The sequence below is a fragment of the Kribbella steppae genome, from assembly GCF_004342025.1.
GTDB classification, from domain to species: Bacteria; Actinomycetota; Actinomycetes; order Propionibacteriales; family Kribbellaceae; genus Kribbella; species Kribbella steppae.
In genome coordinates, this window is record NZ_SLWN01000009.1 from 171770 (window position 1) to 229094 (window position 57325).

The following is a 57325-nucleotide window of genomic DNA, read 5'->3' on the forward strand; positions in this document are numbered from 1 at the left end:
TGGTGCAGGTGCGGAAGTACGTCGCGTACGGCCGCTTCGGGTCGGTCTGCCAGTTCGCGCCCTGGGTCAGGCCCGGGCCAGTGTTGGCCGGCGAGACCTGGACGATGTTCTTCGGTGCGAGAACGGGCTGGACCTGCTGGCTGACGCTGGTGTTCAGCGTACCAACGACGCCGATCACGTCGGCGTCACTGGAGAGCGCGGTGGCCGCGTTCTTGCCCGGCTCCGGCTTGGCCTCGTCGTCCTTGGCATCGACCTCGAGCTTCCAGCCCGGGATCGCGTTGGAGTCGTTGGCCTGCTTGACGGCCAGTTCGACCGAGTGCTGGATACCCAGACCCAGCGCCGACAGGTCTCCTGACAGAGGCGCGATCACGCCGATCTTGGCGGTTTTGGTCGCATCTCCGGAGCCCCCGCCAGAGTCGTCGCCACTGCGCGAACCGCACGCAGTCAGGGCCAACGACGCAACGATCAGCGACGCGCCGACCCGTACTACGGAACGCTGGTGCACTGTTCCTCCCATGTCTGGATAGTCCGAGCAGATCCCCGGACTCCCGCGAATGCCGCGAGCACCCGCAGGTTAGACCTCTCTTGGCACTTGAGGCGATGTCACGGAACGTGTGTTGTGAGGTCGTTACAGCGGTAAGCAGCATGGATGGCAGTGATACCTGTACGCCCGCTCAGCGCCGTACGCGGAGAGTGATTCACTCGCTACCGCCCGCCTCGTCAACGACCAACTCCGCGACCTGACGCATGGAAACTCTTTTGTCCATCGCGGTCTTCTGGATCCACCGGAAGGAGTCCGGTTCGGACAATCCAAACTTCGTCTGCAGGACCGACTTGGCCCGGTCCACCAGTTTGCGCGTCTCCAGCCGCTCGGCCAGATCGGCGACCTCACGCTCCAGCTCGGCCAGTTCGACGTACCGGGACGCGGCGATCTCGATCGCGGGCAGCAGGTCGGCCTTGGAGAACGGTTTCACCAGGTACGCCATCGCGCCGGCGTCGCGGGCCCGCTCGACCAGCTCGCGCTGCGAGAAAGCGGTCAGCATCAGCACCGGTGCGATCCGCTCGCCGGCGATCTTCTCGGCCGCGCTCAGCCCGTCCAGCTTCGGCATCTTGACGTCGAGGATGACCAGATCGGGCCGATGCTCCGTCGCCAGCCGGATGGCCTCTTCGCCATCGCCCGCCTGCCCGACGACGTCGTACCCCTCCTCGGCCAGCATCTCGGCCAGATCCATCCGGATCAACGCCTCGTCCTCAGCGATCACCACGCGCTTAGCAGTCACACCCGACACTGTATCGAGGCCGACCGTGCTGCCATCGAGCACCGGACCGAACGAGGTCGGCAGTGCCACACGCGGGTCCCCGATTCGCAGTTCCACCGGGGCCATGGGCTAGGATCTTGGTCCGCAAGCCCTGGTAATCCAATAGGCAGAGATGATGGTCTCAAACACCATACAGTGTGGGTTCGAGTCCCACCCAGGGCACACAATCGGCTGACAATCTTGTCGGTGCCACCTGCGAATCTCTGGTCATGTACGACGGTGAGACGCGCGCCACAGCCCTGGCCGCGATCGTGAGTGGTGAAAGCCTCAACTCGGTGAGCAAACGCCTCGGCGTCAGCCGAACTACGCTCCGTGACTGGCGGGACAATCCGGCACCTCTCGACGACCCGACAGCTTGCCCGCGCTGCACGAACGGGAAGCTCGACCGGGGTCCATACGCGCACTTGCTTGGTTTGTACCTGGGCGACGGATGCGTTTCCTCGCAGGCGAAGGGCGTCCACTCGCTTCGGCTCACCTGTGATGCTGTCTACCCGCGGTTGATCGAGGAAGCGGCAGCGGCGATGGCGGCCGTCTACCCGGCACGGCCGGTGCACCGTGTCGACGCACCCGGTTGTGTGGTGCTCACGTCGTACTGGAAGCACTGGCCCTGCTTGCTACCGCAGCACGGCCCCGGGCGGAAGCATCTACGACCGATCGAGCTCGCCGACTGGCAGCAGGACATCGTTGCCGAGTTCCCCGAACAGTTTCTTCGAGGACTGTTCGACGCCGACGGGTGCAGAGTGGCGAACTGGACCGTCCGCATGGTCGGTGGCAAGACGAAGCGCTACGACTATCCGCGCTACATGTTCTCCAACGAGTCCGCGGACATCATGCGCCTGTGTCAGTGGGCACTCGACCTACTCGACGTCCCCTGGCGGATGCCCCGCTCGAACGCCCTGTCAGTTGCGCACCGAAATGCGGTGGCCAAGCTCGACGAGTTCATCGGTCCGAAGTCTTAGCTTGTGAGGAGGCTCGGCGAGAGGCTGGGCGGCGAGAGGAGTGGACAGTGTTTGTCGGATCGCACGTGATCATCTACAGCAATGATGCCGATGCTGATCGGGCCTTCATCGCAGATGTGCTCGGGTTTCCGCATGTCGATGCCGGTGCGGGGTGGCTCATCTTCCGGCTGCCGCCGGCGGAGATCGCCGTCCATCCGACCGATGGCGGCGAGCGGCACGAGTTCTACCTGATGTGCGAGGACATCGAGGCGCTGTTCGACAAGCTGGCCGGCGCCGGGGTGGAGGTCTCCCGCGACATCACCGAGGAACGCTGGGGACGTCTGGCCGGCATCCCGCTCCCCAGCGGTGCCGGACTGCCGGTGTATCAACCGCTCCACCCGGTCGCCTACAACCTGCCGGACTGACCACCGCGGGGCCGGCCGGTCAGGGCGGGGGCTCAGGTCCACCAGGAGTGGGGCCAGGTGGTCTGGGCCAGGGCGGCCTGGCCGGTGAGGCTGGGGTGGAAGTAGTCGAGTCGGCTGACGTGGCTGCGGCTGAACTGGAAGTTGAAGAGGGCGTTGTCGTCGAATCGGCACTTCGCGAGGTTTGCGCACTCGTCCCGGAGTACGGCGTTGAAGGCGATCACGCGCGCACGTACCGCCTGCCGCTCGGCCTCGGTTCGCTCCGTCGCCAGCAGGGACTGGCAGATACTGGCCGCCTCCCAGACCACCCTCGCCAGGAAGTCGGTGTGGTAGATCTGCCACAGCCGATACACATCCGGAACGCTGGCCACGAAGATGCGCGCCGAACCTGGCAGGCCGACGTCGAGCGTCTGCAGGGTCTGGCGGAACTGGCTGCGGAAGGTCTCCACCGGAGTCATCGAGGCGGGAGTCGACGTGCAGGCGTCGTTCGCACCCATCAGGATCGTCACGTAACCGACCTGCTGGGTGACTGCGAGCTGTGCTTGCGCCGGAGCGTCGGACATCCGGGCGCCGGACCGTGCGTCGTTGTAGTTGCGACCGGAGATGGCTGGGTTGAGAGCACGCAGCCGCTCGTAGTGACTGGTGATCCCGTCCCAACTCGCGCCACCCGTGCTCCACGAGTTCGCCGGATGGTCGCCGTACCAGCAGCAGACGTCGGCCGCCCGCGTCATTGAGTCCCCGATCGACGCCATGCTCGACGGCGCCGGGATCGCCTGAGCAGGTGTGGTGCCGCCAAGGGCGAGCACCAGGGTCAACAGGACGGTGAACACCACTGATCGACGCATGGCCAACTCCTCACAGGACTGCGAGCTCGGTACCCGGCCCGCATCATCCGGAAACGCGAGAGCCACGAAAGCGGTACGACGTGTTCGTTGGACGCATGCGAGTGCCCGTGTTCCAGCCCTGGCATCCGGTCGCCTGCAACCTGCCGGACTGACGACATGGCTGAGGCGGGCAGTCAGGTGACTGCCCGCCTCGAGAAAAGGTGCTGTTACGGGTTCGGAGTGCGGTACGCCGGGGCGATGCCTTCGATGGCGTCGCCCATGCGGTGGACGCGGAGGGCGTTGGTGGAGCCGGGGATGCTGGGCGGTGAGCCGGCCACGATGACGACCAGGTCACCCTTCTTCAGCTTGCCGAGTTCGAGCAGGCGCTGGTCGACCTGGCGGACCATCTCGTCGGTGTGGTCGACGGTGGGGACGATGTGCGTCTCGATCCCCCAGACGACACTCAGCCAGGAGCTGACCGACGGGACCGGGGTGAAGGCGAGCACCGGGATCTCGGTGCGGTAGCGGGCCAGCCGCAGTGCGGTGTCACCGCTCTGGGTGAACGCGACCAGGAACTTCGCGTCCAGCCGCTCGGCCACGTCCGCGGCGGCCCGGGCGATCACGCCGCCCTTCGTGCGCGGCTCCCACTCGATCTCCTTGACCCGGCTCAGCCCGTGCTGCTCGGTGGAGGCGACGATCCGCGCCATCGTCGTCACCGTCTCGATCGGGAACCGGCCGACGCTGGTCTCGCCGGACAGCATCACCGCGTCGGCACCGTCCAGGACGGCGTTCGCGACGTCGGAAGCCTCGGCCCGGGTCGGCCGCGGCGCGGAGATCATCGACTCCAGCATCTGGGTGGCGACGATGACCGGCTTCGCGTTCAGCCGGGCCTGGTCGATGATCAGCTTCTGGACCAGCGGGACCTCCTCGAGCGGGAGCTCCACGCCGAGGTCGCCGCGGGCCACCATGAACCCGTCGAAGGCCTCGATGATCTCGTCCAGGTTGGCGACCGCCTGCGGCTTCTCGATCTTGGCGATGACCGGGACCCGCAGTCCCTCCTCGTCCATGATCTTGTGCACCAGCTGCACGTCGGCGGCGTCCCGGACGAACGACAGCGCGATCATGTCGGCCGGCAGGTGCAGCGCCCAGCGCAGGTCCTCGGCGTCCTTCTCCGACAGGGCCGGCACGCTGACCGAGACACCCGGCAGGTTGATGCCCTTGTGGTTCGACACCGGCCCGCCGACGGTGACCCGGCAGACCACGTCGGTCTCGGTCACCTCCTCGGCGACCAGCGCGATCCGGCCGTCGTCGATGAGCAACTGGTCGCCGGGGTGCACGTCACCGGGCAGACCGTCGTACGTCGTCCCGCAGATGGTCGCGTCGCCCGGGACCTCCCGGGTGGTGATGGTGAAGCGTTCGCCGTAGGTCAGCGTGACCTTGCCCTCGGCGAACTCGGCCAGCCGGATCTTCGGGCCCTGCAGGTCGACCAGGATGCCGACGTTCTTGCCGGTCTCGGCCGCTGCGGTGCGGATCCGCTGATAGATGCGCTCATGCTCGGCATGGGCACCATGGCTCAGGTTGAGCCTTGCGACGTCCATACCTGCTTGGACGAGTTCCAGGATGCGCTCGGGGGCGGCCGTAGCCGGGCCAAGCGTACAAACGATCTTTGCGCGACGCACGTCACAAAACCCTACTCCTACAAGACCACTAGCCCGCTGGTCCGCCCCTCTTACTGGACGGTTAACAGCTGGCGTCGATCTGGTACATCGGCTGAATCGTCAAGAAGGTAAGGGGGTGTAGGCGCCGACGGTGACCTCGCCGCTGAGCTCGGCGGTCACGGTCTGGAGGCCGATCGGCTGACCGTCCGCGTAGGTGATCAGGGTGACCTCACCCGGCCGGCGCAACGTGTACCCAAGGGCGAACGCGTACGCCGCTCCCCCGGTCGTACCGTTCGTGTACGTCGTCACCGGACGACCGTTGATGACCTTGTGCTCCGGCCCGACCTGGCGGTGCAGATGCCCGGACAGCAACAGCGTCGCGCAACCTCGCTGCGCCGTGTCGGCGAACGAGGCCGGGTCGTGCACCACGAACGTGGAGATCCGCTTGTCGTCGGATTGCTCGCAGGCGATGCCGGCCAGCCGCTCGGACTGTTCGGCGATCGTCTCGGCGCCGGCCGAGTCCGCACTGCCGAGCCCGGTCCGGGTCGGATCGCTGTCGCCGAGGAACCGGATCCCCTCCACCTCGACCGGCTTGCTGTCCAGCACGGTGAACCCGTTCTTGCGCATCGCGTCCTCGATGTGGCCGCCGGCGTCGTGGTTGCCGGCCACCGCGACCTTCTTCAGGTCCCTGAAGTGCTGGGCCAGCGAGTTGATGCTGAACACCTCCCACGACTGTCCCGACGAGGAGTCGTCGCCGGCGTCGATGAGCACCTTCGCACCGGCGACCTTGGCCACCTCGGAGGCGAACCGGTCGATACCGATGTTGTCGTGCCGGTCCGACACCAGCAACGCGACCGTCTCCCCCTCACTCGCCTGGTGGATCCGGCCGCCGACCCGGGTCACCCGCTCCTGCAGCCGGCCGTAGAACTCGGTGGATCGCTCGTACGTCTCGACCGCCGTACGGATGACGCCGACACCGCCGGTGGTGGAGAACCCGGACGCGACCTCGACGCTCTTGAGCCGTTCGTCGAACGAGAGCTCGGGCAGCAACTCGTGCAGCGGGCGCCACGCGGTCGGCGGCACCTCGGCCGTTCGCATCTGGCCGGGGCCGAAGATCGACGCGATCGTGATCAGCATCGCGACCAGTACGACGATCGCGCGGTGTTCGACCCGGCGTTCGTGCTTGTGCACCAGATCCCACAACTCACGACGCCGGCGCGCGCCGAGAGCGGTCCAGACCGTTGCGACCACGACCGCGACCAGCAGGCCGGAACCCGCACCGGCGACGGCATTGTCGACGGCCATCTCTTCGATCACCTGCCGGATCCGCGCGATCTCACCATCCGGCTGGGAGGCGATCAGGGCGTCCCGGTTGAGCAGTTCGGTGAGGTTGTCGGCATCCGTCTCCTGGACGTCGAGGTTGACACCGATGCTGACCGGGGCGTTGGTCGGGATCCGCAGCCGCGGCAGTACGGCGCCGAGGTCGAGGGTGGCGTGGCCGTCGAAGGTCGGGGAGACAGTGGCCGCGTGCGCACCGATGGTGACCCGCTCGGAGTCGTTCGCGAACCCGAGCATGCCGACCGCGACCGACGTGACGAACCAGAGCAGGCTGAGCGCGGCCCACGGCGCGATCGCACGGAGCCGGGCTCTGGTCACGAGGCGCCTAGCCATGGGTCAACCGTATTGGTCCAGGCAAGCCGTTGCACCTCGAACCGCTGCGGGCCGCAGGCAACAGTTCGTTGCCTACGGCCCGGTTCATCGCAGCTCGGATTCAGACCGCCAGCGGGCGGGCTGTCGGTGGGATGGGGGTTGGCAGGGTTGACGAGCCGGTCAGGTGGGTGTCCACACCGTTGGCGCAGGAGCGGCCTTCGGCGATCGCCCAGACGATCAGGGACTGACCGCGACCGGCGTCACCACAGGCGAAGACCCCTTCGACCGAGGTCTGGTAGCTCTTGTCCCGCTTGACGTTGCCCCGCTCGTCCAGATCGACACCCAACTGCTCGAGGAAGCCCTCGCGCTCCGGGCCGAGGAAGCCCATCGCGAGCAGCACGAGCTGCGCCGGGATGGTCCGCTCGGTGCCCTCGATCGGGCTGAACCTCCCGTCCTTGAACTCCACCTCGACCAGGTTCAGCCCGGCCACGTTGCCGTCGGCATCGGCCTCGAAGTTGACGGTCGAGACGGAGTACACCCGCTCGCCGCCCTCCTCGTGCGCCGAGGCGACCCGGTAGATCATCGGGTACGTCGGCCAAGGCTGCCCGGTCGGCCGGTCGTCGCCGGGTCGCGGCATGATCTCCAGCTGGGTGACGGAGCGAGCACCTTGCCGGTGCGCCGTACCGAGGCAGTCCGCACCGGTGTCACCGCCACCGATGATGACCACGTCCTTGCCAGTGGCAACGATCTGGTCGTCGACGGTCTCCCCCAGCGCGACCCGGTTGGACTGCGGCAGGTACTCCATCGCCTGGTGGATGCCGCCGTGCTCGCGTCCCGGCACCGGCAGATCGCGGGCCGCCGTCGCGCCGGTGGCGATGACGACGGCGTCGTACCGCTGCTTGAGTTGGGTCCCGGTGACGTCCACGCCGACGTTGACGCCGGAGCGGAAGACCGTGCCCTCCTCCTTCATCTGCTGGATCCGGCGGTCGACCTGTTCCTTCTCCATCTTGAATTCGGGGATGCCGTAGCGCAGCAGTCCGCCCGGGGCGTCGGCCCGCTCGTAGACCGCGACGGTGTGACCGGCGCGGGTGAGCTGCTGGGCGGCGGCCAGACCGGCTGGGCCGGAGCCGACGACGGCGATCGTCTTACCTGTCAGCCACTCCGGCGGCTGCGGCTTGACGTCACCGGCCTCCCAGGCCTTGTCGATGATCGCGACCTCGACGTTCTTGATCGTCACCGGCTCCTGGTTGATGCCCAGTACGCAGGCCGGCTCACACGGCGCCGGGCAGAGCCGGCCGGTGAACTCCGGGAAGTTGTTGGTCGCGTGCAACCGCTCGATCGCACCGGACCAGTCGTCCCGCCAGACCAGGTCGTTCCACTCTGGGATCAGGTTGCCCAGCGGGCAGCCGCTGTGGCAGAACGGGATGCCGCAGTCCATACACCGTCCGGCCTGCTTGGTGATGATCGGCAGCAGTGCCTTGCCGGGCCCACCGGGGTAGACCTCTTTCCAGTCCTTCACCCGCTCGTCGACCGGGCGCCGCTCGGCGACCTCCCGCGGGGTGGTCAGGAATCCCTTCGGGTCAGCCATCAGATGGCCTCCATCATCGCTCGCGTGGTGGCGTCCTCGTCCAGCCCGTCCCGCTCGGCGGCCGCCTTGGCCGCCAGCACCCGGGCGTAGTCGCGGGGCATCACCGTGGTGAACCTGGCCGCCGCCGCGGGCCAGTCGGCGAGCAGCTTGGCCGCCCGTTCCGAACCAGTCTCCTCGTGGTGCCTGCGGACCAGATCGTGCAGCAGTTCGGACTCGTCCTCGGTGACCGGGTGCAGGTCCACCAGCTCCGGGTTCACCAAGGCGTGGTCCAGGTCGAGCACGTGGGCCACGCCGCCCGACATGCCCGCCGCGAAGTTCCGGCCGACGGCGCCGAGTACGACGACGCGCCCACCGGTCATGTACTCGCAGGCGTGGTCGCCGACCGACTCGACGACCGCGGTGGCTCCGGAGTTCCGGACACAGAACCGTTGCCCGGCCCCACCGCTGATGAACAGTTCGCCCGACGTCGCGCCGTACGCGATGACGTTGCCGGCGATGATCTGGTCGGCCGCGTCGAACCGCGCGTGCCGATCCGGCCGGATCACCACGCGACCACCGGACAGGCCCTTGCCGACGTAGTCGTTGGCGTCACCCTCGAGGCGCAGCGTCACACCACGCGGGACGAAGGCGGCGAACGAGTTGCCGGCCGACCCGGTGAAGGTCAGGTCGATCGTGCCGTCGGCCAGGCCGGCGGCCCGGTACCGCTTGGTGATCTCGTGACCGAGCATGGTGCCGACAGTCCGGTTGACGTTGCGGATCGGCAGCTGCGCACGGACGGGCTCACCGGTCTCCAGCGCCGGCTGGCAGATCCGGATCAGCTCGTTGTCGAGCGCCTTGTCGAGACCGTGGTCCTGCAGCACCGTCTGGTGTCGAGCCGCGCCGTCCGGCAGGGCCGGCACGTGCAGGATCGGCGACAGGTCGAGTCCGTCGGCCTTCCAGTGGTCGACCGCGCGCCGGATGTCCAGCACCTCGGCGTGCCCGATCGCCTCGTCCAGCGACCGGAAGCCGAGCTGGGCCAGGTACTCCCGGACCTCCTCCGCGATGAACTCGAAGAAGTTCACCACGAACTCGGGCTTGCCGGAGAACCGTTCGCGCAGCACCGGGTTCTGCGTGGCGACGCCGACCGGACAGGTGTCCAGGTGGCAGACGCGCATCATGATGCAGCCCGACACCACCAACGGCGCGGTGGCGAAGCCGAACTCCTCCGCACCGAGCAGCGCCGCGACGATCACGTCCCGGCCGGTCTTCAGCTGACCATCGGTCTGTACGACGATCCGGTCGCGCAACCCGTTGAGCAGCAGGGTCTGCTGGGTCTCGGCCAGACCGAGCTCCCACGGACCACCGGCATGCTTCAGCGACGTCAGCGGAGCCGCACCGGTACCACCGTCGTGTCCGGAGATCAGTACGACGTCCGCGTGCGCCTTGCTGACCCCTGCGGCGATCGTGCCGACGCCGACCTCGGAGACGAGCTTGACGTGCACGCGCGCCTGCGGGTTGGCGTTCTTGAGGTCGTGGATCAGCTGAGCCAGGTCCTCGATCGAGTAGATGTCGTGGTGCGGGGGCGGCGAGATCAGGCCGACACCCGGGGTCGAGTGCCGGGTGCCGGCCACCCACGGGTAGACCTTGTTGCCGGGCAGCTGACCGCCTTCGCCGGGCTTCGCGCCCTGAGCCATCTTGATCTGGATGTCGTCGGAGTTGGTCAGGTATTCCGCGGTGACGCCGAACCGACCGGACGCGACCTGCTTGATCGAGCTCCGCCGGGCCGGGTCGTGCAGGCGGTCGGAGTCCTCGCCGCCCTCACCGGTGTTCGACTTGCCGCCGAGCCGGTTCATCGCGATCGCCAGCGTGGTGTGCGCCTCGGCACTGATCGAGCCGTAGCTCATCGCACCGGTCGAGAACCGCTTGACGATCTCGCTGACCGGCTCGACCTCGTCGATCGGGATCGGCTCCCGGTCCGAGCCACTGTCCGCATCCTTGAAGCCGAACAGGCCGCGCAGCGTCATCAGCCGCTCGGACTGCTCGTCCACACGGGAGGTGTACTGCTTGAAGATGTCGTAGCGCCCGGTCCGGGTGCTGTGCTGCAGCCGGAACACCGTGTCCGGGTCGAACAGGTGCGGCTCGCCCTCACGCCGCCACTGGTACTCGCCACCGATCTCCAGCTTGCGGTGCGCGGCCAGGATGCCGTCGGCCGGGTACGCGCGCAGGTGCCGGCGGCGTACCTCTTCGGCGATCGTGTCGAGCCCGAGTCCGCCGAGCTTGGACGACGTACCGGTGAAGTAGGTGTCGACCAGCTCGGGCGACAGACCGGTCGCCTCGAAGATCTGGGCACCGGTGTACGACGCGACCGTCGACACACCCATCTTCGACATCACCTTGAGCACGCCCTTGCCGAGCGACTTCACCACGTTGCGCACCGCCTGCTCGGGCTCGATACCCGGCAAATAGGTGCCCTGGCGGCACAGGTCCTCGACCGACTCGAGCGCGAGGTACGGGTTGACCGCCGCCGCGCCGTACCCCATCAGCAGGGCGACGTGGTGGACCTCGCGGACGTCACCGGCCTCGACGACCAGACCGACCTGCGTGCGGGTCTTCTCCCTCACCAGATGGTGATGAACCGCGGCGGTCAGCAGCAGCGACGGGATCGGCGCGCTGTCGGCGTTCGAGTGCCGGTCGGACAGCACCAGGATGCGGGCGCCGTCCTTGATCGCCGCGTCGGCCTCGGCGCAGATCGCCGCGAGCCGCGCCGCCAGCGCCTCTCCGCCGCCCTCGACGTCGTACACACCGCGCAGCACCGTGGTCGCCAGGCCCGGCATGTCGCCGTCCAGGTTGATGTGGCGCAGCTTGGCGAGCTCGTCGTTGGTGATCACCGGGAACGGCAGCACGACCTGACGGCAGGACGCCGGGCTCGGGCTGAGCAGGTTCGCCTCCGGGCCGAGGGACGACGACAGCGAGGTGACGAGCTCCTCGCGGATCGCGTCCAGCGGCGGGTTGGTGACCTGGGCGAACAGCTGGGCGAAGTAGTCGAACAGCAGTCGCGGCCGCTCACTCAGTACGGCGATGGGCGTGTCGGTGCCCATCGACCCGATCGGCTCGGCGCCGGACCGGGCCATCGGGGTGAGGAGAACCCGCAGCTCCTCCTCGGTGTACCCGAACACCTGCTGGCGCCGGGTGACCGAGGCGTGGCTGTGGACCACGTGCTCGCGCTCGTGCAGATCCTCGAACCGGATCAGGCCGGCGTGCAGCCACTCGTCGTACGGGTGCTCGGTGGCGAGTGCGTTCTTCACCTCTGCGTCGGTGATGACCCGGTGCGCCTCGACGTCGACCAGGAAGATCCGGCCAGGCTCGAGCCGGCCCTTCTCGGTGACGGTGGCCGGGTCGATGTCGAGGACGCCGGCCTCGGACGCGAGGACGACGAGACCGTCCTCGGTGACCCAGTAGCGCGACGGGCGGAGACCGTTGCGGTCCAGCACCGCGCCGACCTTGGTGCCGTCGGAGAAGACCACCGACGCCGGGCCGTCCCACGGCTCCATCAGGGTCGAGTGGAACTCGTAGAAGGCACGCCGCTGCGGGTCCATCGTGGTGGCGTTCTCCCACGCCTCCGGGATCATCATCAGCATCGCGTGCGGCAGCGACCGGCCGCCGAGGTGGAGCAGTTCCAGCACCTCGTCGAACGAGGCCGAGTCCGAGGCGCTCGGCGTACAGATCGGGTAGAGCTGCTCGAGATCACCCGGGATCAGGTCGCTGGCGAGGAGAGCCTCGCGGGCGCGCATCCAGTTGCGGTTGCCCTGGACGGTGTTGATCTCACCGTTGTGGGCGATGTACCGGTACGGGTGGGCCAGCGGCCAGGACGGGAACGTGTTGGTGGAGAACCGCGAGTGCACGATGCCGATCGCCGAGGCGAGGTCGGGGTCGGTCAGCTCGGGGAAGAACTTGTCCAGCTGATCGGTGGTCAGCATCCCCTTGTAGGTGATGGTCCGGCCGGACAGCGACGGGAAGTAGGTCTCTGTTTCCTTCTCGGCCCGCTTCCGCAGCCGGAAGGCCATCCGCTCCAGCGCCAGGCCTAGCACCCGGCCCGCCTTGGCGGTGACGAACAGCTGCTTGAAGGTCGGCATCACCGAACGAGCGGTGGCGCCGAGCAGGTCCGGCGTGGTCGGTACGTCGCGCCAGCCGAGGACGGTCAGGCTCTCCTCCGCGGCGAGCTCCTCGATCCGGGCGACCGCCTTGGCGGCGTCGTCCGGGTCGGCCGGGAGGAAGGCGATACCCGTGGCGTACGCGCGCTGCACCGGCAGCTCGAAGTCGCACACCTTGCGGTAGAACGCGTCCGGGACCTGGATCAGGATGCCGGCGCCATCGCCGGAGTCCGGTTCGGCGCCGGAAGCGCCGCGGTGCTCGAGGTTGCGCAGGGCGGTCAAAGCCTTCGCCACGATGTCGTGGCTGGGTTCACCGGTCAGGGTCGCGACGAAGGCGACACCACAAGCGTCGTGCTCGTGCTGCCCGTCGTACAGACCCTCGCTCGGGAATGGGGGGACACCAAACATTCAGGAGCTCCCGTCGTCCTACGGTCAACAACTGGCCGCGGGACAACATTGGCCCAAGCCGGGAGTCCCGAGACTACCTCATGACGCCCGATAGATGGACGCCCATTCCACCGTCACAACGCCTACTCACCCACAGTAAGCAAGCGCTCACTACCTGCCCCCTCATCTTCCCAGCACCCTCTCCCACAACCACCCACCTCACCCGAAATTCACCTGGTGAGACGGTGGAGCCGGCCGCGTGGTCGCCGGTGGCCTTGGCTGCCGCTCTGGGCCGGTTTGCGCGCCTCCCGCTGGACGAGCCCGCCTGGGGTGCCCGCAACGTACTGCGGGACCGCCTGACGACCGTAGAGCGCGCGGCTGGGCTTGAACAGGAACCGGTGGGCCGGGACAGGTTATTTCCTGTCTCAGCCCCCCCGGAAGGTGTGCCAACCCCTCAGGCTGAGGTCCAGGCCTGGTGGAAGGCGGTGTAGCTCGGGTAGCGGGTACCTCTGGTCGGCGATGCGGACGCCGTGCGAGATGTTGCCGGAGCCCTGGGTGCCGGAGCTGAAGCGGGCGAAGATGGTGCCGAGGTGTTCGAGGTAGGTGGACGGCTGGACATCGATCTCGCCGGGGAACATCTGGCTGACCCTAGTCACGGCGCCCGCCGTCGAGCGACCGACTTTCGGAGGAACGATGTCACTGGCTGATTTCGCCCGGTACCCGTTGTTGTTCGGGCCGAGTCCGGTCCATCCGCTCGACCGGCTCAGTGCGCAGCTCGGGGGCGCGAGGATCTGGGCGAAGCGCGAGGACTGCAACTCCGGGCTCGCGTACGGCGGCAACAAGACGCGGAAGCTGGAGTACCTGATCCCCGACGCGCTCGCCCAGGGCGCGGACACGCTGGTGTCGATCGGCGGCTACCAGTCCAACCACACCCGGCAGGTCGCCGCGGTCGCCGCGAAGGTCGGGCTCAAGGCGGTGCTGGTGCAGGAGAACTGGGTCGACTGGCCCGACGCGCTCAACGACCGGGTCGGCAACATCCTGCTCAGCCGGATCATGGGCGCGGAGGTCCGGCTCGACCCGGCCGGTTTCGGCATCGGCTTCAAGGACAGCTGGAAGCAGGCACTGGCCGACGTCGAGGCTCGAGGAGGTACGCCGTACGCCATCCCGGCCGGTGCCTCCGACCACAAGCTCGGCGGGCTCGGATTCGCGCAGTGGGCGTACGAGGTGGAGCAGCAGGAGCGTGAGCTCGGTGTCTTCTTCGACACGATCATCGTGTGCGCGGTGACCGGGTCGACCCAGGCCGGGATGATCGCGGGCTTCGCCGGTCAGGACCGCCCGCGGCGCGTGATCGGCATCGACGCGAGCGCCAAGCTGAAGGAGACCCACGACCAGGTCGAGCGGATCGCCCGCGCCACCGCGGAACTGATCGGGCTCGGCCGGGACCTGCGCGAGGACGAGATCACCGTCCTCGAGGGCTGGGCCGGCGACCTGTACGGCGTACCGGTGCAGTCGACCCTCGACGCGATCCGCCTGACCGGTCAGCTCGAGGGGATGATCATCGACCCGGTCTACGAGGGGAAGTCGATGGCCGGCCTGATCGACCTGATCCGCAACGGCGAGATCCCGAAGGACTCCAACGTCCTCTACGCCCACCTCGGTGGACAGCCCGCCCTCAACGCCTACAGCGGTCTGTTCACCCACACACGTCCGGTCTAGATGCTCGGACCGACCAAAGTGCCGACGAAGTAGGTGAGGGCTGCGGCCAGGCCGCCGAGGATCAGTTGGCGGAGGCCGGAGTACCACCAGGAACGCGTGGTGACGCGGGAGACGACGGCACCGCAGACGAAGAGGGCGGTCAGCGACAGGACCAGGGCCGGTACGACGTTGCCGGCACCGAGGAGGTACGGCAGCAGCGGGATGAACGCGCCGACCGCGAAGCAGATGAAGGAGGACGCGGCCGCCAACATCGGGTTCGGCAGATCGTGCGGATCGATGCCGAGCTCCTCGCGGACGTGTTCCTCCAGTGCCTGGTCCGGGTCGGTGTGGAACTGCTTGGCGACCTTGCTGGCCAGGTCCGGGTCGAGGCCTTTGGCCCGGTAGGTCTCGGCGAGCTCGATCTCCTCGTCGAGCGGGTGCCGCTGGATCTCCTTGCGTTCCACCTCGATCTCGGCCCGGGCCAGCTCACGTTGCGACGCGACCGAGGTGTACTCCCCCGCCGCCATCGAGAACGCGCCCGCGGCGAGACCGGCCAACCCGGCCAGCACGATGAACTGCGAACCGGACTCGGTGCCGCCGTCCATGCCGGCGATCAGCGCGAAGTTCGACACCAGGCCGTCCATCGCGCCGAACACGGCCGGCCGCAGCCAGCCGCCATTCACGTCCCGATGGGTGTGGTCCCCGTGATGCTCGGCGGAGACTTCCGGGGGCGATCCGCTGGAGTCGCCCTCGGAAGCGGAGGTCCGATCGTCAGTCACGAGACCCGTCTGTCTCGGGCCCGTTGGTGCTGTTCGCCTCGACCGTCGGCTTGGCGGCCTCCGGCTTCCTCGCATCGCCCGTCAGCTCGGCATCGCCCGTCAGCTCGGCATCGTCCGTCAGCTCGGCGTCATCGGTCGGCCCGGCATCGTCGGTCGGCCCGGCGGCGTCGTCGGCCGGCTTGTCGGCCTCGGCATACGGCTGGCCGGCGGCCGGGCCGGTGGAGATGTCCTCGATGCCGGGACGGTAGCGGAAGCTGAGGATGAGGTAGACGACCGCGAGGACGAACAGCACGAGCGAGGTCCACACGTTCAGGCGCAGGCCGAGGAAGTGGTTCACGGTGTCGATGCGCAGGTCCTCGATCCAGACCCGCCCGGCGGTGTAACCGGCCACGTAGAGCGCGAACGCCCGCCCGTGCCCCAGCTTGACCCGGCGGCCGACCAGGATCACCAGCGCGATCACGCCGAGGTTCCAGATCGCCTCGTACAGGAACGTGGGGTGGAAGGTGGCGAAGTCGGCGTACCCCTCCGGCCGGTGCGCGGGGTCGATCTCCAGACCCCACGGCCGGTTCGTCGGCTTACCGAACAGTTCCTGGTTGAAGTAGTTGCCGAACCGGCCGAGCACCTGGGCCAGCGCGATCCCCGGCGCCATCGCGTCCGCGACCGCCAGGAACGGCACCTTGGCCCGCCGGCAGGCGATCCAGGCACCGAGTGCGCCGAACCCGACCGCACCCCAGATACCCAGCCCGCCGTGCCAGATCTTCAGCGCGTCGATCGGGTGCCGGCCCTCGCCGAAGTACAGCTCGGCGTCGGTGATGACGTGGTAGATCCGGGAACCGACCAGACCGAACGGGATGGCCCAGAACATGATGTCGGCGAGCACCGTCGGTGAACCGCCGCGGGCAACCCAGCGGTGACGGCCGAGCCAGTAGCCGGCGAAGATGCCGGCCAGGATGCACAGCGCGTACGCGCGGATCGGCAGACCGAGAACGTGCCAGACACCCTGGCTGGGGCTTGGGATGAACGCCGGAACGATCACGGCGGGGATCAGACTAGACATGGCAAGCAGGAACGCTACTCGACCGGCCCCATCGCGACCAGAAACTCATGGTCACGATGGGGACTCGGTGCGTCAGCGCCCATGGGCCTCAGCCGGCCGCGACCGCTTCGTCGACGGCCTTCTGCAGGCCCTCGCCGGTCAGGTTGTCGGCATCCAGCTGCTTGTCGTTGACGTAGACCGTCGGCGTCCCGGTCACACCGCGGTCATCGGCGGCCTTGGAGACCGAGTCGAGCCAGCTGCCGTAGGTGTTGTCGCGCACCGCCTGCTGGAACGTCGCGTCGTCGATGCCCAACTGCTGGCCCAGCTGGATCAGCTGATTGGTGGTCCAGGACTTGGAGAAGTCGGCGTACATCTCGTCGGCGTAGCTGAGCGCCTTGCCGTTCGCGGCCGCGGCGGCGAACGCGTTCGCGAGCCGCGGCGAGGCGTCCGGGTTGACGAAGGTCAGCGGCCAGTAGGTCAGCGTCGCGGTGCCGTCCTGGACCAGCTTGTCGACGGTCGCGCCGGTCCGCTCCTCGAACTCCGCGCAGTGCGGGCAGCGGAAGTCCAGGTAGATGTCGATATGCGCCTTGGCGCCTTCCTTGCCGACGGTGACACCCTTGCCGGTGGTGCCCGGCCCCTGGATCACGGTGGGCTCGGGGCGGCCGTTCGAACTCACCTCGACCTTGGAGTGGCTGCGCCAGTACTGCACGCCGACCCCGCCACCCAGGGCCAGCAGCAGCACGATCACCACGACGATCCCGGGCGAGATCCGCCGCTTCTTCTGCTGCAGCAGCGGGTTCACGGGGGTTTTGGTCTTGCTCACGACGCGGTGACTCCTGTCGGGATGTGCGGATCGGACTCGAGGGCGAACTTGCTCACCGGGCTGAACCAGAGCCAGACTGCCAGCAGCAGCAGGCCGACGTCCCGCAGGATCTCCTGCAGGTACTTCGTCTCACCCGGGGCGACCGTTCCGCCGCCGCCGAAGCAGCCGCAGTCGATCGCCAGACCGCGCGCCCAGGCGGAGGCCACCGCGGCGATGAACACGACCATGAAAACACCTGCGGCCACGGCCGCGGCGCGGACACCGAAACCGACGATCAACAGCAATCCGATCGCGATCTCCAGGAACGGCAATCCCCAGCCGACCAGGGCGACCAGCCCGGACGGCAGAAGGTCGTACGCCCGGACCGCCTGGGACGCGGTCTCCGGATCGGTCACCTTCAGCGCACCGGCCACCAGCATCACACCGCCGAGCACGAGCCGGGCCACCAGCGACACCCAGGGGGACCAGGGCTGCTGCTTCACCTTCACTGGTTGTCCTCCACCAGCTTCCCGAAGTCATGTGCGAGGTCGCCGATGGCGGCGTTCGACAACCACAGCACGTTCGCCTTGTCGTTCTTTCCGAATCCGAGCACCTGCGCGCCGTGGCCGACCTCGTAACCGCCGGACGGCAGCTTCTTCATACCTTCCACCGGTACGCCGACAGCCTTGGCGATGTCCTTGATCTGGGTCAGCGACCCGGTCAGCCCCACGAAGGACGGGTCGAACCGGTCCAGGTACTTGCGCATCACCGGACCGGTGTCGCGGGACGGGTCGGTGGTGATGAACAGCAACTGCACCTGGCCACGGACCGACTCGTCCAGCTTGGTCAGCGCGGACGCCACGTCGGCCATCACGGTCGGGCAGACGTCCGGGCAGTTGGTGTAGCCGAAGAACACCAGCGTGACCGGCTTCTTGGTGGACGTGACCAGGTTGAACTGGTTGCCGCCGGTGTCGGTCAACGTCGCCGTCGGCAACGTGTACGGCCGGTCCAGCGTCGCCCCCCGCAGCCCGTTCGGGTCCCCGGTGGTGCGGATGATCGCACCACCGGGGTTGTCCGCCTGTTCCTTGTCCTTGCCGCCGCTGCAGCCCGCGAGGGCGAGCAGAGCCACCGCGGCAAGCAGAACGGCCGCGTTCCTGGTTCGACTCACGGCGTGTCTAACGACCGGCGGCGGCGCTGTGTTCCCGTCGGACGCCTTCGGACAAGGCTCCGGCGAGGCTGCGGACCCCGGCCGGGCCGCCGTCCTGGAGCGCCTTGACGAGAGCGGCACCGACGATCGCCGCGTCCGCGAACGCCGCCACACCGGCCGCCTGGTCCGCGTTCGAGATTCCGAGGCCGACGCCGACCGGCAGTCCGGTCGCCGCCTTGGTCCGGGCGACCAGCGGTGCGGCCAGGTCGGACGGCTTGTCCCGGGCACCGGTGACACCCATCACCGCGGTCGCGTAGACGAAACCGCGGCAGGCGGCCGTGGTCAGCCGGATCCGCTCGTCGGTCGACGACGGCGAGACCAGGAAGACCTTGTCCAGGTCGTACTTGTCCGCGGCCGCGATCCACTCCGCGCCCTCGTCCGGGATCAGGTCGGGCGTGATCAGCCCCGCTCCCCCGGCCGCCGCGAGATCGGCGGCGAACCGGTCGACGCCGTACCGCTCGATCGGGTTCCAGTACGTCATCAGCAGCACCGGGACATCGGAGTACGACGCGATCTTCTCGACCGTGCTCAGCACGTCGCGGGTCCGCAGTCCGCCGGCCAGCGCGGCCTCGGTGGCGCGCTGGATGGTGACACCGTCCATCACCGGGTCGCTGTACGGCAGGCCGATCTCGATCACGTCGCACCCGCCGTCGACGAGCGCCTTGATCCCGTCGACGCCACCCTCGTACGTCGGGAAGCCGGCCGGCAGGTAGCCGACCAGGGCGCCGCGGCCCTCGGCGTTCGCCTTCCGGATCGCGGCCCCGGCCTTGCCCAGGGCAACGAGCTCACTCACGACCGGTCTCCTTGTCGGCCAGGCCGAACCAGGTCGCGGCCGTGTCCATGTCCTTGTCCCCGCGGCCGGACAGGTTCACCAGAATGGTTGCCTCCGGCCCCAATTCCTTGGCGATGTCGAGCGCGCCGGAGACCGCGTGCGCGGACTCGATCGCGGGGATGATCCCCTCGGTCCGGGACAGCAGCTTGAACGCCTCCATCGCCTGGGCGTCGGTGATCGGCCGGTACGACGCCCGCCCGGTCTCGGACAGCCACGCGTGCTCCGGCCCGACACCGGGGTAGTCCAGCCCGGCCGAGATCGAGTGCGACTCGATCGTCTGCCCGTCCTCGTCCTGCAACAGGAACGACCGCGCACCATGCAGTACGCCGACCTGGCCCGCGCTGATCGTGGCCGCGTGCCGGCCGGTCTCGAACCCGTCACCGCCGGGCTCGATGCCGTACAGCTTCACGTCCGCGTCCGGGATGAACGCGGCGAACAGGCCGATCGCGTTCGACCCACCGCCGACGGAGGCGACCGCGGCGTCCGGAAGCTTGCCGAGCAGTTCGAGCGACTGCTCCCGGGCCTCGTCGCCGATGCCGCGGACGAAGTCGCGCACCATCGCCGGGAACGGGTGCGAACCGGCCGCCGTCCCCAAGATGTAGTGCGTCTTGTCGACGCTGGCGACCCAGTCGCGCAACGCCTCGTTGATCGCGTCCTTCAGTGTCCGGCTGCCGGTCTTGACCGAGATCACCTCGGCGCCGAGCAGTTTCATCCGGGCCACGTTCAGCGCCTGCCGCTCGGTGTCGACCTCGCCCATGTAGACCACGCACTCGAGGTCCAGGTAGGCGCAGGCGGTCGCGGTCGCGACGCCGTGCTGGCCGGCACCGGTCTCCGCGATCACCCGGGTCTTGCCCATCCGCTTGGTCAGCAGGGCCTGGCCGATGGCGTTGCGGATCTTGTGCGCGCCGGTGTGGTTCAGGTCCTCGCGCTTCAGCAGGATCCGGGCACCGGCCACGTCGGACAGCCGGGTCGCGTCGTACAGCAGGCTCGGCGCACCGACGTACTGGCGCAGCATCCGCTCGAACTCACCGGTGAACGCCGGGTCGGCCATCGCCTCCCGCCACGCCGTGGTGAGCCCGTCGAGCGGCGCGATCAGCGCCTCCGGCATGAACCTGCCGCCGAAACGGCCGAAGTGCCCGAACTGGTCGGGCAGCACAGTTGTCATCCGTACAAGCCTTCCAATACCCCGAAGGGGGTGGTGTTCCCGGCCGGCTTCACGGCCCGGGTGTACTAGTGCCGCTGCTGAATGGCGGGGTGCGATCCGGCAGCGACCAGGTCGGCGACCGAGGCGCGGGGATCGCGGCCGGTCACCAAGGTTTCACCGACGAGGACGACATCGGCCCCGGCGCGCGCGAACTCGATTACATCATGGGGGCCGCGGACCCCGGACTCCGCCACCCGGACCAGGTTGGTCGGGATCGTCGGCGCGACCCGGGCGAAGGTGTCCCGGTCGACCTCGAGGGTCTTCAGGTTCCGGTTGTTCACGCCGATCAGCTGAGCTCCGGCGTCCACCGCACGCCGGGTCTCCTCCTCGTCGTGCACCTCGACCAGCGGGCACAGCCCGATCGAATGGGCCCGCTCGATCAGCGAGACCAGCGCCTCCTGCTCCAGCGCCGCGACGATCAGCAGGGCCATGTCGGCACCGGCCGCCCGGGCCTCCCAGAGCTGGTACGAGGACACGATGAAGTCCTTGCGCAGCACCGGTACGTCGACCCGGCCGCGGACCGCGCGCAGGTCGTCCAGGCTGCCGTTGAACCGGCGCTGCTCGGTCAGCACCGAGATCGCGGCCGCCCCGCCGCCCTCGTACTCACCGGCCAGCGCGGCCGGGTCGGTGATCTCGGCCAGGTCGCCCTTGGACGGGCTGGAGCGCTTCACCTCGGCGATGATCGCGATCCCGTCGCCGCGGAACACCGGCATCGGGTCCTTGGCGTCGGGCTTGCGTTGCGCCTCGAGCTTCAGGTCGTCCAGGCTGACCCGCGCCTGGCGCTCCGCGAGGTCCTCCCGGACCCCGGCGAGGATGTCGTCAAGCACAGTCATGTCGGTTCGCCCCTCAGTGCCGGTCGTCGGTCGGAACCCCGAAGCCCAGCAGCTGCATCACCTTGCCGGCCAGCGCACCGACCAGAGCGATCGCGACTGAGATCCAGAACAGCAGCCAGTTCGGCCCCAGCACCATCGCGATGGCGCCGACCGTGAAAGCGATCAGCACGATGGTCACGGCGGTCCAGGCCGCCGGGCTGTTGCCGTGCAGGTCGTGAGCCTCCTCGCTCACCTGCGTCACCGGTTGATCCGCCGTCGTCTTGTCCATGGTTGGCGCCACTCCTCGTCGTCGTCCCGTCCTATTGTGGCGGTAGCCCGCCGCGATCAGAGAGTCGGGTCCTCCCCGGCGTCGATCGCCTTCCACTGATCGGTCCCGTGACCGGACCCTGCGGCGGCCGGATCACGCTCATAGCGCGCCGTCGCCCGTCGCCAGCGATGCGCTGTCAGTACGGCGACCAGCCCTGCTGCGACCAGCGCCACTCCCCCGGTCAGCGCGAGCCAGGGAGCCGGTCCGGTGGTGATCTCGAACGAGTCGGTTCCGAGCGTGAGCGCCGGGCGCAGCCGGGTCAGCTCCTCGAGTCCTGGGCGGACCTGGAACGCGACCACGACGGCCAGCACGCCCAGCAGTACTACCAGGACGGCCAGCACGCGGCGCAGCGCAGTACCGGCCAGTTTGGTCACGATCACGGCCACCACTGCCGCCGCAGCCAGGAAGACCGGTGCGCGGGTCAGGTCGTAGCCCTTGAAGGTTTCCTTGTCGTTGACCGTGGTCCACGGCAGGTACGCCGACAGGCCGAGCAGGGCCAGGGCTACTACCGCCAGGAGGTCAACCAGTCGCTGCGGCCTCATCAGACGTCGCTAAAGGTTCCCGCGACCGCGATCGCGTCGAGTACGGCGGCCGCCTTCGTCCGGCACTCCGCGTCCTCCGCGGCCGGGTCGGAGTCGGCCACGATGCCCGCCCCCGCCTGCACGTACGCCGTCGTACCGCGCAGCACCGCGGTCCGGATGGCGATCGCGGTGTCGGCGTCACCGGCGAAGTCGAGGTAGCCGACCACGCCGCCGTACACGCCGCGCCGGGTCACCTCGAGCTTGTCGATGATCTCCATCGCCCGCGGCTTCGGTGCCCCGGACAACGTTCCGGCCGGGAAGGCGGCGGTGAGCGCGTCGAAGGCGGTCTTGCCGGCCGCCAGCTGCCCGGTGACCGTCGACTCCAGGTGCATCACGTGGCTGTAGCGCCGTACGTCCATGAAGTCGACGACCTCGACGGTGCCCGGTGCGCAGACCCGGCCGACGTCGTTGCGGCCCAGGTCGACCAGCATCAGGTGCTCGGCCCGCTCCTTCGCGTCGGCCCGGAGCTCCTCCTCCAGCGCGTGGTCCTCCTCGGGCGTCACACCGCGGCGGCGGGTGCCCGCGATCGGGTGCAGGATCACCTTGTTGTCGGTCACCTTGACCAGCGCCTCGGGGCTGGAGCCGACGATGTCGAACCCGTCCAGGCGGACGAGGTACATGTACGGGCTCGGGTTAGAACGGCGGAGCACCCGGTAGATGTCCAGCGCGGTCGCGGTGGTCTGCAGCTCGAACCGCTGGGACACGACGATCTGGAACGCCTCGCCCGCGCGGATCTCCTCCTTGGCGTGCTCGACCGCTTCCCGGTACTCGGCGCTGGACCGCTGCCGGTGCGGATCCGGCTCCGCGGATCGATCGGCGCGGACGACGTACGACGGGGTGGGCTGCGCCAGGTCGGCCTCCATCGCGTCGAGGCGGCGGACCGCGTCCGCGTAGGCCTCGTCGACCCGCTCGTCGGAGTCGTCCCAGTTCACCGCGTTCGCGATCAGCCAGATCTCGCCGGTCTCGTGGTCGAGGGCGGCCAGGTCGGTGGCGAACAGGAAGGTCAGCTCGGGCAGGCCGAGGTCGTCGGTCGTTGTGTCCGGCAACCGTTCCAGCCGGCGGACCGCGTCGTACCCGAGGAAGCCGACCATGCCGCCGGTCAGCGGGGGCAGGTCCGGCAGCCGCGGGGTGTGCAGGATCTCCAGCGTCTCGCGGAGCGCCTTCAGCGGGTCACCGGTCTCCGGCAGACCTACCGGCGGGTTGCCGGTCCAGACGGCCTCGCCGTCCCGCTCGGTCAGGGTCGCGGCAGAGCGGACACCGATGAAGGAGTACCGCGACCAGACGCCGCCGTTCTCGGCCGACTCGAGCAAGAACGTGCCGGGGCGCTCGGCGGCGAGCTTGCCGTAGACACCGATCGGCGTCTCGGCATCCGCCAGCAGCCGCCGCGTCACCGGGATGACGCGGCGGTCCTTGGCGTACTCGCGAAAGGTCTCCAGGCTGGGGCTGTTCACTGTGGTTTCAGTCTCCAGGCTCACGGTTTGACCTCGATCTCGCCGTGCTCGAAGCAGCTGCGGGTGCCGGTGTGGCAGGCCGGGCCTTCCTGGTCGACCAGGACGAGCAGGGTGTCGGCGTCGCAGTCGACCAGGATCTGCTTGACGTGCTGACGATGGCCGCTGGTCTCGCCCTTCACCCAGTACTCCTGCCGGCTGCGGGACCAGAACGTGCTCCGCTTGGTCTCCGCGGTACGGCGTACCGCCTCGGCGTTCATCCAGCCCACCATCAGGACCTCACGCGTGTCGTACTGCTGTACTACCGCCGGGATCAGCCCGGCCGCGTCGAAGGTCAGCTCGTCGATACTCACCTGTCCATTGTCGCCGATCACAAGTCGTGCTCCGCACACGGTGTCCTGGCATGAACACCTCCTGCTGCCGGACTGAGAGGATGGCGGAATGACGACGAGTGAGGCACGCGTCCGGGAACTGTTGGCTGAGCACCCGGTGGTCGACGGGCACAACGACCTGCCGATCGCCTTCTACGAACTGTGCGGGTACGACCTGGACGCGCACGATCTGAGCGGTCCGGTCCCCCAGGTGAACACCGATCTGCCCCGGCTGCGACAGGGGCAGGTGGGTGCCCAGTTCTGGTCGCTGTGGGTTCCCCAGGACGCTGACTCCGTACGGCGTACGTTCGAGCAGCTCGACTTCGTCCGGCGACTGGTCGAGCGATTCCCGTCGGAGCTGGAGCTGACATCCTCGGCCGATGACGTGGAGGCGGCGATCAAGGCCGGCCGGATCGCGTCGCTGATGGGGATGGAGGGCGGCCACTCGATCGGTGAGTCCCTCGGCGTCCTGCGGGTGATGCGTGCGCTCGGTGTTCGCTATATGACGCTGACCCACAACAACAACGTGTCGTGGGCGGACTCCGCGACGGACGAGCCGGTGCTGGGCGGGCTGAACGACTTCGGCGAGGAGGTCGTCCGGGAGATGAACCGGATCGGCATGCTGGTCGACCTGTCACATGTCTCGGCGGACACCATGCGGCACGCGCTCCGGGTGACGAGCACGCCGGTGATCTTCAGCCACTCGTCGGCGCGTGCGGTGTGCGACGTACCGCGGAACGCTCCCGACGACGTCCTCGAGACGCTCGCGCGGAACGAGGGCGTCTGCATGGTGACGTTCGTGCCGGCGTTCGTGTCCCAGCCGTACGTCGACTGGATCGCCGGCGCGCGGGAGGCCGTGCCGGAGCTGAATCCGCTCAACCCGGCGGATCAGGTCAAGCTGGCCAACGCGTACGACGTACCGAAGCCCGAGGTCACGCTCGACGACGTGGTGGATCACATCGAGCACGTCCGCGGGATCGCCGGCGTGGACCACATCGGGATCGGCGGCGACTACGACGGGTGCCCGGAGTTCCCCACCGGCCTCGCCGACGTGGCGTCGTACCCCAGGCTCTTCGGGGCGCTCGCCGACCGCGGCTGGAACGAGGCCGAACTGGCAAAGCTTGCCGGTGGCAACATTCTCCGCGTGCTCCGCGCGGCCGACGAGGCCGCCGGCTAGGCGTTCCGGTACACGTCCCGCATCTCGGGCAACTGCTCGAACCCGGCCGCCTTGTAGGTGGCGACCGCGCCCACGTTGAAGGCCGGCGTGCACACGACCGCGCTGGACGAACCCAGCTCCCGCAGGGCGCGCGCCGCCGCGACCGTGATCGCCTGTCCGTAGCCGTGACCGCGGTGTGCCCGATGCACGCCCATCGGTTCGATCAGCCCCGGCTTGCCGGGTCCCGCGGACCAGACCGTCACACCGGCGACCGCCTCGCCCTGCCCGTTGCGGCCGACCAGACACCGCGCGTCGTCGTACGCCGCTCCGGCCGCCATCGCGTGCCAGCGCTCGTCGGTGAACGTAGATCCGTCGAACGACGCCCGCTGGACCGCGGTCCGCTCGTGCGCCTGCTCCGGACCGATCACCTCGATCCGGAGACCCGGGTCCGGCACCGGCTCACTGAGGTCACGCCGCAGCGGTATCCACGGTTCGTCGAGCTCCCAGCCGTCCTTGATCAGCAGGTCCAGAACGAGCGATCCGAGCGGCGCCTCGACGTACACCTTGCCCTCGATCAGTACGCCGCGCTCCGGCGCCGACACGTCCTCGACCAACTGTCGCGCCAGCTCCTCGTCGTGCTGGAGCTCCGGCGCGATCGCCAGCCGCAGCAGCTCGGGATCGTCCAGCATCCCGACCGCCAGGGTCTCCCCGTCCCGGCTCCACATCCTGGTCGCCGCCGCGGTCTGCTCCCCGCCGAAGCGCCAGTACCACCCCAGATCCCCCGGGTGCAGCTGCACCACAGCTCCGTCGTACTGCCACCCCCGCAACACCCGCACCACGTCGCCCAGCCCGTCAACCCCCGGCACACCCATCCCAATAGCCATACCCCGATCACACACCACCCCACCCACACCCGCACCCGACTTTCCCGGCGGCAGACAGTGACCTGGCACACGCCCCTGTTTGGAGATGACGTCATCGGGCACGGGGCGGGCTCAGTGATTCCTAGAGGTTGGAGTAGTTGTGCTGACGCTGACCGAGAACGCGACTCTGGTGATCAAGAGCATCACGGGGGTCGACGGTGCGCCGGAGGGCGCCGGGGTACGGATCTCGCAGGAGGATCCGGCCAACCCCGCGCTCGCGGTGACGACCACGGAAGCGCCGCGCCCGGGTGACCAGGTGGTCGAGGAGAGTGGCGCGCGGGTGTTCCTCGAGGAGAACGCCGCGAACGCGCTCGACGACAAGATCCTGGACGCGGCGGTCGACGACAAGGGCGGCGTCGAGTTCCTGCTGGTGCCCCAGCCGGGCAACGGCCGGGAGAACGGTGCCGCCCCGACTCCCTGAGTCGACCTGATCGCACGCGTACGGCCGGGACCGGCCCCTTTCCGCGGTCCCGGCCGTTACGCGTGCCCTCAAAGAGCTAGACGGCGCTCCGCTGGGCGATCCAGCTGTCGTGCAGTCGCGTGTAGACCCCGCCGGCGCCGACCAGCTCCGCGTGCGGACCGCGCTCGACGATCTCGCCGTTGTCGAAGACCAGCACCTCGTCGGCCGCCTCCGCCGTCGACAACCGGTGCGCGATGGTCACCGACGTCCGGCCCGCCATCAGCCGCTCGAGTGCCGCGTTGACCCGAACCTCGGTCCCCGGATCGACCGCCGATGTCGCCTCGTCGAGGACGAGCAGATCGGGGTCGGCGATATTCGCCCGAACCAGCGCGACCAACTGGCGCTCACCCGCCGACATCGACTCACCGCGCTGACCCACCGGCGAATCCAGACCGTCCGGCAACGACTCCAGCCAGTCCGTCAGGCCGAGCGACTCGAACGCCGCCAGCAGCTGAGCGTCCGTCACCTCCGGTCGGCCGAAGCGCACGTTCTCCGCCAGTGACGCGTCGAAGAGGTACCCGTCCTGCGGCACCATCACCACCCGCTCCCGCAGCGACGCGAACGAGATCTCCCGCGCGTCCACCCCGTCCAGCAGTACGGCGCCCGAACTGGGGTCCATCAACCGGGTCAGCAGCTTCGCGAACGTCGTCTTCCCCGACCCGGTCTCCCCCACCACCGCGACCCGCCGATGCGGTTCCAGTCGTACGTCGACATCCCGCAGGACCAGCTCGCCTTCCGGATACGCGAAGTCCACGTCCGAGAACTGCACCGAGATCGGCCCGCGCGCCTGTACGACCCCCGACTCACCCGGGTCGACCACGTCAGCCGGCGTCGCGATCACGCCGAGCACCCGCCGCCAGCCGGCGAACGCGCTCTGCGCATCCGTCAGCACCTGGGTCGCGATCTGCACCGGGTCCGAGAACAGCGCCACCAGGAACATGAACGCGAGGATCTCCCCCAGCGTCGCCTGCTGGTCGACCCCGAGCAGCACGCCGACCGTCAGCACCCCGGCGTTCGCCAGACCGGCGGCCAAGCCACCGATCGAGAAGGTCAGACCCGTGATCGCCTGCGCCCGTGTCGCCGTCCGCCGGTAGTCCTCGATCGAGGCGTCGATCCGGTCCTGGGTGCGCTTCTCGATCGCGTACGCCCGGACCACCTGCGCGCCGACGACCGGCTCGGCGATCGCGGACAGCATCTCGCCGACCTTCGCCCGCACCACGCCGTACGCCGCGGACATCAGCCGCTGCAGCGACTTCAGGCTGGCGAACAGCGGGATGAAGCAGATCAGGACGACGAGTGCCAGCTGCCAGGAGTAGACGAACATGACCACGGTCGCGAGCACCATCTGCCCGATGCTGACCAGGAAGATGAACCCGCCGAACTGCAGGAACTGCGACACCGTGTCCACGTCCGACGTGACCCGGCTGACCAGCGCGCCCCGCCGCTCGGTGCTCTGCGTCAGCACCGGCAGGTCGTGTACATGCCGGAACGCCTTGATCCGCATCGTCGACAGCCCGCGCTCGGAGTTGACCGCGAGCCGTACGGTCGTCAGGTACGACGCCACCCCGGTGATCAGAATCGCGATCGTACAGACCACGCACATCCACGCCACGAACGACATATCCGGCCCGCCCGGACCGGACAGCCCCTTGTCGATCGTCTGCTGAACAGCGATCGGTACGACGATCCTCCCGCCCGTCATCACCAGCGCGAGAAGCCCGGTGATCCACCAGCCCTGACCCAATTCGGGCGACACCCGCACGCCCTGCCGCAGCGTGTCCAGACCACCCGCGTCATCGCCGTGATCCAGCCGGCTCGTTTCGACCGTGCTCACGCGGACGCTCCTTCCGAGTCAAGGTCGTCTATCTCGGCGGCCAGGTCCGCCTCTTCCTGTCGCCGTGCCGCGTCCTTCTCGTACGCGTCGACCAGCTCGCGATAGGCGGCCGACTTCTGCTGCAGTTCGGTGTGCGTCCCCTGCGCCGAGATCCGGCCCTCGTCGAGGAACACCACCTCGTCGGCGAGCGAGATCGTCGCCTTGCGGTAGGCGATCACCAGCACGGTGGTCGCGGCCTCCGAGTCCTGGACGGTCGACCGCAGCCCAGCCAGGATCCGCGCCTCGACCTGCGGGTCGACCGCACTGGTCGCGTCGTCCAGGATCAGCAACCGTGGTCGTCGTACCAGGGCCCGGGCCAGCGCGATTCGTTGCCGTTGACCACCGGACAGCGTCGTACCGCGCTCGCCGACCTTGGTGTCCAAACCCTCCGGCATGCTCTTCACGAAGCCGTCGCCCTGGGCGATCCGGAGCGCGTCCCAGACGTCTTCGTCGCTGTAGTCGCCGCCGAGCGTCACGTTGCCGCGGATCGTGTCGTCGAACAGGAACGCGGTCTGCGCCACCAGCGCGACCGAACCGGCCAGCTCGTCCCGGGCGAGGTCGCGCAGATCGAGCCCGTCGACCTTGATTGCACCTTCCTCGGGGTCGATCAGCCGGGTCAGCAGCGTCATCAGCGTCGATTTCCCCGCACCGGTCGGACCGACCATCGCGACTGTCCGACCGGGCTCGATGGTGAAGTCCACGCCGGTCAGCACATCCCGCTCGGGCAGGTACCCGAACCGTACGTCGGAGACCTCGAGCCGAGCCGCCTTGGTCGACGTCAGCTCCGCGGAGCCGTACTCCATCCCGCCCTCGGCGGTCAGCACTCGCTGGACGCGGTCCCACCCGACGACAGAACGTGGCAGCTCGCCGAGCACCCAGCCGAGCGCCCGGATCGGGAACCCGATCAGCGTGAACAGGAACGCCACCTGGACCACGTCACCCGCGTCGGCGGCGCCCGACTGCACCCGGCCGACGCCGACCAGCAGCACCGCGAGCACACCCAGTCGGGGCAGACCGTCGATGACCGGGTCGAACACACCGCGGGCCTTGTTCACCGCGATGTTCGCGTCCCGCAGTGCGTACGTCGGGGTGCGGAAGCGCTCGGTCTCGGCCGCCTCCCGGCCCAGCGTCTTCACCACCAGCGCGCCGTCGAACGACTCGTGCGCGACCTCGGAGACGTCCGCGCGGAGCTGCTGCGCGCGGGTCGCGAGCGGCTGCAGGTAGCGCTGGAAGATCACGTTCGCCACGAACACCAGCGGGAACACCAGGCAGCCGACCAGGGCCAGCCAGGGGTCGGCCATGAACATGGCGACCGTCGCGAACGCGAGCATCGCCAGCACGCCGATCGCCATCGGCAGCGGCGCGATCACGAACCAGATCGACTCCACGTCCGCATTGGCGTTCGACAGCAACATGCCGGTCGAGTGCTGGTGGTGCCACTCGAGCGGAAGCTTCAGGTACTGCCGGGTGACCCGGCGCCGGTACGTCGCCTGCAGCCGGTACTGCATCACGCCGGCCCCGATCCGCCGGCCGACCACCCCGATCGCCCGCAGGATCGCGATCCCGAGGAAGAGCGAGACCATGCCGGCGATCGCACCGAACGTGGTGTGACCGCTCTCCAGCGCGGGCCGGACCACGTGGTCGGTCGCCCATCCGAGCGCCCACCCGTCGGCCACGGTCATCGCGCCGTACAACATGCTCGCCAGCACGGACAGGGCGAAGATCCACGGCTCCTCCCAGATCGCGACCTTCAGGACCGCGAGGCCCCTGCGGGTCACGCTCCCCTTGTCTGGGACTTTCGGCGGCACGGGCAACACGCTCCAGGACAGTCAGGTGCATCAACCAGGCACAGGCATGACAACGATTGACATTCTGCCATTCCACTCCGACAACTACGATCGAGTTGTGACCGACTACAGCCGGGTAGAACGACTTGCTCTGTGTGATCTGTTCGATCAGCTCGGACCGGACCAGCCGACGTTGTGCGCGGGCTGGACGACCTACGATCTGGCCGTGCACCTGCACGTCCGGGAGGCCGATCCGATGGCCGGTCCGGGCATCGTGATCCCGGCGCTGTCGGACACCACCGAGAAGCGGATGGCCCGGGTCAAGGCGCGGTACAGCTTCACCGAGGTCGTCGACAAGGTCCGCAACGGACCGCCGACGTTCTCGATCTACTCGGTGCCGAAGTTCGGACACCAACTGAACACGACCGAGTACTTCGTCCACCACGAGGACGTCCGCCGCGCCCAGCCGTCGTACGACGTCCGCACCCTCCCGGCCGGTCAGCAGGCCGGGCTGTGGAAGGCGGTCCGGCTGGCCGCCAAGTCGATGACCCGGAAGGCGCCGAGCGGTCTGGTGCTGCGGTCGCCGGACGGTACGACGTCGATCGCGAAGAAGCCGACCGAGCTCGGGTCGGTGACAGTGACTGGTGAGCCGGCGGAGCTGGTGCTGTTCTGCTTCGGCCGGCAGCAGGTGGCCGACGTACAACTGGACGGCGAGGCGGAGACGGTCGAGCGGCTCCGCAGCGCGTCATTCGGAGTCTGAGGCGCGCTTCTTCCGCCGCCAGCGCTGGACCACGCCGCTCGCCACGGTCGTGAGGATCACGAGCACGATCGCCGCCAGCACGCCTTGCCATGGCTCGTCGAACAGGGCGTACCCGAGCAGCCCGATCGCCATGTAGACCGCAGCCCACAGCGACGACGCGATCAGATCCACCACCGCGAACCGCTCCCATGAATAACCGGCGAGCCCAGCCGCGAGCAGCACCGGCACCCGGCCACCCGGAATCAGTCGGGATGTCAGCAGCACGCCGATCTCGTGATCGGCCAGCCGGACCCGCAGCGCGTCCAAGGACGCGTTGTCGCGCAGCCATCCGACCCGTTTCGCCAACCGCTCACCACCGAAGCGGCAACCGGCGTACACGATCAGGTCCCCGAGATACGCCCCGAGCGCACCTGCGAGCAGTACGCCGGCCAGCCCGATCGGATTCCCGTGCGACGCGAGTACGGCGCCGGCCGACACCGCCGCGCCGGTCGGCAGCACCGGCAGTACGGCGCCCAGCAGGACAGCACCGGCGAGCGCGAACAGATACCAGAGATCGAAGTGGGTGTTGCCGCTCACGGCACGACCACCTCGGTCGACTCGCCCGGCACCAGGACGTCCACCTTCACCGCGGGATCCAGCTCGGCCATCGCGGTCTTGAACCTGTCCCCCGGCGGCAGGAACAGCTCCGGCTTCAGCCAATCGCACCCGATCGGCCAGAACGTCCCGAAATGTACCGGGATCGCTGCCCGGGCCCCGACCAGCCGAACCGCGTCCGCCGCCCGGACCGGATCCAGGTGCCCGGGACCGAGCGACGGCCCCCAGCCGCCGACCGGCACCAGCGCCAGGTCGACCGGGCCGGCTTCCGCGGCCAGGTCGTCGAACAGGTCGGTGTCACCGGCGAACCACACACTCGGCGAGCCCTCGACCCGGTAGCCGAGAGCCGGTCCGACGTACGACGACCACGGCAGCCGGCGGCCGTCGTGATGGGCCGTGACCGCGGTGATGTCGAGTGCGCCGATCCGCACCTGGTTGCCCGGGGCAACCTCGATACAGCGGTCCGCGACGGCGTCACCACAGTCCTGCCGGATGAGCCGGGCCGCACCCTGCGGCACGACCAGCGCGGCGTCCGGCGCGACCAGCGGGATCGAGGTGAGATGCAAGTGGTCGGCATGCATGTGCGAGATGAGTACGGCGTCGCACTCGGCCGCAGCGGGTAGCGGGGCCGGCCCGCGGCGCCGGCGCAGATGCGCGATGCGCGAGGTGAGGACGGGATCGGTGAGCAGCCGCGTGCCGTTGTCCTCGATGGTGGTGGTGGCATGCCCCCACCAGGTGATCCGCACGCGTCAGGCCTCCACACTCGTCTCGACCGAACTCCGGAGGTCCTTGCGGTGGCCGAGGTGTTCGAGCCAGCTGATCAGCAGCGCGTGGACCGCGTCGGAGCCTACGGGAGCCTCGTCCACCACCCAACGACTCGGGTGCACCAGCACCGCCTCGGTCTGCCAGCCGCCGATCCCGCCATGGCACCCGACCAGCTCCTCGAACGCCGCCACCTCGTGGGTGTAATGGTCCAGCCGGCTGACCACCACGATGTCCCCGTTGTGCGGCATCTCCGCCTGCCGCAGCATCGACGCGGCCGCGAACGGTCCGTACGGCGTCAACGGGTCGTCCCCTTCGATCCGGCCGGTCTTCAGGACGTGGACACCGGTCTGGCCGATCGCGACCGGTCCCTCGGCCAGCGAGTCGACCACCACGAAGCCGACGCCAGGGTGGGTCGCCAGACCGGGGATCAGCTTCGGGTGCAGCAGCTCGATCTCCTCCAGCGGCACCCGGCCGGGCGTGGTCGCCAGGTAGATCAGCGCCAGGTTGCCCGAGGACGTCACCACCACCTGCTCGTCGGCGGCCACCTCCGGCGGGCAGTCCTTCGGGCCGAGCTCCACCTCGCCGCTCAGGGCCTTGCCGTGCAGTGCCTTCCGGGTAACTGATCCGGCCACGCCGCGGCGCAGGCTGACCTCGGTCAGGAACGCGTTCACCGGACCCCAGCCCTCGGTCTTGCCGACCGCGGCCACCGGCTCCTTGGTGGTGTCGACCAGGTCGTCGACCACCTCGGTCAGCGTCCGGCCGTAGCGCTGCAGGAAGGTCGAGCCCTGGCTCTGCCCGTGGTCGGACAGGACGACGATCTCGTACGAGTGCGGCAGGATGTCGATGATCCGCTGCAGCGCACCGAGGACGCGGTCCAGCCCTTCCAGGGTCTGCAGTGACTCGGCGCGGGTCGGGCCGGCGTGGTGGGCGACCTCGTCGTAGTCGACGAAGTCGCAGTAGATCACCGGAGTGCCCTTGACCAGCTCGTCGGTGATCAGCGAGACGTTCAGGTCGCGCAGGAGCACGTTGCTGATCGCCCGCAGGAAGATGTAGGCGCCACCGCGCTTGACCCGCGGGACCAGGTGCCGGACCCGTTGGCGCCGGGCCTGGTGCAACTCCTTCACCATCTCGGCGACACACAGCACCAGGCCACGGGCGGCGCCCTGGGGGCTGGAGAAGAACCGGACGTACCCACGGCTGCGGTTGCTCGGCAGCGACGCCCGGCTGAAGACCAGCTCGCACCGGTGCGCGTCCCCGGACCAGTTGTTGCTGATGCTGACGCCGCCGTCGGCGAGCAGGCCGCGCCCTGTCGACATCCGGTCCTCGATCTCGGCGGCGTCCCGGCCCCGGTTGGTCACCATCACCCGGCCGGACTCCTTCTCGTACCACCGGAACGCCGGGATCTGCCGCGAGCCGCCGTGCAGGATGCCGGCCTGGCTGGCCGGGGTCGTCGACGGTACGCCGGTGTGCCAGCCGACCAACGAGTGCTTGCCGTCCCGGATCCAGCCGCCCAGGTTCGGCAGATTGCCGGCCAGCACCATCCAGTTCAGCAGCGGCTCGGACAGGCCGTCGATCTGGATGATCAGCATCCCGGTCTTCGGTGCCGGGGTGATCTTGCGGGCCCGGCGGTGCACGACCCGCATGACTTCGGCGACGTACGCGTCGTCACTGCCGGCGTACGCGACCCAGCCGACGAACGCGCTCACCGACGACATCACGATCGCCACCAGCAGTGCCGCCTCGACCCCGCCGTGCAGGTTGATCCCCGGGTCCACGGTGATGCCGAGGTAGACGACGCCGAACTGGGACAGCAGGCCGCCGACCAGGACGCCGACCGAGCCGATCAGGATCGCGACTCCGGCCAGTACCCAGCGCATCAGCATGCTGAACACAGCCAGCAGCACGACCAGCCGCAGGATCGGCATCCGGCCGTCGCTGCTGATCTGCGGCAGTGTCCAGAACGTGATGATGAGCGAGATCAGCGAGGCCAGGCCTCCGAAGAGCATCGCCTGCAGTCCACGCCCGGTCCGTCGGCGCAGGTCGAGCCAGACCGGGCGTCGTCGCCGCCGGTCTCCGGACATCTGCTCAGGTGGTTTCGCCATCTCCTGCTCGGTGCTCCCCGTCGTGCCCCGCCCTATGTCACTGTGCCAGACCGAGCCTACGAGGCATCGTCCACTGCAGCTGCACCGCGCCACGCACCGGACGGGTGGATCCCGGGTTCACCTCCGGGACCCACCGGGCGATCCCTGACCTGTCACTGAACCTCTAGGTAGTCAACCTCCGCATACAGCTCGCCCTTCGTCAGGCGGATCGTGTTCCAGCCGGCGTTCAGCGTGACTGACACAGAACTCTGCTGCCAGTTGTCCCAGCCGGTGGCCGGGTAGCTGACCGCCCCCTGGCTGTTGCCATTGACAACAACTCCGTGGCTGGCAGTGGCACCCGAGCCGTTCGCGTACCCGACGTGCAGGGTGTAACTGCCCGCGACCGGCGCGTACACAGTGTTCTCCACCCAGGAGTCGGCGTAGTCGATGTACGCCACGACCTTCCCGTCCGAAGCGCCGGCCGCGTTCGACCGTACGACGCAGTGGTTCAGCGTCCCGCGCTCAGCCTCGTACCGGACGCGGCTGCCCCGGACGACCGGATAGTCGTTGGCCCAACCGAGGTCGGCGACGTACAGATGCCGCGAACCGCCGACCCAGCCGTGGACGAAGACCTTGTCGCCGACGAAGTCCGCGCCACCCGGCCCGCAGATGTGGTTGTCGACCGTCGCCGTCGTCATCAGCGGCCGGAAGGCGGTCGTCCACGGCCCGCTCAGGCTCGGCGCCGTCGCGTACGACGTCAGGTAGTTGCAGTCGGTGTAGCCGCCACTGGAGAAGAACAGCAGGTACTGGCTGCCGCGCTGCACCAGATCGGGTGCCTCGATGATGCCGCTCGAGGTGAGCAGCGCCGAGTTCCCGCCGACCAGGGTGGTGCCGTTGTTCGCCGTACGCGTGAGCCAGAGGGTCGACGGCTGGCCGATCGCGTTGCCGTCGTTCTTCCAGACCAGAGAGCGAGTGCCGTCGTTCGCCACGAAGGTGTTCGCATCGATCGCGCCGCCGAGGTCGAGCGGGCAGATCATCGGCTGGCTACCGACCGGGGCAAACGGGCCCAGCGGTGAACTTGCCGTGGCGACGCCGATGCATTGGCGACCCGATGCCTTGTGCCAGGCCGTGTAGGTGAGGGTGTAAGAGCCGTCCGGGTTCGGGTAGACGTCCGGCGCCCAGGTGCGGCCCGATTGCGCCCAGCCCGACGACGGTCCGCCGGGCATCGCGTCACCGCGGATCGTCCAGGGCCCGTTCGCGCTCGGAGCGGTCGCGACCGGCACGTGTCCACGGCCGTTGTTGGTCGAGTACGCGTACCAGGTGCCGTTCTTCTCGAACACGTCCGGATCCGGGAAATCCTCCCCGATGATCTGTGCGGGGAAGACGGCTGCGGTCGTGCGCTGCGTCGAGGCCTGGCCGGGCGCTGACAGCAGTGCGGCCAGGCTGAGTGCGGCCAGCGCAGCCATTAGTAGTCGTCGAAGCATGAGTACTCCTCAGGTGGGGCGGAACCTGTGCCGAGCAGTTTTCCATCGATTCACCTGGATGGCGAGAGATCAATTGCGCTGATCACTGGACCCAGGGCAGCGCGGGGTGGAGACTCCCGCTAGTTGGTTTCCGCCTGGGTTGAGGGGAGTTCTCGTGAGGTATTTACCGAGAGTGTCGGGGCGTGGGGTGATCACTGCCGTAGCCGTCCTGGCGACGGCGGCCGGCGGGGTGGCGATCCAGTCAGGTACGGCGCCGACCGCCGTACAGGCGACGCCGCTGCAGACGCAGCTGGACACGCTGCTGAACGACAGCCGGTACAACGGCTCACAGGTCGCGCTGGTGGTCCGGGACGCGACGACCGGCGAGACCTTGTACGACCGGAACGGCGGCCAGCGGATGCTGCCCGCGTCGAACACCAAGCTCTTCTCCTCGACGGCCGCGATGCACGTCCTCGGCCCGTCGTACCGCTTCCACACCGACGTTCTCGCGACCGGCCCGGTCCATAGCGGCACGTTGCTCGGCAGTCTGTATCTCAAGGGGTACGGCGACCCGACCGCCCTCGAGTCCGATTACGCCGGACTCGCCAAGCAACTCGCCGACTCCGGCGTCCGACGCGTCGTCGGCGACCTGATCGCGGACGACACGTACTTCGACCACGTCCGGCTCGGTGACAGCTGGGCCTGGGACGACGAACCGTTCTACTACTCCGCCCAGATCTCCGCCCTCACGCTCGCCCCGGACACCGACTACGACTCCGGTACGGCGATCGTCGAGAGCCGGCCCGGTGCGACGGTCGGAGCACCTGTGAACCTCACGCTGGTCCCGGCGAACGGCGTACTCAAACTGGTCAGCACCGCCAAGACCGGCGCGGCCGGGTCGTCGAACACGCTGAGCATCGAGCGCGAGCACGGCACCAACATCGTCCGGGTGACCGGCTCGGTGCCGCTCGGCGCGAGCGTCGGCCAGGAGTGGGTGACGGTGTGGGAGCCGGAGCTCTACGCGGCTGACGTGTTCCGGCGGGCCCTCGCCGCCCAGGGCATCAGCATGGTCGGGCAGATCAAGAACGCCGCCTCCCCCACCACCGCCCGGGTCCTCGCCCGGGACGAGTCGATGACGGTCGGCGAACTGATGAACCCGTTCCTCAAGCTGTCCAACAACATGCACGCCGAGACGCTGGTCAAGGCGATGGGTGCGGTGGCGGAGGCCGAGGGCAGCTGGCCCGCCGGCCTGGGTGTCGTCACCGACTACGCGCAGAGCGTCGGCGTCGACACCAGCACGATCCGGCTGTCCGACGGCTCCGGCCTGTCCCGCAAGGTCAACGTCACCGCGGACAGCATCACCGATCTGTTGATCGCGGTCCAGCAGGAGCCGTGGTGGCAGCAGTGGTACGACGCTCTGCCGATCGCCGGCAACGCGCAACGCTTCGTCGGCGGCACGCTGCGCAGCCGGATGGCCAACACTCCCGCCGCCAACAATCTCCACGGCAAGACTGGGTCCCTCACCGGTGTCACGTCCCTGTCCGGCTACGTGACCAACGCGGACGGCCGCAAGCTGGTGTTCTCGATGATGAGCAACAACTACCTGGTCAGCCCCCGCTCCATCGAGGACGCAGTCGGCGTCACCCTCGCCTCCTGGTCTGACCAGGCTCCCGTCGCCATCGCCCCCAACACCCTCAGAACCACCACCGAGCAGTGCGACCTCGAATGGGAGAAGGCCTGCTAATCGGTTCGACAGCACGGCGGTCGTTCATCACGATGTGTGAATGACCGCCGTACTGCCCGACACCTACACCGTCCGTCCACCGGCCAAGGAGGATGCGGAGGCGGTCCTCGCCCTGGTGTCCGCCTACAACACCGCGGTGGTCGGCTTTGCCGACTACACCCTCGACGACGCGGTCGACGCGTTGACCGAGCCCGGATTCGAACCGGAGACGGACGGCTGGCTGGTGTTCGCCGGGGACACCCCGATCGGCTACGGCTGGGTGTTCGGCAAGGGCGACCACCACCTGCTCGACATCGATCTCTTCACCGCCGATCCGGCGGTCGAGACCTACCTGCTCGGACAGATCGTCCGGCGGGCGCGCGAGCTCGCCGTCGAGTACGGGCACTCGTCGGTCCAGCTCGATGCCGTTGTCTACCGCGCCGACGAACCGCGCCGCCGGCGGCTTACGGACGACGGCTTCAGGCCTGGTACGACGTTCCACCGGATGCGGATCGACCACGACGGACCGGTCGAGACACCCGTCGTTCCGGCCGGTGTCACGGTCCGCCGAGGCGCGCCGGATGAGGCAAGCCGGCGCGTGGCGCATGCCGTGATGACGAAGAGCTTCGAGGGACAGTTCGGGTTCACTCCACGGACCTTCGAGGAGTGGCATGCGGCGCATGAGAACCATTCGGCGTTCGACTGGTCGCAGGTGACCTTGCTGGAGGTGGATGGGCAGCCGGTCGCTCTCCTGGAGTCCAACGACCAGTTCGTCGAGGACGAGAACTGCGGCCACATCGGCCGGTTGTGCGTCCTGGCCGAGGCGCGTGGTCGCGGCCTGGCCAAGTTCCTCCTGCGAGATCAGTTCGCCCTGGACGCGGCGGCCGGGCGGACCGGGACGATCCTGCACGTGGACACCAACAACCCGACTCCGGCACTCGACCTCTACCTCGCCGTGGGCATGCGCGCCGCACTCGTGATCGATGTCTGGCGCCTGGAGGTGGTGGCGTGATGGAAGGCTTCGACATCCGTCCGATAACGATGGATGACGCCGCGCTGATTGCTGAGCGGAGTGGCGCCTACACCAGCGCGCTGCTCGGGTTCGCGAAGCACAGTGCGGAGGATGTTGCCAACTATCTGCGGGATCCTGGGTTCGATCCTGGGACCGACGGGTGGGTTGTGCTCGATGCCGATGGGGAGTTCGCCGGGTCGGCGACCGCGGCGGCGAACAGTGACGGGTCGCGGCTGAATCTCGAGGTGTTGAGTGAGATTCCGGCCGTGGCCGAGTGGCTGCTGGAGCGGGCGATCACGAGGGCCGAGGAGGCTGGGCGGGCGGCCGGGCACGGCGAGGTCGTACTGAGTGTCGGCGTGATCCGGCAGGACGAGTTCATGCCGGAGTTCGTGGCCGCGAAGGGCTTCGCGATCGCTACGTCGATCCACCGGATGCGGATCACCTTCGACGGCGTGGTCGAGCCGCCGCCGGTTCCGGCCGGAGCAGTCGTACGGCGTGGGGCCTTCGATGACCCGAGTCGCCGCGCGGCGCACGCCGTACTGGTGGAGGCATTCAGCACGCAGCGGGGGGCGGATCCGCGGCCGTACGAGGAATGGGCCGCGTCGCGGGAGAGCCGGTCGACCTTCGACTGGTCACAACTCACCACGGTCGGGCTCGACGGACAGGCCGTCGCGGTCGCCGAGTGCAACGACAACTTCATCAGCACCGACAACTGCGGGTACATCGGCCGCCTCGCCGTCGTACCCCAGGCACGCGGCAAGGGCCTCGCGAAGTTCCTGCTGTACGACGCCTTCGCCACCGACGCAGCCGCGGGTCGCGCCGGCACGATGCTGCACGTCGACAGCTCCAACCCGACTCCGGCCGTCGGCCTCTACACCTCCGTCGGAATGCGCCCCGACCTGATCAGCGACATCTGGCGACGGACGATCCAGCTCTAGACGATCTCGCCGGGGCGGTCGCGGTCCGCCCCGGCGAGGTCGTCAGTTCAGGAGGGTGCGGTAGCCGGTACTGCCGGCGTAGACCTTGCGTCCGTCGAGCGCCTGGCGGAGGTCGAGGTGGACCGCGGTCGGGGTCTCGTCCGGCTGCACGCACTGGCGGCCCTCGTTCTGCTCCGGGCCGACGGCGTACCGGTACGCCGCGATCCGGACGGTCGAGGCGTCCTGCCCCAGGATGCGTACGACGGTGGTCGGCACACACGCCGCGGCGACGTACGGATCGCGTGGCACCTCCACGATCAGCATCGACGGGCGGTGCGGATCGAGGCGCACGGACGAGACCGCGGTCTCCGCCTGCAGCACCAGCAACGTCGTACCGACCTTGAACTGCGCCGGCGGCGGCCCGTCGTCCAGGTAACCCGGCGTCGGAGTCGTGATCACCTCGGCCGGCTCCTGCTCGGCACGCGGAAGGTCCACGGTCGCGACGACCGCACCCGCGACGGCAATCACGGCGGCCGCGGTCGCCAGCACGTTCCGCCGCCGACGCCGGGCGCGGACGGCCCGCTCGACGTACTCGAACGGCGGAGCCTCCTCCGGCGTCTGCTCGTCGACGTACTCGACCAGCACCTCGGTCGGCAACTCACGCATGATCGGTCACCTCCTTCACGGCAAGCAACGGCGCCAGAGCCTGGCGCGCCCGGGCAAGCCGCGATTTCACCGTGCCGGACGGCAGTTGCAGTTCCTCGGCGATCTGCTCGATCGGCAGATCCATGACGTGATGCAGTACGACGACCGCCCGCTGCGTCGGCGTGATCCGGGCCAGCGCCGCGGCCACATCCAACGCCTCACCATCCGGCCCGGGGACCTCGGTCGGCCGACCCCTGAGCTTCGCCAGCGCACGCGTCGCGACCTGCTGTCGCCGCAACCGGCTCACCAGCGTGCGTACGGCGACCGCCCGCACCCAGGCCTCCGGGTCGTCGTACCGGCGGATTGAGTCCCAGCGGCTGAGCAGCTTCACGTACGCGTCCTGCGCAACCTCCTCGGCGTCCGCCCGGGAACCCCCGATCGACACCAGGACGCCGATCAGCCGCGGCCAGGTCCGCCGGTACAGCGCGGCCACGTCCGCCGCCGGATCGCCGTCGAAGTCCTGCACACTCACCCCTCCCCACCGGTCGTCACACGGCTAACACGCGCGACTACCGCACCCGGTTCCATCCCGGTCCGAAGAAGTTTTCCCGGCCGGAGGACCGAGCGGTAGGTGTTGCACTCCGGAGATCTGAGAGATTACTCTCGAAACATGTCTCTCAGAAATCCGTACGGCGACTTCGAGATCACCGACCCGCAGGCGATGCGGGCGTTGGCGCATCCCGTCCGGCTGGCCGCGCTCAGCTGGTTGCAGAAGAACGGCCCGGCGACGGCGACCCAGCTGTCCGAGCACGTGGGCGCGTCGCCGTCGGTTACCAGCTGGCATCTGCGCCACCTGGCGAACTTCGGCCTGGTGGTCGACGAGCATCCGCCGGACGCGGACAAGCGGCAGCGCTGGTGGCGAGCGGTGGCGCGCGGGTTCCGGTACGAGATGCCGGACACCCCTGAGGGCGTCGAGGCCGGCCGACTACTCCGTGCCGAGATGATGAACCAGGCGCTGGAGTCCGCCCAGCAGTGGCTGGTCGAGACCGAATCCGAGCTGGACCCCGAGTGGGACCGGCTGGCCGGCTCCGCGAACACCCGGCTGGTGCTCACCGCAGCCGAGGCCGAGGCCGTCGAGGACGCCATCGAGCAGCTGCTGGCGCCCTACGTCCAGCGCGGCGAAGAGGGCGCACCCGCGGACGCCCGGGCGATCCGCTATCTCCGCATGTCCTTGCCTGAAGCACCAAACTGACCGGGGGACCCCACAGGTGAAGACTCTTCCCGCCACGAGTCTCTGGCGCGACCGGCAGTTCCGGACCTTCTGGTCCGCGCAGACCGTCTCCGAGTTCGGCGACCGGGTCACCGAGCTGTCGTTGCCGCTGATCGCCGTACTGCTGCTCGACGCGTCACCCAGTCAGGTCGGCTTCCTCACCGCTGCGGTCTGGCTGCCGAACATCGCGTCGCTGTTCATCGGCACGTGGGTCGACCACCGGCCGGACAAACGCCCGCTGATGATCGCGGCCGACATCGCCCGGGCGGGCCTGCTGCTCACCCTTCCCGCGGCGTACTGGCTGGACATGCTGACGCTCGGCCATCTCTACGTGATCGCCATCCTGGCCGGGACCGCCGACGTCGTGTTCGGTACGTCGTACGCGTCGTTCTTCGTCCGTCTGGTCTCGCGCGACCAGTTCCTCGAGGCGAACAGCAAGCTCTCCGCGACCCGGTCCATCTCGTTCATGGGCGGCCCGGCGATCGCCGGCGCGCTCGTGCAGTGGCTGACGGCACCGATCGCGATCGTGGTCGACGCGCTCTCGTTCCTGGTGTCGGCGTTCCAGCTCGGCCGGCTCAAGACGCCTCCAGGGGAGCCCGAAGAGTCGGTCGAGCCGCTCCTGAAGCGAGCCCGCGCCGGGATGCACTACCTGCTCCACCACCCGTATCTGCGCAGCAGTCTCGGCTGCGCGACGACGGTCAACTTCTTCAACCTGATCAGCCTGGCGCTGCTCGTCCTGTTTGCCAGCCGCAACCTCGAACTGTCCGCCGGGACGATCGGTCTGGCGTTCGGGATCGGCGCCTCCGGCGGCCTGCTCGGCGCCCTGGCCGCTTCTCCGCTGACCCGGATCTTCGGTGCCGGACGGGTGATCGCGGCCAGCTCGATCATCTTCCCGGGGTCGATCGCGATCGCGGCGCTCGCGGACGGTCCGACCTGGGCCCGGGCCACCGCGCTGGCCGCGGCCGAGTTCATCGGGGCGTTCGCGGTGATGTGCTTCGACGTACCGCTCAACTCGCTGCAGGCCGCGGTCACGCACGACCACATGCGCAGCCGGGTCGCGGGCGCGTTCAGCAGCATCAACTACGGCGTACGACCGCTCGGCGCGATCGTCGGCGGCCTCCTCGGTACCTGGATCGGCGTCCGTGAGACCTTGCTCGTCTCGGCAGCCGGCGGCTTCCTCGCCGTCCTGTGGCTGGTCCGCTCCCCCATCATCCGCACCCGCAGCCTCGACGGCCTGCAGCCACCGGAGATCTAGGGTGCGCCCTAGTCGTCGATCTCGAGCTTGGCGACCGTCCGGCGGAGTGGGACCTCCTTGATGAAGAGCACCGCGATCAGGCTGACCACTGCACACGCTGCCGCGATCAGGAAGATCCGGCCGGTCGCGTCGCCGTACGACTGTCGCACCAGTTCCGCCAACTGCGGCGGCAGGTGACCGACGTCGAGCAGACTCGTGCTTCCGGAGCCGCCCTCCTGCAACTTCCGCGCAGCCTCGGCACCGCCTGGTCCGGCGAGCAGTCCCTGAATGATCAGGTCCTTCACCCGGACCGCGAGCACGGCACCAAGAACCGAGACACCGACGGCACCACCCAGACTGCGGAAGAACGAGACCGTCGCGCTCGACGCACCGATCTCACTGACGTCCACAGTGTTCTGTACGGCGAGCACCAGGTTCTGCATCGTCATACCCATGCCGAGACCCATCGCCAGCATGCCGATACCGACGTACCAGTACGGCGTGGTGTGGTCGATCGTGCCGAGGACCGCCAGGCCGGCGACCAGAAGGATGCCACCGGCAACCAGGTAGCGCTTCCACTTGCCGAACCGGGTGATCAGCTGGCCGGAGCCGACCGAGCCGAAGAACGACCCGAGCATCATCGGGATGGTCAGCAGGCCGGCCTCGGTCGGGCTGTAGCCGCGGGCCACCTGGAAGTACTGACCGAGGAACAGCGCGCTGCCGAACATCGCGACACCGACCGCGAGGCTGGCCACGATCGCCAGCGCGGTGGTGCGCTGCCTGACCACCTTCAGCGGGACCAACGGCTCCGCGACGCGATTCTCGACCACGACGGCGAGGATGCCGAACAGCAGGGTGCCACCGACGAACAGCGCCGACTGCCAGGACATCCAGGCGAAGTCGTGGCCGGCGAAGGTGACCCAGATCAGCGGAAGGCTGGCGGCGACGCTGATCAGTACGGCGCCCAGATAGTCGATCCGGACCCGGCGCTTGATCAACGGCAGGTGCAGGTACTTCTGCAGGATCACCAGGCTGATGACGGCCAGCGGGACGCACACGTAGAAGCACCAGCGCCAGCCGAGCCACGAGGTGTCGACGATGACGCCACCGATGAGCGGACCGCTCACGGTCGCGACGGCCATCACGGCTCCCATGTAGCCGGAGTACCGGCCGCGGTTACGGGGCGGGATCGCGGCGCCGATGATCGCCTGCGCCAACGCCATCAGACCGCCCATCGCGAGACCCTGCAGAACGCGGGCGCCGATCAGGAACGGCACGTTGTGGGACAGGCCGGCCAGCGCGGACCCGACCACGAACAGCGAGATCGCCAGCTGTACAAGGAGTTTCTTGCTCATCAGGTCGGCGAGCTTGCCCCAGATCGGGGTGGACACGGTGGTGGCCAGCAGGCTCGCGGTCAGCACCCAGGTGTACTGCGTCTGGGAGCCTTCGAGGTCGGCGATGATCGTCGGCAGGGCATTGCTGACGATCGTGGAGCTCAGCATCGCGGTGAACAGCGCGGCGAGCAGGCCGATCAGGATCTCGAGAATCTCGCGGTGGGTGAGTTCCGGCGTGCTGGGCGCAAGTTGCCGGGTCTCGATGACAGTCATCGGTCTCCAGTCGAAGGTACGGGCGGTGTGCGCCGTGCGGACCTGGTGACGTCGGTGATGGCGTGCGCGATTCGCTGCATGGTGTCAGCGGCGGCGAGCAGCGCATCGTCGTCGAGATCCGCCAGGGCGGCGCGAAGATTCTGGGTGTAGGACGCGTAGAGGGCCTCCAGTTGGGCCTGACCGCGCGGCGCCAGGCTGACCAGGCCGACTCGCGCGTCGGCCGGATCCGGCCGACGGCTCACCAGGCCGTCGGCCTCCAGCGCGGTCAGCTGCCGGCTCACCACCGACGCGTCGACACCGAGCTTGGCGGCGAGCTCACCGCCGCGTTGCTCGCCGTCCCTCAGCAGAACCTTGAGCACACTCGCATCAGCCCGCCGCAGTCCACCGTCGAGCGCCAGATGCCGGTGCTCGACACACCGCACGGCGCGGATCAGTGAACTGACTCCTTCGAGCAGTTCCTGGGCCGGCGCGTCCCGCTCTACCCCCGGGACGAGGGGTTCCTGAGCTAGTTGCATAACCCAACTATATACGGGATTAGTTGGTTTCTGCAACCATATGGCAGACTGGCCAGTTCCGTATACGGAGTGTAGTTCTTCGTCGGCGGTGACACCTTTTCGGCAACTCTCCGTTATCCTCGCCAGAGGGGCGCACTGTGCTGCGGCGGTGCACCGAAGTCCAGGTCAGCGACTGAGGCGAGGCCATGAAGGCCACGGGAATCGAACAAGACCGGTTTGAGCCGACCGTTTTCGGCGCGATGCGCCGGTACCGGGCCATGGTTCTGCTCATCGCGGTGCTGACAGCCGCGGCGGCGGTCGGGTACTCGTTGGTGCAACCGGAGATCTACCGGTCGTATGCCACGGTCACGGTGCCGCAGAGCTCGCTTGACCAGGACGAGTCCCGTGACCAGTACTTCGACAGCCAGGTGCTGCTGCTGCAATCCCAGGAGGTCGCCGATCGCGCCGCCCGCATCGCCAACGCGGCCCTGAACGAGAACGTGCTGTCCATGCGCGACTTCGCGGGCGAAGGCAAGTCGTTGGAGATCACCCCGCCGGAGGGGAGCACGCCAGGCGGCTTCGGCTCCAGCATCGTTGCCCTGACCTTCACCTGGCCGAACTCCAGGGTCGCCCAGACCGCTGTCAACGCGGTACTCCAGGCCTTCGACGACGTACGTTCCGCCGACATCGCTGCTCAGGGCACCGACGACGTCGCCGCTGTCGAGCGAACCATCCGGGACGCTCGCGCCAAGGGCCAGCTGGCCGACCTGCTGAACCAGCGGACGCAGACGCTGGTAAACCTGCAGTTGGCCCTGGCCAATCACCCGACTGTCGCCTGGGCCACGGAACCGCAGGTGCCGATCAATGGCAACTCGAAGCGGTCCGGTGCCATCGGGCTGCTGGCCGGACTCGTGCTGGGTGCCGCGCTGGCCTACTGGCGGGCCAGCCGCCGCCGCTGCGTCGACGACCGGTCCGACCCGCTCGCGATCTACGACGTGCCGCTCATGGGCGAGATTCCGTCGGCCGAGAGAAAGGGGATCCGGTCCGGCCTCTCGGCTGCGGCCGATCCGCTGCCGATGGCCGCCGACCCGCAGTCGCCGGCGGCCGAGGCGTTCCGGTTCGCCGCGGCAGCGGTCGAGCGGATTCACGCTACCCGCGACGACCGGCTGGCCGTCGTCTTCGTCTCGGCGGGCACCGGTGCCGAGCGGAGCGCAGTCGTGGCCAATATCGCGCTCGCTGTCGCCGAGAGCGGGACGCCGGTGCTGGCGGTGGACGCCGATGCCACCGGGGGCCTCACCGCTCTGCTCCTGCCCGGCAGCCCACAAGCCGACGGCTTCGAGCAGGTGGTGGCCGGCCGCCGTTCGGTGTTGGACTGCATCGAGCTCAGCCCGCTCAACCCGGACGTCACCGTTCTCCGGGCGGGTCCCGCCCGGGTGAAGCGGACCACCGGCCAGGCGTACGCCGAATCGGTGGAGAAGATCATCGCCGAGGCCAAGGCGTCGTTCGACCTCGTGCTGATCGACAGTCCCGCGCTGCTCAGCGTGGCGAATGCCGTCGAACTGGTGCAGGACGCGGATGCGTCCGTCGTCGTCCTCGGCCCCGGCGAATCGGTCCAGGACCACGTCACCATGGTCGAACGGCTGGACAGGGTCGAGTCCGACCTCGCCGGCTACCTCTACCGGCAGACAAGCCCTGGGCCGAGGGTCCTCCGCCGACTGCGGGTGCGGTTCGCTGCCCAGGTCGCTCGCCGGACCAACCCCGAGAACGTGCCGTCAGCCAAGCAGTTCGCCTACCGGCCCGCCAAGGACCGCCGATCGTCGGCACGCGTACCGCAAGGCTGATGCGGGATGTCGCCCACCGGTAGCCCTCGTACGTACGGCGGCTTCGTGGGCGCTCCGTCGCCGGCGGCATCAGGACGCCTCTGGGTCCTCTACGGCCGCTTGCTCGGCCCTCTCCTGGCCGGATATCTGCTCTTCGACCGGGCCTTCGCATACCTCCATCTGCCGGGCAGTCCGCTGTTCGTCGGCGAGATGGTGCTGTGGGTCGGCGCGGTGGCGACCCTCGTGGCGACCCGGTACCTCCAAATGCCGATCAGGGACGAGCCGATTCTCGCGCTGCTCGTGACGTTCGCGCTCTGGGGATTGATCCGGATGGTGCCGGGCGTGGCCACCTACCAGCTGGACGCGGTGCGGGATGCCGCGCTCTGGTTCTACTGCCTGTTCGCGTTCTTCGTGACGGCTGCGCTGGCCAGGTCGCCGGAGCTACTCGACCGATTGATCACCCAGCTCGCCCGGCTGACTCCATTGCTGTTGCTGTGGCTGCCGTTCGCCGTAGTGCTCTATCCGCTGGCCCAGGACGCACCCACGGTGCCGTTCTCCACTGTGTCGGTGCTGTCACACAAATCCGGGAGCTCAGCCATCGCGGCGCTGCTCGTACTCGGGTCCATGTGGCTCATGCCCGGCACGCGCAGCGCTCGCAGCCGCGCGATCTGGAGCGTGATGGCACTCTTGGTCATCGCCCTCGCCGCCACCCAGAACCGGGGCGGTCTGCTCGGCGTGATCGCCGGCCTCGCCGTCGGGTTGGCGTTCGTCCGCAACCGCGTGGGGCTCGCTGCCCGCGTCGTACTCGTCATGGGCGCCGGACTGGGCCTGGCGTCGCTGCTGTCGCTGAACGTACCGCTCGGCGGATTGCAGGGGCGGGAGTTCTCGGCCTCGCAACTGATCAACAACCTGATGAGCCTCAGCGGGAAGGACACGCCCGGCAACCTGGGCGGCACGGTCGAGGGGCGTCAGCAACTGTGGACGCGGATCCTCGACAAACAGGTGGCGGACGGCCATCTGATCGACGGGTCCGGCTTCGGTCAGAACCTGGCCACCGAGGTCGGCATCTACGACGCGGGCAAGGACACCTTGCGGAGCCCGCACAACTCCCACCTGCACATCGTGGCCAGGATGGGTCTGGTCGGCATCACCTTGTGGATCGCCTTGTGGGTGGGCTGGTACTGGCGGCTGCTCGCCGGTTGCCGACGCCTGGCGCGGGAGGGTTCGCACACCCGACGGCAGGTGGCAGTGCTCTCGCTGATGGTGACCACGGCGGTGCTGGTGTCCTGCTTCTTCGATCCCCAGCTGGAGGGACCGCAAGTGGCGGCCCTGCTGTGGACCACGTTCGGGATCGGTATGGCGGTGACTACGGTCCGGCCCTGGTTCCGTCATGAGACCCGACCGTGAATCCTGGGTCGGCTCGGCGGCGTTGGATCGCTGCCACCTGCGTGCTGGCCGCGCTGCTGGCCGTGGCATGGCCCTTGGACGGCACCGGCGAATCGACGCCACCGGATCGCGCGGGCCTCACCGGTCCCGTCGGGCCGATCCCTAGATCATGTGACGGCGTCACGGTCAGCCCGTCGGACGACCTCCAATCGACTATCGACGCGCACGCGGCCGGTACGACGTACTGCCTCTCCCCCGGCACGTACCGGCTGGAGCAGCCGCTGGAGCCGAAGGAAGGCGACGCGCTCATCGGTCGCCAGGGGGCCGTTGTCAGTGGGTCGAAGGTGCTGACCGACTGGCAGCGGTTCGGCCGGGTGTGGTCGACCAAGGGCTTCCTGCCTGCCGTTCCCGGCACCCACGGCGAGTGCCTGGAGTCTGCGCCGACCTGTGCGTACGCCGAAGACGTCTTCGTGGGCAAGCAGCGGCTGACCCGGGTGGACTCGCCGTCCGCGGTCGCCGGTGGCACCTTCCATGCCGACTACGCCACGAACACGATCACGATCGGCGACGACCCGGGCGGTCACCTGGTCGAGCAGGCGGTGTCGGAGGGCCTCATCAGCGCGACGGTCGACGACGTCACCGTCGCCAACCTCGTCCTCGAGCAGGCAGCCAACGAGGCCCAGGTCGCGGCCGTCGAGAGCCGTCAGGTCACCCCGCAGCGATCGGGGTCCGGCTGGCGCATCGTCAACAACGAGGTGCGCCTCAACCACGGCGTCGGTCTGGGGCTGGCCGACGGAGCCGTCGTCGATGCCAACTTCGTGCACCACCAGGGCCAGCTCGGTTTCGGCGCCTGGGGCACCGGATCCGTGGTCAGCAACAACGAGATCTCGTTCAACGGTGTCGCCGGCTACTCGGCGGGCTGGGAGGCTGGCGGCAGCAAGAGCTGGGAAACCACCCGGCACACGGTCACGCACAACTTCGTCCACGACAACCGCGGTCCGGGGCTGTGGACCGATGGCGGCAACATCCACACCGAGTACACGGCCAACAAGATCACCGGAAACTGGGGAGCCGGCATCCAGCACGAGATCAGCTACGACGCCGTCATCCGGCACAACGAGATCTCCGGTAACGGCCTACGGCACAGCGGCTGGGCCTGGGAGGCCGGCATCCAGATCCAGTCGTCGGGCGGCACGGGACTCATCGAGGTCGCCGGCAACATCGTCAGCGACAACGCCAACGGCATCGCGCTGATCGACAGCGGCAACCGCACGGAGGAAGTACCCGCGCCGCACGGCCCGCACGTCGTCCGCAACGTCTGGGTCCACGACAACCGCATCACCATGTCCACCGGCCAGACCACCGGCGCTGTCCAGGACATCGGCGACACAGCCGTCTACACCGAGAGCAACAACCGCTTCGAAGCCAACACCTACTACCTGCCGTCGGTCACCGAGCCGCACTTCTCCTGGAACGACACCGACCTGACCTGGGGCCAATGGCGCGCCCTTGGCAACGACGAGCACGGCCGGGCCGAACGAGCCGACCGCTGATCAACTCAGGTCGGTGTTCAAGCGGGAGAGCAGACGGCCCAGGTCGGCAAGGTCGGTGGGGTTCCAGCGTTCGAGGATGGCGCGGAACTCGGTCTGGCGCTGGGTGCGCATGGCGCCGAAGCTTTCGGCGCCGACGGTGGTGAGGCGGAGCAGGCGGGCGCGGCCGTCGTCGGGGTCGCCGACGCGTTCGATCAGGCCGAGGTTCTCCAGCTGGGTGATACCGCGGCTCACGGTCGACTTGTCGAGGCCGAGTGCCTGGGCGACGTCGGACGCTCGTACGCCCGGCCCGCCGTTCGCCGTACCGAGCTCGATCTGGGAGATCAGCGCGTAGCCGGCCGCGTCCATCTCCGGGTGCACTCGGCGGGCGAGCCGCAGCGAGGCCGACCGGGATCGCCGGAACAACGCGGACAATTCCTGCTCGATGTCGGCGACCAGCCGCTCGCTCTGCTCCGGCTTGTCGGTCTCTGGCGTGTGCACAGTCACCGGACCACGATCCCGGCGTCGCGAAGCGCCTTTTTCACATCGGCGATCCGGAAATCGCCGAAGTGGAACACGCTGGCGGCCAGTACGGCGTCCGCACCCGCCTCGACCGCGGGCGGGAAGTGCTCGGGTGCCCCCGCTCCCCCACTGGCGATGAGCGGTACGTCGACCACCGCACGAACCGCCCGGATCAGCTCGAGGTCGAACCCCTTCTTGGTGCCGTCGGCATCCATCGAGTTCAGCAGGATCTCCCCCGCACCCAGCTCACAGCCACGCTGGGCCCACTCGATCGCGTCCAGGCCGGCCGACTTGCGACCGCCGTGCGTGGTCACCTCGAACCCGCTCGGCTGGTCCGGCGCCCGTCGTACGTCGAGGGACAGCACGAGCACCTGGTTGCCGAACCGATGGGCGATCTCGCGGATCACCTCCGGCCGGGCGATCGCGCCGGTGTTGATGCCGACCTTGTCCGCGCCGGCCCGCAGCAGCCGGTCCACGTCGGCCGCCTCGCGGACGCCGCCGCCGACGGTGAGCGGGATGAACACCTGCTCGGCGGTCCGCCCGACCACGTCGTACGTCGTCTCGCGCGACCCCGAGGAGGCGGTGATGTCGAGGAAGGTGAGCTCGTCGGCGCCCTCCGCGTCGTACACCTGGGCCATCTCGACCGGGTCCCCGGCGTCGCGCATATCGATGAAGTTGACCCCCTTGACCACCCGCCCGGCGTCGACGTCCAGGCAGGGAATCACTCGCACGGCAAGACTCACGCCGTCAGCGTACCGAGTCGGCGCCGAGGAGCAGCTCAACCCGTCCACCGCAAGCCGTCAGAGGAGGAGCGCCCGGACGATCGGCCAGGCGATCAGGACGCCGGCGCCGGCGGCGGCCAGCAGCACGAGCACGTGCGCGGGATTTCTCTTGAACTCCGGATCGACGCCGAGCTCACGCACCATCTCGATCTGCCCAACCACAGGCCGGCGCTCGATCGGCACCCGGTCGGCCGAGACCGCGGCCGCCACCTGTTCCAGCGTGTCCTGGTCCCACAGCCAGCGTGATGCACCGAGGCGTGCGCCGTTCGCCGAGAGGATGACCAGGACTCCGATCGGCAGCGAGTTCTTGATCCGGCCGATCGACAGCACCCGCACCACTTGCGACAGGTAGAGCACTCTCGGCCGGCCCCACGGACTCCCCTTGCAGGTGACCGTCTCCGCGTCGATCGCGAACCAGGTGTGCCGGAAGGTGAGTACAAGCATGCTCGCGAGCACCAGCACGACACCGACGTAGAGAACCACGGCGGCGATCAGGCTGATCGCCCAGGTTGCCAGCGACGCGCACAGGATCGCGCCGACCAGCAGGTACGCACCCGCGAGCACCCAGAACTGGCCGCCGGCCGAGGCGAACCTCGGCCGGAACACCAACGGCGTCATTTCCAGGCGCGGCGCTTGGACGCGGCGGGCTTGATGGGGGCGGTTGATTCCCAGACCCGGCGCCAGCGGGCGGCGTCGGGGCCGGACTGGGACGGCGAGGTGCCGGATGCGACCCGACGCCGGGCCTCCCACCAGGTGGTCGACTCCTCGTCCAGCAGGGCCGACACCGCGGCGGAGATCTTCGGCGCGAACTCGCGGGCGTTCTCGCCCTCGGCCGGCATCAGCGGGTCGCCGTACCGGACCGCGACCGTCGGGCGGCCGGGCACCGGCCAGCCGCGGCCGCGCGGCATCGCGGCGAACGAGCCCTTGATACCGACCGGGATGACCGGCACACCGTGCTCGACGGCCAGGTACGCCGCGCCCATCCGGAACCGCTCCATCCAGCCGTCGGGTGACCGCGTGCCCTCCGGGAAGACGACCACGTTCCAGCCGTCCGCGAGCAGGTCGCCCGGGGTCGAGCTGAGCTTGCCGCCACGGCGCTCGATCGGGAACGTGTTGAACACGATCGCCGACGCGGTCGCCCGCCACCAGGTGTCGAAGAAGTAGTCGGCGGCGGCCGCGACTGCGGTCTTGCGGCGCATCCCGTCAGGCAGCGTGCACAGCACCAGCGGGGTGTCCAGGTGCGACGAGTGGTTCGCCACGATCAGGGCGGGGCCGTTCAGCTTGAGCAGCGAGTCGAGCCCGCTCACCTGTGGGTTGACCTCCCACCGCAGCACCGAGTTGAGCGCGCCCTTCTGCAGCACCTCGCGGACGGCGATCGCGGCCGGCGTCCGGGCCCACCGCGTCGGGAAGACCGAGGTCTCCTTCGGGATCACGTACGGCTCGGCCGACCGCGGTACCTGCGGCCGCCGGCCCCAGCGCCACCCACGCGCGACCTGCTTCACGTCCCGCGCGGTATCCCGGCTGAACTTGACCAGGCTCGTACCCATCAGCGCACGTCCGCGAGCAGGTGCGGCGGGTTGTGCAAGTAGGTGATCGACGGCGACCGGCCGACCGAGTGGCTGACCATCTCCAGCGCGTCCTGCAGCGTCGACGCGGACCGGAAGCCCATCCGCTCGACCGTCTTGCGGTTCGCGCCGACCCAGACGATGTCACCGCAGTGGTCCAGGGCATGGGAGATCCAGTACCACATGTAGAACGGGTGCACGCCGTGGTACGCGTACGACGTCCGGTACAGGTGGATGTACCACGGGTCCTCGGCGTACTGCTTCTCGAACTTCGCCTCGATCGTGGCCGGGTCGGTCGACTCCGACAGCACCTCTTCGAAGAAGTCGACGTACGACGGGTGGTGCAACTGGCTGAACTCGTACGGCACCGGGTGGTAGAGGATGACCGCGCCGTCCTTGCGGACCACGGGATTGCCCCGGTACGAGTTGAAGTAGTAGCCCAACCCCATGCAGGCGGCCAGGATCGGGTTCATCACCGAGTTCACGTTGTACGGGCCGACGAACGGCACGCCCATGATCGCGACGTCGGACTGGCCCTGCACCTCGACCAGGTGCTGGCGGTGCACGGTCTCGATCGTCTTCTCGTGCACCGGCTCGATCGAGCCGGCGTTGATCCCGGTCAGGCCGTAGTTCGACCGGACGTCGGTGAAGATCTTGTGCCGCAGCTTGTTCGGCGCCGCCGCCAGGGCGCGCTTGGTGCCGAGCATCGAGGCCTGGTCCTTGATCGACCACTCCCACTCGCGCTTCTGCAGGAACTCCAGCGGGCCGCCGAAGATGTCGTTGTTCAGCGTGGTCTCGATCTGGAAGACCTTGACGTGCTCGGTCAGCACCGCGCCCATCCGCCAGGCGGAGTGGTGCATCTTCGAGGCCTTGTGGTCCATGAACGACCGCGAGTGGATCATCGTGTGGCTGTTGTGGTGGTGCTTCAGCGACTTGTACGACGCCAGCCCGATCGACGTCGACTTGTGGCCGCCGTCCATCGCCACCAGGTTCACGTTCACGTAGACCAGCAGGTCGGACTCGGCCGCCCGCTTGGAGATCTCGACGTCCTCGCCGTGCTTGGTCTGGCCCAGGTGGGTCAGGTTCTCGGTGTCCTCGGCGTCGAAGTTGTAGAGCTTGCCGTCGGGGAAGAACGACCGGAAGACCCGCTCGCCGACGATCTCGCGCAACTCGTTCGGGGTCAGCCGGCGGTGCAGCGCGTTCGCCGAGATCAGCTCGACATCGTCGACACCGGCGTCGGCGGCCATCGTCAGGACGGCCTCGATGACCCGCTGGCGGATGTCCGGCTTCTTCATCGGCGGCAGCGGCAGGGAGATGTCGTCGAACGCGATCGTCAGCCGCATCCCGGCCGTGAGCAGCTCCGGCAGCGGTTCGGAGTCGATCGGGTTCAGCAGCGCGGTCTGGATCGCTTCCTCGACGTCCCGCACCGGCGGCAGCGCCTCCGGCGGGTACACCACCCGGGTGCCGAGCGGGAAGCGCTCCAGCAGGAAGCCCTCACCGTTGTGCACGAGCAGCGGCGGCGTCCGGTCGTCCACCTCAAGCACAAACCCTGGCCGAGCCATGTCAGAACCTCTCTCGTCGTACGTTCAGCACCAGTGTCACGGCCCTCATGAGGCCCTCACATCGAATGCGACCTTGACCGTGCCGAGTCGGCCGGCCGAATGCGCGTGGTCGATCGCCTCGCGCCAGCGGTACAGCGGGTAGCGCGCACCGACAATGCCGTCCAGCGGAGCCTTCGCGGCCAGCTCCAGTGCGGTCTCGAAGGCCGGCTGGTCGTTCGACTCCTCGCGCGCGGACGCGTAGGTGCCGGTCAGCTCCAGCTCCCGGAACCACACCGGCGACAGGTCGGCGCCACTGGCCGGCATCCCGGACAGCACCACCCGGCCACCGGCCTTGGTCACTCGCAGCACGGTGTCGATCGAGTCCTTGCTGCCGACCGCGTCCACGGCGATGTCGACACCGCCGAGCAGGAACTCCTTGGCCAGCTCCGGCTTCAACCGGAAGGCACCGGTTGAGCGTCGTACCCCACGGAACACCTCGTCGGGGGCGACGACGTCGCTGGCGCCGAAGGCACGGGCGAGCTCGCGCTGCTTGGCGTGCTTGGCGACGACCGTGATCCGGCCGGCCTGGGTCAGCTCGCGCAGTGCGAGGGTCGCGAACAGTCCGACCGCGCCGGCACCGCTGACCAGGATCGACTGACCCGGCTCCACCTTCGCGCGCAGAGCGGTGTGGACGGCGCAGGCCAGCGGCTCGGTCAATACGGCGCGCTCGTCGGACATCCCGTCCGGTACGGCGTACAGCTGGCTGCGGTGCGCGACCATCACGTTGCCCCAGCCGCCACCGGTGTCCTGACAGAACCCGGTCTGCAGGCCCGGCGCCACGTGACCGACCGTGATGCGGTCGCACCGGTTGGTGTTACCGGTCGCGCAGCCCTGACACGGCTCGACACCGCGGGCGGCACAGGTGAGGACGGAGTCCATCACCACCCGGGTGCCCTTGGGCAGGTCCTCGCAGTCGTCGAGCAGCTCGCCGACGATCTCGTGACCGGGGACGAACGGCATCGACACCATCGCGGAGAAGTACAGCTTGGTCGAGCCGGTGACCATACCGAGGTCGGAACCGCAGATGCCGGACAGGATCGGGCGGATCCGCGCCCATCCCTCCCGCTCGGCCTTCGGCTCGTTGATGGTGACGAGGCGCAGTGGCGCGGCCGGGCCGGTCAGGATGCCGGGGATCCGGCCGCCGACCGCCTTGGCCGCCAGGTACTTCGCCGGCGACCGGTACATCTCGAGAGCGAGCATCATCAGGCGTTCACCCCGGGCAGCTCCAGTCGGGAAGAGGTGGACGGGGTCTTCCAGTCGACGATCTGCCAGCGCGCGGCCCGGGCGGCCCGGAACAGCGATACGTCCGGGGAGACGGCGACCGGATTGCCGACAACCTGCAGCATCGGGAGGTCCGAGTGGCTGTCGGCGTAGGCATAGGACTTGGACAGGTCGATATTGGTGCCGCGGGCGCGATGCTTGATCCACGCGGCCCGGGACTCACCGACCAGCGGAGGCCCGGACAGGAACCCGGTGCACCGGCCGCGGTCGTCGACCGCCAGCTCGGCGGCGACGATCTCGTCGAACAACGGCTCCAACGGCCGGGTCAGCGGCCGGACCGCCCCGGTGATCAGGATCGTCTTGTGGCCGGCCGCGCGGTGCTCGCGGATCCGTCGTACGGCGTCACCACTCAGCCGCTCGAGGACATGCTCGGCCAGGAGCTCGTCGACGATGCGGTTCAGCTCTTCGAGATCGGCCCCCTCGTACCGGCGGTAGATCGTTCGCAGGAACGTGCCGCGGTCCTTGCGCTCGGCCGAGATCAGCTTCGGCAGCTTGCGCAGCATCGCGCCGATCTCACCGACCCGCTGGTGGCTGTCCAGCTCGGGCAGCCGCATCCACAGGTAGGTCTCGATCACGTTCGAGGACAGCAGCGTGCCGTCCATGTCGAACGCGGCGATCACCTCGGCGTCCTGCTGCGGTTCGACCTTCTTCAGTACGCCGGCGGACTCGGCCAGCGCCTTGTTCCGCTTCTTCCGGACGACGTCCAGCCGCCGGAGCGAGTCGGTCACGCTCGGGCAGTGCACTTCCTGCAGGTAGTGCTGCCAGTCGACGATCGAGGTGTCGCACCAGAACTTCTCCCGGTCGTCGCCCTCGAGCGCGTTGTGCAGGGCCAGCACGTTGTCGTCGATGAACTGGAGCTCCGCCTGTGCGTACTCGGAGTACAGATCCATGTAGCGGCGGAGGAAGTCGAGCCGACGCTTCTGGACGTCGAGCTCGCGCGCGTACTTCCGGGTGCGCTCGCCGCGCGGGACGTGGGTGATGATCTTGTCGGCGATCTTGTGCGCGCGTTCGCCGTACCGCAGCATGCTCTCGACCGAGTCGCCGCCGGGGAACTTCCAGACCGGCAGCCGGACGGCGCCGCGCTCGCCCAGGTCGAACGGGTGCTTGGAGAAGTACGCCCGTACGCCGGCGTACAGCTGCTCGAAGGTCAGCGGGTTCCGCGCGCCGGAGCTGACGTGGTAGTACTCCGGCTTCGACAGCTCCGGCTCGGTCGCCATCACCGCGCAGATCGCGCCGACGACGTGGTCGACCGGGATGATCTCGACCACGGAGTCCGGGCTGGCCGGGAACTCGGGCAGCTCACCGCGGCCGTAGGCCAGGATCAGCGGCTCGGCCATCTTGAAGCCCTCGATCCAGCCCGGGTGCGGGCTCTGCACCGCGGACTCGATGATGGCCGGCCGGACGATCGAGGTCGGCAGCTTGGCCGAGAACTCCTCGACCACGCGCTCGCCGAGCGCCTTCGTGAAGGTGTAGCAGTCGGTCCAGCCGAGACTGCGGGCCCGCTCGGTGCCGGTCTCGACCAGCTTCTTCGCGACCCACTCGGTCCGGCGCCGCTCGGTGTCGGTCGCGGCCGTCAGGTGGCCGGCCCGGCGGTGCAGCTTCTCGGCGTCCTTGCGGAACTTGGCCAGCATCGGGGCCGACCGGGACTGCTCCTCGATCCGGGCCTTCATCGCCATCCCGGCCTCGGCCTCGGTCCGCCAGTCGACGCTGTGGTCGACCGGCGCCTCCGGGATCGCGCCGCGCCGCCGGCCCGCGGTGTACGCAGTGGAGATGTGCACGTAGTGGACCTGGCGCCCCGTCTCGACGATCCGCTCGAGTAGGCTCTTCGTGCCGAGCACGTTGGTTGTGAACGCCTCGTGGATCGGCGGGTCGAAGCTGACGTCGCCGGCGCAGTGCACGACGATGTCGAGATCCTTCGGCAGCTCCGGTACGTCGGACAGATCGCCCTCGACGACCTGGATCCGGGCCGCCGTCAGCGCCTCGGCGTCGGCATGCTCGGTGCCCTCGCCGTAGAACGGCTTGAAGATGTCCTTCTTCAGCAGCTGCGCCATCCGGTCGGCACCC

At 68.8% G+C, this 57325-nt stretch carries 52 protein-coding genes and 1 tRNA gene (2 of these 53 cut by a window edge); 15 read left to right on the forward strand and 38 right to left on the reverse strand.

What is annotated here, in order from left to right:
- Together EV652_RS26465 and EV652_RS26470 are read right to left on the reverse strand one after the other, a co-directional pair.
- A protein-coding gene (locus tag EV652_RS26465; RefSeq protein ID WP_242002025.1) for a branched-chain amino acid ABC transporter substrate-binding protein crosses the window boundary here: on the reverse strand, positions 1-517 show its 5' end (the start). The gene continues 725 nt to the left of window position 1, outside the view; only the first 517 of its 1242 coding nucleotides appear in the window; its start codon is at positions 515-517; its stop codon lies off the left edge, out of view.
- A gap of 181 nt (positions 518-698) precedes the next feature.
- On the reverse strand, positions 699-1289 hold the full coding sequence (locus tag EV652_RS26470; protein ID WP_132212133.1) for an ANTAR domain-containing response regulator: 591 nt from the start codon (positions 1287-1289) through the stop codon (positions 699-701).
- A gap of 118 nt (positions 1290-1407) precedes the next feature.
- Between EV652_RS26470 and EV652_RS26475 the strand changes: the two genes are divergently transcribed.
- From EV652_RS26475 to EV652_RS26485, 3 genes are all read left to right on the forward strand, one after another.
- A tRNA-Leu gene (locus tag EV652_RS26475) sits at positions 1408-1481 on the forward strand.
- A gap of 47 nt (positions 1482-1528) precedes the next feature.
- Entirely contained in the window at positions 1529-2278 is a 750-nt protein-coding gene (locus EV652_RS26480; RefSeq protein ID WP_132211936.1) for a helix-turn-helix domain-containing protein, read from the forward strand.
- Positions 2279-2325: 47 nt separating this feature from the next.
- Positions 2326-2682 (forward strand): VOC family protein, encoded by a 357-nt coding sequence (locus tag EV652_RS26485; protein ID WP_132211937.1) that lies wholly within the window; start codon positions 2326-2328, stop codon positions 2680-2682.
- A gap of 32 nt (positions 2683-2714) precedes the next feature.
- On the opposite strand, the gene EV652_RS26490 is transcribed toward EV652_RS26485, so the two are convergent.
- The 6 genes from EV652_RS26490 to EV652_RS44150 all read right to left on the reverse strand — a co-directional run bounded on the left by EV652_RS26490 (position 2715) and on the right by EV652_RS44150 (position 13554).
- Positions 2715-3524, reverse strand: a complete 810-nt coding sequence (locus EV652_RS26490; RefSeq protein WP_132211938.1) for an SGNH/GDSL hydrolase family protein — start codon at positions 3522-3524, stop codon at positions 2715-2717.
- Between the two features lie 206 nt (positions 3525-3730).
- On the reverse strand, positions 3731-5182 hold the full coding sequence (gene pyk / locus EV652_RS26495; RefSeq protein ID WP_132211939.1) for a pyruvate kinase: 1452 nt from the start codon (positions 5180-5182) through the stop codon (positions 3731-3733).
- Positions 5183-5281: 99 nt separating this feature from the next.
- Positions 5282-6832: a metallophosphoesterase family protein gene (locus tag EV652_RS26500; protein ID WP_132211940.1), complete on the reverse strand. Its 1551-nt coding sequence runs from the start codon at positions 6830-6832 to the stop codon at positions 5282-5284.
- A gap of 100 nt (positions 6833-6932) precedes the next feature.
- Positions 6933-8399, reverse strand: coding sequence for a glutamate synthase subunit beta (locus EV652_RS26505; protein ID WP_132211941.1), 1467 nt, complete (start codon positions 8397-8399; stop codon positions 6933-6935).
- Positions 8399-12937, reverse strand: coding sequence for a glutamate synthase large subunit (gltB, locus tag EV652_RS26510; RefSeq protein ID WP_132211942.1), 4539 nt, complete (start codon positions 12935-12937; stop codon positions 8399-8401). The genes EV652_RS26505 and gltB overlap by 1 nt, the downstream gene beginning before the upstream one ends.
- A gap of 404 nt (positions 12938-13341) precedes the next feature.
- Positions 13342-13554: a hypothetical protein gene (locus tag EV652_RS44150; protein ID WP_206752096.1), complete on the reverse strand. Its 213-nt coding sequence runs from the start codon at positions 13552-13554 to the stop codon at positions 13342-13344.
- Between the two features lie 55 nt (positions 13555-13609).
- Between EV652_RS44150 and EV652_RS26515 the strand changes: the two genes are divergently transcribed.
- Positions 13610-14632 (forward strand): 1-aminocyclopropane-1-carboxylate deaminase, encoded by a 1023-nt coding sequence (locus EV652_RS26515; protein ID WP_132211943.1) that lies wholly within the window; start codon positions 13610-13612, stop codon positions 14630-14632.
- Here EV652_RS26515 and EV652_RS26520 read toward each other — a convergent pair.
- The 12 genes from EV652_RS26520 to hisI form a co-directional block, all read right to left on the reverse strand.
- Entirely contained in the window at positions 14629-15390 is a 762-nt protein-coding gene (locus EV652_RS26520) for a VIT1/CCC1 transporter family protein (RefSeq protein ID WP_242002026.1), read from the reverse strand. The genes EV652_RS26515 and EV652_RS26520 overlap by 4 nt on opposite strands.
- The gene (lgt, locus tag EV652_RS26525) at positions 15383-16447 is read right to left on the reverse strand and encodes a prolipoprotein diacylglyceryl transferase (protein WP_199238417.1); all 1065 of its coding nucleotides are present in this window, start codon (positions 16445-16447) and stop codon (positions 15383-15385) included. Before lgt ends, EV652_RS26520 begins: the two co-directional genes overlap by 8 nt.
- A gap of 88 nt (positions 16448-16535) precedes the next feature.
- Positions 16536-17249 carry a DsbA family protein gene (locus EV652_RS26530; RefSeq protein ID WP_132211944.1) on the reverse strand — a complete coding sequence of 238 codons (714 nt, stop codon included), beginning with the start codon at positions 17247-17249 and terminating at the stop codon, positions 16536-16538.
- The gene (locus tag EV652_RS26535; protein WP_132211945.1) at positions 17246-17737 is read right to left on the reverse strand and encodes a MauE/DoxX family redox-associated membrane protein; all 492 of its coding nucleotides are present in this window, start codon (positions 17735-17737) and stop codon (positions 17246-17248) included. Before EV652_RS26535 ends, EV652_RS26530 begins: the two co-directional genes overlap by 4 nt.
- Positions 17734-18396: an SCO family protein gene (locus tag EV652_RS26540; protein WP_242002027.1), complete on the reverse strand. Its 663-nt coding sequence runs from the start codon at positions 18394-18396 to the stop codon at positions 17734-17736. Before EV652_RS26540 ends, EV652_RS26535 begins: the two co-directional genes overlap by 4 nt.
- Positions 18397-18403: 7 nt before the next feature.
- Positions 18404-19228, reverse strand: a complete 825-nt coding sequence (gene trpA / locus EV652_RS26545) for a tryptophan synthase subunit alpha (protein ID WP_132211946.1) — start codon at positions 19226-19228, stop codon at positions 18404-18406.
- Positions 19221-20432 (reverse strand): tryptophan synthase subunit beta, encoded by a 1212-nt coding sequence (gene trpB, locus EV652_RS26550; protein WP_132211947.1) that lies wholly within the window; start codon positions 20430-20432, stop codon positions 19221-19223. Before trpB ends, trpA begins: the two co-directional genes overlap by 8 nt.
- A 65-nt stretch (positions 20433-20497) precedes the next feature.
- A complete protein-coding gene (gene trpC, locus EV652_RS26555) occupies positions 20498-21304 on the reverse strand; it encodes an indole-3-glycerol phosphate synthase TrpC (protein WP_132211948.1) in 807 nt (268 codons plus the stop codon).
- Positions 21305-21317: 13 nt separating this feature from the next.
- Complete coding sequence (locus EV652_RS26560; RefSeq protein ID WP_132211949.1) at positions 21318-21572, reverse strand: HGxxPAAW family protein; 255 nt, start codon at positions 21570-21572, stop codon at positions 21318-21320.
- Between the two features lie 56 nt (positions 21573-21628).
- Positions 21629-22153, reverse strand: coding sequence for a Trp biosynthesis-associated membrane protein (locus tag EV652_RS26565; protein ID WP_132211950.1), 525 nt, complete (start codon positions 22151-22153; stop codon positions 21629-21631).
- Positions 22153-23667: an anthranilate synthase component I gene (locus EV652_RS26570; RefSeq protein ID WP_242002028.1), complete on the reverse strand. Its 1515-nt coding sequence runs from the start codon at positions 23665-23667 to the stop codon at positions 22153-22155. The genes EV652_RS26565 and EV652_RS26570 overlap by 1 nt, the downstream gene beginning before the upstream one ends.
- Positions 23664-23993 carry a phosphoribosyl-AMP cyclohydrolase gene (gene hisI, locus EV652_RS26575; protein ID WP_132211951.1) on the reverse strand — a complete coding sequence of 110 codons (330 nt, stop codon included), beginning with the start codon at positions 23991-23993 and terminating at the stop codon, positions 23664-23666. Before hisI ends, EV652_RS26570 begins: the two co-directional genes overlap by 4 nt.
- Positions 23994-24081: 88 nt before the next feature.
- Here hisI and EV652_RS26580 point away from each other — a divergent pair, with 88 nt between their 5' ends.
- On the forward strand, positions 24082-25188 hold the full coding sequence (locus tag EV652_RS26580) for a dipeptidase (protein WP_132211952.1): 1107 nt from the start codon (positions 24082-24084) through the stop codon (positions 25186-25188).
- Here the strand turns inward: EV652_RS26580 and EV652_RS26585 are convergent.
- Positions 25185-26051 carry a GNAT family N-acetyltransferase gene (locus EV652_RS26585; protein ID WP_132211953.1) on the reverse strand — a complete coding sequence of 289 codons (867 nt, stop codon included), beginning with the start codon at positions 26049-26051 and terminating at the stop codon, positions 25185-25187. The genes EV652_RS26580 and EV652_RS26585 overlap by 4 nt on opposite strands.
- Before the next feature lie 139 nt (positions 26052-26190).
- Between EV652_RS26585 and EV652_RS26590 the strand changes: the two genes are divergently transcribed.
- A complete protein-coding gene (locus EV652_RS26590; protein ID WP_132211954.1) occupies positions 26191-26511 on the forward strand; it encodes a Fe-S cluster assembly protein HesB in 321 nt (106 codons plus the stop codon).
- Positions 26512-26587: 76 nt separating this feature from the next.
- Here the strand turns inward: EV652_RS26590 and EV652_RS26595 are convergent, their stop codons facing one another.
- Together EV652_RS26595 and EV652_RS26600 are read right to left on the reverse strand one after the other, a co-directional pair.
- Positions 26588-28384, reverse strand: a complete 1797-nt coding sequence (locus EV652_RS26595; RefSeq protein ID WP_132211955.1) for an ABC transporter ATP-binding protein — start codon at positions 28382-28384, stop codon at positions 26588-26590.
- On the reverse strand, positions 28381-30201 hold the full coding sequence (locus EV652_RS26600; RefSeq protein WP_369410044.1) for an ABC transporter ATP-binding protein: 1821 nt from the start codon (positions 30199-30201) through the stop codon (positions 28381-28383). Before EV652_RS26600 ends, EV652_RS26595 begins: the two co-directional genes overlap by 4 nt.
- 127 nt (positions 30202-30328) lie before the next feature.
- On the opposite strand from EV652_RS26600, the gene EV652_RS26605 reads away from it, so the two are divergent.
- Entirely contained in the window at positions 30329-30970 is a 642-nt protein-coding gene (locus EV652_RS26605) for a TIGR03085 family metal-binding protein (RefSeq protein WP_132211956.1), read from the forward strand.
- On the opposite strand, the gene EV652_RS26610 is transcribed toward EV652_RS26605, so the two are convergent.
- The 4 genes from EV652_RS26610 to EV652_RS26625 all read right to left on the reverse strand — a co-directional run bounded on the left by EV652_RS26610 (position 30956) and on the right by EV652_RS26625 (position 35894).
- Complete coding sequence (locus EV652_RS26610; RefSeq protein ID WP_132211957.1) at positions 30956-31546, reverse strand: DedA family protein; 591 nt, start codon at positions 31544-31546, stop codon at positions 30956-30958. The genes EV652_RS26605 and EV652_RS26610 overlap by 15 nt on opposite strands.
- On the reverse strand, positions 31543-32310 hold the full coding sequence (locus EV652_RS26615) for an MBL fold metallo-hydrolase (protein ID WP_132211958.1): 768 nt from the start codon (positions 32308-32310) through the stop codon (positions 31543-31545). The genes EV652_RS26610 and EV652_RS26615 overlap by 4 nt, the downstream gene beginning before the upstream one ends.
- A 3-nt stretch (positions 32311-32313) precedes the next feature.
- Positions 32314-34431: an alkaline phosphatase family protein gene (locus tag EV652_RS26620; protein WP_132211959.1), complete on the reverse strand. Its 2118-nt coding sequence runs from the start codon at positions 34429-34431 to the stop codon at positions 32314-32316.
- A gap of 152 nt (positions 34432-34583) precedes the next feature.
- Positions 34584-35894 carry a family 43 glycosylhydrolase gene (locus EV652_RS26625; protein ID WP_132211960.1) on the reverse strand — a complete coding sequence of 437 codons (1311 nt, stop codon included), beginning with the start codon at positions 35892-35894 and terminating at the stop codon, positions 34584-34586.
- A gap of 187 nt (positions 35895-36081) precedes the next feature.
- On the opposite strand from EV652_RS26625, the gene dacB reads away from it, so the two are divergent.
- From dacB to EV652_RS26640, 3 genes are read left to right on the forward strand one after another with little or no spacing between them, the layout of a single operon-like run.
- A complete protein-coding gene (dacB, locus tag EV652_RS26630; RefSeq protein ID WP_242002029.1) occupies positions 36082-37617 on the forward strand; it encodes a D-alanyl-D-alanine carboxypeptidase/D-alanyl-D-alanine endopeptidase in 1536 nt (511 codons plus the stop codon).
- A gap of 40 nt (positions 37618-37657) precedes the next feature.
- On the forward strand, positions 37658-38608 hold the full coding sequence (locus EV652_RS26635; protein ID WP_132211962.1) for a GNAT family N-acetyltransferase: 951 nt from the start codon (positions 37658-37660) through the stop codon (positions 38606-38608).
- Positions 38608-39546 carry a GNAT family N-acetyltransferase gene (locus EV652_RS26640; RefSeq protein ID WP_132211963.1) on the forward strand — a complete coding sequence of 313 codons (939 nt, stop codon included), beginning with the start codon at positions 38608-38610 and terminating at the stop codon, positions 39544-39546. The genes EV652_RS26635 and EV652_RS26640 overlap by 1 nt, the downstream gene beginning before the upstream one ends.
- Before the next feature lie 42 nt (positions 39547-39588).
- Here the strand turns inward: EV652_RS26640 and EV652_RS26645 are convergent, their stop codons facing one another.
- Together EV652_RS26645 and EV652_RS26650 are read right to left on the reverse strand one after the other, a co-directional pair.
- Complete coding sequence (locus tag EV652_RS26645; RefSeq protein ID WP_132211964.1) at positions 39589-40191, reverse strand: hypothetical protein; 603 nt, start codon at positions 40189-40191, stop codon at positions 39589-39591.
- Complete coding sequence (locus EV652_RS26650; RefSeq protein WP_132211965.1) at positions 40184-40702, reverse strand: RNA polymerase sigma factor; 519 nt, start codon at positions 40700-40702, stop codon at positions 40184-40186. Before EV652_RS26650 ends, EV652_RS26645 begins: the two co-directional genes overlap by 8 nt.
- A gap of 138 nt (positions 40703-40840) precedes the next feature.
- On the opposite strand from EV652_RS26650, the gene EV652_RS26655 reads away from it, so the two are divergent.
- Both EV652_RS26655 and EV652_RS26660 read left to right on the forward strand, forming a co-directional pair.
- Entirely contained in the window at positions 40841-41422 is a 582-nt protein-coding gene (locus EV652_RS26655; RefSeq protein WP_132211966.1) for an ArsR/SmtB family transcription factor, read from the forward strand.
- A gap of 16 nt (positions 41423-41438) precedes the next feature.
- Complete coding sequence (locus EV652_RS26660; protein ID WP_199238418.1) at positions 41439-42695, forward strand: MFS transporter; 1257 nt, start codon at positions 41439-41441, stop codon at positions 42693-42695.
- Positions 42696-42703: 8 nt separating this feature from the next.
- On the opposite strand, the gene EV652_RS26665 is transcribed toward EV652_RS26660, so the two are convergent.
- The gene (locus tag EV652_RS26665) at positions 42704-44281 is read right to left on the reverse strand and encodes an MDR family MFS transporter (protein ID WP_132211968.1); all 1578 of its coding nucleotides are present in this window, start codon (positions 44279-44281) and stop codon (positions 42704-42706) included.
- A complete protein-coding gene (locus tag EV652_RS26670) occupies positions 44278-44796 on the reverse strand; it encodes a MarR family winged helix-turn-helix transcriptional regulator (RefSeq protein WP_132211969.1) in 519 nt (172 codons plus the stop codon). Before EV652_RS26670 ends, EV652_RS26665 begins: the two co-directional genes overlap by 4 nt.
- A 185-nt stretch (positions 44797-44981) precedes the next feature.
- On the opposite strand from EV652_RS26670, the gene EV652_RS26675 reads away from it, so the two are divergent.
- From EV652_RS26675 to EV652_RS26685, 3 genes are read left to right on the forward strand one after another with little or no spacing between them, the layout of a single operon-like run.
- Positions 44982-46616: a Wzz/FepE/Etk N-terminal domain-containing protein gene (locus EV652_RS26675; protein ID WP_132211970.1), complete on the forward strand. Its 1635-nt coding sequence runs from the start codon at positions 44982-44984 to the stop codon at positions 46614-46616.
- A 6-nt stretch (positions 46617-46622) separates the two neighbouring features.
- Positions 46623-48002 carry an O-antigen ligase family protein gene (locus EV652_RS26680; RefSeq protein ID WP_132211971.1) on the forward strand — a complete coding sequence of 460 codons (1380 nt, stop codon included), beginning with the start codon at positions 46623-46625 and terminating at the stop codon, positions 48000-48002.
- Positions 47999-49534, forward strand: coding sequence for a right-handed parallel beta-helix repeat-containing protein (locus EV652_RS26685; protein ID WP_132211972.1), 1536 nt, complete (start codon positions 47999-48001; stop codon positions 49532-49534). Before EV652_RS26680 ends, EV652_RS26685 begins: the two co-directional genes overlap by 4 nt.
- Here the strand turns inward: EV652_RS26685 and EV652_RS26690 are convergent, their stop codons facing one another.
- The 7 genes in view from EV652_RS26690 to EV652_RS26720 are tightly spaced (at most 57 nt apart) and all read right to left on the reverse strand, a layout consistent with a single transcriptional unit that may run on beyond the window.
- The gene (locus tag EV652_RS26690; RefSeq protein ID WP_242002030.1) at positions 49535-50017 is read right to left on the reverse strand and encodes a MarR family winged helix-turn-helix transcriptional regulator; all 483 of its coding nucleotides are present in this window, start codon (positions 50015-50017) and stop codon (positions 49535-49537) included. It lies immediately after the preceding gene.
- Positions 50014-50775: an imidazole glycerol phosphate synthase subunit HisF gene (gene hisF, locus EV652_RS26695; RefSeq protein ID WP_132211973.1), complete on the reverse strand. Its 762-nt coding sequence runs from the start codon at positions 50773-50775 to the stop codon at positions 50014-50016. Before hisF ends, EV652_RS26690 begins: the two co-directional genes overlap by 4 nt.
- Before the next feature lie 57 nt (positions 50776-50832).
- On the reverse strand, positions 50833-51432 hold the full coding sequence (locus EV652_RS26700) for a hypothetical protein (protein ID WP_132211974.1): 600 nt from the start codon (positions 51430-51432) through the stop codon (positions 50833-50835).
- Positions 51429-52361: a lysophospholipid acyltransferase family protein gene (locus tag EV652_RS26705; protein ID WP_132211975.1), complete on the reverse strand. Its 933-nt coding sequence runs from the start codon at positions 52359-52361 to the stop codon at positions 51429-51431. The genes EV652_RS26700 and EV652_RS26705 overlap by 4 nt, the downstream gene beginning before the upstream one ends.
- Positions 52361-53941 (reverse strand): NPN-dependent hydroxyacid isomerase, LarAH14/15/16 family, encoded by a 1581-nt coding sequence (gene larAH, locus EV652_RS26710; RefSeq protein WP_132211976.1) that lies wholly within the window; start codon positions 53939-53941, stop codon positions 52361-52363. The genes EV652_RS26705 and larAH overlap by 1 nt, the downstream gene beginning before the upstream one ends.
- A gap of 45 nt (positions 53942-53986) precedes the next feature.
- Positions 53987-55183: a zinc-dependent alcohol dehydrogenase gene (locus tag EV652_RS26715; protein ID WP_132211977.1), complete on the reverse strand. Its 1197-nt coding sequence runs from the start codon at positions 55181-55183 to the stop codon at positions 53987-53989.
- Positions 55183-57325, reverse strand: the 3' portion of a protein-coding gene (locus EV652_RS26720; protein WP_132211978.1) for an HAD-IB family hydrolase. 146 nt of this gene lie beyond the right edge of the window; only the last 2143 of its 2289 coding nucleotides appear in the window; the start codon falls outside the window, past its right edge; its stop codon occupies positions 55183-55185. The genes EV652_RS26715 and EV652_RS26720 overlap by 1 nt, the downstream gene beginning before the upstream one ends.

Coding starts and splice junctions, on each gene's coding strand:
- EV652_RS26515 (WP_132211943.1), top strand. CDS start 13,610: ATGTCACTGGCTGATTTCGCCCGGTACCCGTTGTTGTTCGGGCCGAGT.
- EV652_RS26580 (WP_132211952.1), top strand. CDS start 24,082: ATGACGACGAGTGAGGCACGCGTCCGGGAACTGTTGGCTGAGCACCCG.
- EV652_RS26700 (WP_132211974.1), bottom strand. CDS start 51,432: ATGACGCCGTTGGTGTTCCGGCCGAGGTTCGCCTCGGCCGGCGGCCAG.
- EV652_RS26585 (WP_132211953.1), bottom strand. CDS start 26,051: ATGGCTATTGGGATGGGTGTGCCGGGGGTTGACGGGCTGGGCGACGTG.
- gltB (WP_132211942.1), bottom strand. CDS start 12,937: ATGTTTGGTGTCCCCCCATTCCCGAGCGAGGGTCTGTACGACGGGCAG.
- EV652_RS26715 (WP_132211977.1), bottom strand. CDS start 55,183: ATGATGCTCGCTCTCGAGATGTACCGGTCGCCGGCGAAGTACCTGGCG.
- trpC (WP_132211948.1), bottom strand. CDS start 21,304: ATGACTGTGCTTGACGACATCCTCGCCGGGGTCCGGGAGGACCTCGCG.
- EV652_RS26505 (WP_132211941.1), bottom strand. CDS start 8,399: ATGGCTGACCCGAAGGGATTCCTGACCACCCCGCGGGAGGTCGCCGAG.
- EV652_RS26560 (WP_132211949.1), bottom strand. CDS start 21,572: ATGGACAAGACGACGGCGGATCAACCGGTGACGCAGGTGAGCGAGGAG.
- EV652_RS26635 (WP_132211962.1), top strand. CDS start 37,658: ATGACCGCCGTACTGCCCGACACCTACACCGTCCGTCCACCGGCCAAG.
- EV652_RS26675 (WP_132211970.1), top strand. CDS start 44,982: ATGAAGGCCACGGGAATCGAACAAGACCGGTTTGAGCCGACCGTTTTC.
- EV652_RS26565 (WP_132211950.1), bottom strand. CDS start 22,153: ATGAGGCCGCAGCGACTGGTTGACCTCCTGGCGGTAGTAGCCCTGGCC.
- EV652_RS26490 (WP_132211938.1), bottom strand. CDS start 3,524: ATGCGTCGATCAGTGGTGTTCACCGTCCTGTTGACCCTGGTGCTCGCC.
- EV652_RS26645 (WP_132211964.1), bottom strand. CDS start 40,191: ATGCGTGAGTTGCCGACCGAGGTGCTGGTCGAGTACGTCGACGAGCAG.
- EV652_RS26640 (WP_132211963.1), top strand. CDS start 38,608: ATGGAAGGCTTCGACATCCGTCCGATAACGATGGATGACGCCGCGCTG.
- larAH (WP_132211976.1), bottom strand. CDS start 53,941: ATGGCTCGGCCAGGGTTTGTGCTTGAGGTGGACGACCGGACGCCGCCG.
- EV652_RS26705 (WP_132211975.1), bottom strand. CDS start 52,361: ATGGGTACGAGCCTGGTCAAGTTCAGCCGGGATACCGCGCGGGACGTG.
- EV652_RS26680 (WP_132211971.1), top strand. CDS start 46,623: ATGTCGCCCACCGGTAGCCCTCGTACGTACGGCGGCTTCGTGGGCGCT.
- EV652_RS26480 (WP_132211936.1), top strand. CDS start 1,529: ATGTACGACGGTGAGACGCGCGCCACAGCCCTGGCCGCGATCGTGAGT.
- EV652_RS26620 (WP_132211959.1), bottom strand. CDS start 34,431: ATGGCGAAACCACCTGAGCAGATGTCCGGAGACCGGCGGCGACGACGC.
- trpB (WP_132211947.1), bottom strand. CDS start 20,432: ATGACAACTGTGCTGCCCGACCAGTTCGGGCACTTCGGCCGTTTCGGC.
- EV652_RS26655 (WP_132211966.1), top strand. CDS start 40,841: ATGTCTCTCAGAAATCCGTACGGCGACTTCGAGATCACCGACCCGCAG.
- lgt (WP_199238417.1), bottom strand. CDS start 16,447: ATGTCTAGTCTGATCCCCGCCGTGATCGTTCCGGCGTTCATCCCAAGC.
- EV652_RS26665 (WP_132211968.1), bottom strand. CDS start 44,281: ATGACTGTCATCGAGACCCGGCAACTTGCGCCCAGCACGCCGGAACTC.
- EV652_RS26670 (WP_132211969.1), bottom strand. CDS start 44,796: ATGCAACTAGCTCAGGAACCCCTCGTCCCGGGGGTAGAGCGGGACGCG.
- EV652_RS26500 (WP_132211940.1), bottom strand. CDS start 6,832: ATGGCTAGGCGCCTCGTGACCAGAGCCCGGCTCCGTGCGATCGCGCCG.
- EV652_RS44150 (WP_206752096.1), bottom strand. CDS start 13,554: ATGTTCCCCGGCGAGATCGATGTCCAGCCGTCCACCTACCTCGAACAC.
- EV652_RS26625 (WP_132211960.1), bottom strand. CDS start 35,894: ATGCTTCGACGACTACTAATGGCTGCGCTGGCCGCACTCAGCCTGGCC.